Consider the following 56,481-nt stretch of genomic DNA (forward strand, 5'->3'; position numbering starts at 1 on the left):
CTTTTTTCGTCGCCTCGTCATTTTTTCGTAAACCCCGACCGGAGCGCGATCCGTAGAGTGGCGCATCGTTTCGTTGCGAGCGCAGGACCATGCGGAGCTTCCGTCTCCTCCACACCGCCGACTGGCATCTCGGCCAGACGCTGCACGGCATTCCCCGCGATGCCGAGCATGCCCGCTTCCTCGACTGGCTGATCGACCGCATCGGCGACCATCGGGTGGATGCGCTGGTGATCGCCGGCGATGTCTTCGACGGACAGAACCCGCCGATCCCGGCGCTCGCGCTCTTCTACCGGTTCGTCGCGCGGGCGAAGGCGCTGCATCCGCGGCTGGACATCGTGGTGGTCGCCGGCAATCACGACAGCGCCAGCCGGCTGGAGGCGCCATCGCCGCTGATGACGGAGATGGGCGTGCGGGTGATCGGCACCCTGCCCTCCTCGGCCGAAGGTCTGTTCGATCCGGCACCGCTGATCGTGCCACTGCGCGATGCCGATGGAACCGTCGCGGCGCGCTGCGTCGCCATGCCTTATCTGCGACCGTCCGACCTTCCTGCGATTGACGAGGCTGAAGAGGTCGATCCGCTGATCGAGGGCGTGCGCCGGATCTATACTCAAGCCTGGACGGGTGGGCAGGAGCGCTGCGGACGCGGAGAAGCGCTGATTCTCACCGGTCACTGCTATATGCGTGGCGGCGCCCTGTCGGAGCTGAGCGAGCGCAAGATCCTGGGTGGCAACCTGCATGCCCTTCCGGTCGACATCTTTCCCGAAGACGCGGCTTATGTCGCGCTCGGCCACCTGCACCGGGCGCAGGCGGTGGGCGGGCGCGAGGCTGTGCGCTACAGCGGCTCGCCGATTCCGCTGGCGCTGGACGAGGAGCCCTATCCCCATCAGGTGGTGCTGGCGGAGTTCGCGGGCGGCCGGATGGTAGGGCATGAGTCCCTGCGCGTACCACGCCATGTGCCGATCCACCGAATCAGCGAGGCCAGCCCGGACGCGGCGCTGGAGAGGCTGAAGCGGCTGGAACTGGATAATGCCCTGCCGCGCGATGCGTGGCCTTTCCTGGAGGTGACGGTCACCCTGCCGGAACCGCGCCCCGCCCTGCGCGACGAGGTGGAAGCGGTGCTGGCCGGCCGGCCGGTGCGTCTGCTGAAGCTGGGGGTGCGGCTGACCGGCAGCGGCCAGACGCTGGCCGACAGCGCGCCGCCGATCGATCTGGCCTCGCTGGAGCCGGAGGAGGTGTTCCGGCGCCTCTACCGCCGCAGCCACGAGGGCGACCCTGACCCCGATCTGATGGCGGCCTTCCATGAGTTGCTGACCGGCGTTCAGGAGACGATGTGATGCGGATTCTCGCGGTGCGCGGCGCCAACCTGACCAGCCTGGACGGCGCCTTCTCCATCGACTTCGACCGCGAACCGCTGCGGCGGGCCGGGCTGTTCGCCATCACCGGGCCGACCGGCGCCGGCAAGAGCACGATCCTCGACGCCCTGTGCCTTGCCCTGTTCGACCGCATGCCGAGGCTGCCGGAAGGGCGCGGCGAGATGCTGGGGCTGGAAGGCGATCCCAACAGCATCCGCACCACCGATGTGCGCACGATCCTGCGGCGCGGCGCCGGTTTCGGCTGGGCCGAGGTGGATTTCGTCGGGATCGACGGCGAGGCCTATCGCGCACGCTGGGAGGTGCGGCGGGCGCGGCAGAAGGCGCAAGGGGCCTTGCAGCAGCAAAGCATGTCGCTGAGCAGCCTGGATGGCGAGCGGCGGTTCGGCGACGGCAAGAAGAGCGTGCAGGAGGAGATCGAGCGGCGGCTCGGCCTGAGTTTCGAACAATTCCGCCGCGCGGTTCTGCTCGCCCAGGGCGATTTCGCCACCTTCCTGAAGGCACCGGCGCGTGACCGCTCCGAATTGCTGGAGCTGCTGACGGGGACGGAAATCTACTCCCGCCTGTCGACCCGGGCCTTTCAGCGCGGAAATGAGGAAAAGCAGGCGCTCGACCGGTTGCTTGCCCAGGCGGGCGGCATCGGCGTGCTGAGCGACGACGACCGCGCGGCCTTGCAGACCGAAGCCGAAGCGGCGACGGAGGCGGTGCGGAGCGGCGAGCAGGCACTGGCGCTCGCCCAGGCGGCATTGGCCTGGCATGAGCGCGACGGACAGCTCGCCGCGGCGGAGAGCAAGGCGGTCGAGGCGGCCGACGCGGCGGAGCGGGCCTGGATCGAGGCGGAGGGGCGGCGCGAGGCGGCAGCCCGGCTGCGCAGCCTGCAGCCGCTTCGACCGCTGTTGGCCGATGCCGACCGGGCGAACGGCGACGCGGCGGAAGCCGGAGCGGCGGTCGACCGGGCGGCGGCTGCCTGGGAAGTGGCCCGGCTTGCGGTGGGGGACGCCACCACCCGCCATGCCGAAGCCCGCCGACGGTTCGAGGACGCCCGCTCGGCCGAGATGAAGGCCGAGTCCGATCTTGAGCGCGCGGCCGATCTGGATGGACGAATCGCGCTGCTGGCCGGCGAGCAGGAGACTGCCGAGGCTGCCGCGAAAGCGGCGACGCAGCGCGTCGGGACCGCACGGAAGGCGATGCGGGACATCGAGGCCACGCTGTCGGCGGCGCGGAACGACATGGCGCGGCTGGAGGTCTGGCTGCGGGAGCAGGCCGGCCTCGCCACGGTGGCCGGGCAGTGGGAGCGGTGGGACCGGCTGCTGGCGCGGGCCATCGCCGACACGCGAACCGGCGAGGCGGCCGCGCAGGAGCGCGGGCGGCTGGAGCGGGCGCTTGCGGCGACCTCCGCCACCGCCGAAGCGGCAGACGCCCGGCTGGCGGAGGCGCGCGAGCGCTGCCAAGCGGCGGAGCGCGCGCTGGAAAGCCTTCAGGGCCAGTCGGTGCCGTCGCTGGAGGAGGCGCGGCAGGCGCGGGCTACGGCGGCGGCGCGGCGGGAGGGGTTGCTGGCTCTGCTCGCCACCGGCGAAGCACGGCAACGGCTGGCCGCCGAGCGCAAGGCGGCGGAGGACGAGCGGCTGCGGCTGCTGAGCGAAGCGGAGCGCGACGGGGCGGCGGCGCGGGAGCTTGCCGAGCTTCGCTCCGGACAACGGGCGGCGGTCGAGGAGGCCGAGCACACGCTGCAACGGCTGATGCTGGCCCAGCGTGAGGATGTGGCAAGCCTGCGCGGGCGGTTGGTGGAGGGCGAGCCCTGTCCGGTCTGCGGATCGGCCGAGCATCCCTGGGCCGAGGCCGGGGCCACGCCGCTCGGCCGGGTGACGCGGGATCAGGAAAAGCGCCTTGCCGAATTGCGTGAAGCGCTGGCCGCGACGGTCGCCCGCCATGCGGCGTTGGAGGCGGCGGAAGGGGCGGCGCGCAAGGGCGCCGAGGGACTGATGGCCCGTCTCGCCGCCATGGCGCGGGAAGCCGAGGGGCTGGAACTGCGCTGGACGGAACAGGCGGCGGCGGCTGGATGGCAGGCCGAGGACGGGACGCTGGCCGACATCCGCAAGGCGGTCGAGGAGCTGGACCGGCGGCTGGCGGCCATTGCGGCCGATGAGGAACGGGCACTCGACCACCGCCGGCGGGTGGATGCCGCTCAGCAGGACCATCGGCGGCTCGAGACCGCGGCGGCCGGGCTGGCGGCGGAGTGCGAGGCGAACCGGCAGCGGCTGGCCGACGGACGGCAGGCCTTGGCGCTGGCGGTGGCGGCCCTGGAGCGGGCGGAGGCCGATCGGGACGCCGCCCTAGCCGAATTGGATGAGGGACTGGCGGGAGAAGCCGACTGGCGGGCGCGGCTGGAACGGGAAACGGACGGGTATCGGACCGGGTTGGCGGCGCGGGTGGCCGAATACCGGGAGAAGAGCGACGCGCTGGCCCGTGCCGCACGCGAGGTGGAGCGGTCCAGCGGCGAACTCGCGGTGCAGACGGCAGATCTGGATGCCGTGCTGCGGGCCGAGGAGGAGGCGCGCAAGCGGGCCGACGATCTCGCCGGTCGGCTGGCGGAGGCGCGGACGGCGCGCGGCGATCTGCTGGGCGGGCGGCCGGTGGCGGTGGTGCGGAAGGCACTGGCAGGGGAACGGCACGAGGCCGAAGCCCTGGTGGAAAAGGCCACGTTCGCACGGCAGGACGCCGTCGCCCGGCTGTCGGCGGCGGAGCGCGAGCGCGAAACCCGCGGCGAGGCGGCCCGGCAGTGCGCCGAAAAGGCAAAGGCGGCCGGCCAACGGCTGGAGCATGCCGCGGCGGTGCGCGGCGCCCGGGTGGACGAGGTTCGCCTGTTGCTGGCGGCGTCCGAAAGCGCCCTGGAGGCGGAAGAGCTGGCCTTGGCGGTGCTGGAGCGTGCGCGCGGCGACGCGGCGCTGGTGGTGGCCGAGCGGCGGCGGCAGCGCGCCGATCACCATGGCTCGGGCGGGCCGGCGCTGAGCGCCGAGGAGGCCGGCACCGTTGCGGAGAGCACCCGCGCGGTGCTGGAACGGGACCGCGACCGGCTGGGCTCGGCGCGTGGACGGCTGGAAGCCGATGACGGCAATAAGCAGCGGCTGGCCGGACTCCGCGTGGCGATCGAGGCGCAGCAGGCGCGCTGTGCACTGTGGGGCAAGATGGCGCAGCTGATCGGCTCGGCAAACGGGCAGAAGATGCGCAACTTCGCCCAGAGCCTGAGCCTGGACCTGCTGCTGACCCATGCCAACCGGCATCTGGAGGACCTCGCCCGCCGCTATCGGCTGGAGCGGGTGGCGGGGGCCGATCTGGAAATCCAGGTGGTCGACCGCGAGATGGGCGACGAACGGCGCGGTGTGCATAGCCTGTCGGGCGGCGAGCTGTTCCTGGTGTCGCTGGCCCTGGCGCTCGGCCTGTCGGCAATGGCGGCGGGGACCTCCGGCGGGATCGGCACGCTGTTCATCGACGAGGGGTTCGGTACGCTCGACCCCGACAGCCTGGACGTGGCGCTGTCCTGCCTGGAGGCGCTGCAGGCCGGCGGGCGTCAGGTCGGCGTGATCAGCCACGTTCCGGCGATGGTCGAGCGGATCGGCACGCAGATCCGCGTGATGCCGCTCGGCGGCGGGCGCAGCCGGGTGACGGTGCAGACTGTGGCGGGGACGGCGCTGGGTGTGGCGATGGAGGAGATGGAGGGGGTTTGAGGGGGACGTGTCGCCCCCGATCACCGCCCCCGCTTTGCCAGAAACGCCAGCCGTTCCAGCGTGTGCACGTCCTGCTCGTTCTTCAGCAGCGCGCCGCACAGCGGCGGGATCAGCGTGCGGGCGTCCTTGGCGCGCAAAGTCTCGGGATCGACGTCCTCGACCATCAGCAGCTTGATCCAGTCCAGCAGTTCAGACGTGGACGGCTTCTTCTTCAGCCCCGGAACCTCGCGCAGGTCGTAGAACAGGTTCAGCGCCTCGCGCAGAAGCGCCGACTTCAGGCCGGGGTAATGGACCTCGACGATGCGTTCCATCGTCTCGCGGTCGGGGAAGCGGATGTAATGGAAGAAGCAGCGGCGCAGGAAGGCGTCCGGCAGCTCCTTCTCGTTGTTGGAGGTGATGATGACGATGGGGCGCTTGGCCGCCTTGATCGTCTGGCGGGTTTCGTAGACGTGGAACTCCATGCGGTCGAGTTCCAGCAGCAGGTCGTTGGGGAACTCGATGTCGGCCTTGTCGATCTCGTCGATCAGCAGGACCGGAGCCTCCGGCGCCTCGAAGGCTTCCCACAGCTTGCCGCGGACGATGTAGTTGGCGATGTCGTGGACCTTCGCCTCGCCCAGCTGGCTGTCGCGCAGGCGGCTGACCGCGTCGTATTCGTAAAGGCCCTGCTGTGCCTTGGTGGTGGACTTCACATGCCAGGACAGCAGCGGCTTGTTCAGCGCCCGGGCGATCTCCACCGCCAGCACGGTCTTGCCGGTGCCGGGTTCGCCCTTCACCAGCAGCGGCCGCTCCAGCGTGATGGCTGCGTTGACCGCCACCATCAGGTCGTCGGTGGCGACATAGCGGTCGGTTCCGGTGAAGCGCATGGGCCTGCTCCCTCAAACGGCGATGGTTCGGTCCACGATAAACAGGGCGGAAACGAGTTCGGCGAACAGAAAAACGGCCCCCGGACGGATCCGGAGGCCGGGTTTCGGTGCGATCAGGAGGCCTTCTTGGCCGCGATCGCCTTCTCGATGGCCTCGATGGCCGCCGGGGCCAGGGAGGCATCGGGGCCGCCGGCCTGGGCCATGTCCGGCCGGCCGCCACCACCCTTGCCGCCCAGCGCCTCGGCACCGACGCGGACCAGATCGACGGCGCTTAAAGACCCGGTCAGGTCGTCGGTCACGCCGATGACGATGGAGGCCTTGCCCTCGTTCGACGCGATCAGCACCACGACGCCGGAGCCGACCTGCTTCTTCAGTTCGTCGGCCATCGGCTTCAGGTCCTTGGCCGGCAGGCCTTCGACCACGCGGGCGGCGAACTTCACGCCGGCAACGTCCTTGGCCTCGTTGCCGCCGTCGGCCTTCGCACCGCCACCCATCGCCACCTGCCGGCGCAGCTCGGCCAATTCGCGTTCCATCTTGCGGCGTTCCTCGACCAGCACCGCCACACGGGACGGGACTTCGTCGGGCTTGACCTTCAGGACGCTCGCCGCCTCGGTCAGCAGGTGGTCGCGTTCGGACAGCCACGCCTTGGCGCCGGTGCCGGTCAGCGCCTCGATGCGGCGGACGCCGGCGGCGACGGCGCCTTCGGAGACGATCTTGAAGACGCCGATGTCGCCGGTGCGGCGGACATGGGTACCGCCGCACAGCTCGATCGAGTAGTCGCGGTCGATCTCGCCATGCGGGCCGCCCATGGAGACGACGCGGACCTCGTCGCCGTACTTCTCGCCGAACAGGGCCATGGCGCCCTGGGCACGGGCCTCGTCCGGGGACATCAGGCGGGTGATGACCTCGCTGTTGGCCAGGACGCGGCGGTTCACCTCGTCCTCGATGGCGGCGATGTCGGCGGCGGACAGGCCGGTCGGCTGGCTGATGTCGAAGCGCAGACGCTCCGGCGCCACCAGCGAGCCCTTCTGCGTGACATGGTCGCCCAGGCGATGGCGCAGCGCCTCGTGCAGCAGGTGGGTGGCGGAGTGGTTGGCGCGGATGGCGGCGCGGCGCTCGCTGTCCACCCGCAGCTCGACCACGTCGCCGACCTTGAGCGTGCCCTTGGTGACGGTGCCGACATGGGCCCACACCGCACCCAGCTTTTTCAGCGTGTCGGAAACCGCGACCTCGGCCCCGCCGGCGGAGAAGATCACGCCGGCGTCGCCGACCTGACCGCCCGATTCGCCATAGAAGGGCGTCTGGTTGACGACGACCATAACCTGATCGCCGATGGTGGCGGCCTCGACGCGGGCGTCGCCCTTGACGATGGCGGTCACTTTGCCTTCGGCCACCTCGGTGTCGTAGCCGAAGAACTCGGTGGCGCCCAGCTCGTCCTTGATCTCATACCACAGCTTCTCGGTGCCGACCTCGCCCGAGCCGGCCCAGGATTCGCGGGCCTTGCGGCGCTGCTCGTCCATCGCCGCCTTGAAGCCGGCCTCGTCCACCGCCCGGCCCTGGCCGCGCAGCACGTCCTGCGTCAGGTCGAGCGGGAAGCCGTAGGTGTCGTACAGCTTGAAGGCGACGTCGCCAGCCAGCGGCTGGCCTTCGCCCAGATGGCCGACCTCGTCCTCCAGCAGGCGCAGCCCGCGCTCCAGCGTCTGCTTGAAGCGGGTTTCCTCCAGCTTCAGCGTCTCGACGATCAGGGCGCGGGCGCGGTTCAGCTCCGGATAGGCGTCGCCCATCTGTTGGATCAGCGCCGGGACCAGACGGTGCATCAGCGGTTCGCGCGCGCCGATCATGTGGGCGTGGCGCATGGCGCGGCGCATGATGCGGCGCAGCACATAGCCGCGGCCCTCGTTCGACGGCAGCACGCCGTCGGCGATCAGGAAGGAGGTGGAGCGCAGATGGTCGGCGATGACGCGGTGCGACACGGCATGCGCGCCGTCCGGCGAGGTCTTGGTCGCCTCGGCCGACGCCATGATCAGCGCCCGCATCAGGTCGATGTCGTAATTGTCGTGCTTGCCCTGCAGGACGGCGGCCAGACGCTCCAGCCCCATGCCGGTGTCGATCGACGGCTTGGGCAGCGGCACCAGATTGTCCGGACCCAGCTGTTCATACTGCATGAACACAAGGTTCCAGATCTCGATGAAGCGGTCGCCATCCTCGTCCGGGCTGCCCGGCGGGCCGCCGGCAATGGACGGGCCGTGGTCGAAGAAGATCTCGGAGCAGGGACCGCAGGGGCCGGTGTCGCCCATGCGCCAGAAATTGTCGTCGGTCGGGATGCGGATGATGCGGTCGTCCGACAGGCCGGCGACCTTGCGCCAGATCGCCGCCGCATCCTCGTCGGAGGTATGGACCGTCACCAGCAGCTTGTCGGCCGGCAGCCCGTATTCCTTGGTGATCAGGTTCCAGGCGAACGCGATGGCGTCGTCCTTGAAATAATCGCCGAAGGAGAAATTCCCCAGCATCTCGAAGAAGGTGTGATGCCGCGCGGTGTAGCCGACATTGTCCAGGTCGTTGTGCTTGCCGCCGGCGCGCACGCATTTCTGCGAGGTGACGGCGCGCTTGTACGGCCGCGTCTCGGCACCGGTGAAGACGTTCTTGAACTGGACCATGCCGGCGTTGGTGAACATCAGCGTCGGGTCGTTGCGCGGCACGAGCGGCGACGAATCGACTTTCTGATGGCCCTGCTTGGCGAAGAAATCCAGGAACGTGCGACGGATGTCGTTGGCGGTCTGCATACGGTCAAGGCTCCGGGTGCGCGGCTGCGGCCTTCCATTGGCCGAACCGTGCTTTTAGCGCGAGAATGGCGGCATGTCCACGACGGACGGATTATTACCCTGCGTCACGGCAGACAAAAGGGGCGGACGAATGCCCGGCCGGCTATTGGGCTTCCGCCTCGGCCCGCGCCTTTTCGATCCGGCGGCCGATGATGATCGCGATTTCGTAGAGCGCGATCAGCGGCAGCGCCAGACTGACCTGGCTGATGACGTCGGGCGGGGTCAGCACCGCCGCGGCGACGAAGGCGCCGACGATGGCATAGCGCCGCTTCGACGCCAGGGCGTCGGTGCTGATGATGCCGACGCGGACCAGCAGGGTCAGCAGGACCGGCAGCTGGAAGGCGATGCCGAAGGCGAAGATCAGCGACATCACAAGGTGCAGATATTCGCCGACGCGCGCCTCGAACTCGATGGGCAGGGCATTGCCGTCGCCGCCGGGATGGAACTCGAATCCCAGGAAGAAGCGCCAGGCCATCGGGAAGATGAAGTAATAGACGATGCCGGCGCCGGTCAGGAACATCACCGGGGTCGCCACCAGGAAGGGCAGAAAGGCGCGGCGCTCGTGCTTGTAGAGCCCCGGCGCCACGAACATCCAGATCTGGCTGGCGATGACCGGGAAGGAGATGAAGCAGCCGGCCCAGAACGCGACCTTCACATAGGTGAAGAAGGCCTCGGTCAGGCCGGTGTAGATCATCCGCCGCCCCTGCCCCGCCAGCAGATCGGCCAGCGGCTGGACAAGGAAGTTGTAGATCTTGTCCGACACCGCATAGCACAGCAGGAAGGCGATCAGGATTGCACCGATCGACCACATCAGCCGGTTCCGCAACTCGATCAGGTGATCGATCAGCGGCATCTTGCTGTCTTCGAGTTCGTCCTGCTGCGTTTCGCCGGTCATGGCCCGTCTTTATCTTCAGGTCTGCTTGTCGGTCGGCTGGGCGGAGGCCACGGCATCCGGCCGCGGGGCCGGAGCGGGCTGCGGCGCAGGGGCCGGAACCGGTTGCGGCGGCTCGGTAGCAATAGGCGTGGTGGTGATCGGAGACGGGGCCGCCGACGGCGCCACGCTGTCGGTCACCGCCGGCGCTGCGGGCGGCGGCGCCTGGGGCAGGTCCGGCTCCGGCGTGCTGCCGTGATGGCCGTTCAGCCCGACATCGAAGCTCTTGGGATCGAACGCCTTGCCCACCTCCCCCTTCGGGTCGATGGTGTCTTCCATCATCTTCTTGATGTTCAGGTCACGGGTCTTCAGCGCTTCCTTGCGAAGCTCGTCCAACTCGGTTTCCCGCATCATGTCGTCGATGTGGGTCTGGAACTCGCGCGCGACGCCTCTGGCCTTACGCACCCATTTGCCGAGCGTGAAGATCGCCTTGGGCAAATCCTTGGGCCCGATGACCACAAGGGCGATGACGGCGATCACCATCAGTTCGGACCAAGCGATGTCGAACATGTTCTTCCGGCTTCACGAATGCGGTGGGCAGAGTCGGCGCGCGGCGTTCCGAAAGGGCGCCCGCGCGCCCGCCGGTCAGCTGCGGACCGCCTCGTCCTTCTTGGCCGCGGTTTCGGCCGTGTTGGCCGGCTGGTTCGGGATGGTCTTGGCGTTGGCGCCCGGGGCGTTCGATCCCGGAGTGGCATCGTCGCTGTCGTCCTGCAGTCCCGCTTTGAAGGACTTCACGCCCTTGGCGAGATCGCCCATCACCTTCGGCAACTTACCGGCGCCGAACAGCAGAAGAACGATCAGAAGAACGATGATCCAGTGCCAGATGCTGAAAGAACCCATGGCGCGCCTATCACGTTTGAACGGCCTTAGCGGCGGGGCGGCACTATGGCAGAAAGGCCGTGGAGCCGCAACGTTCGCCCCACCATCCTTAAACGGTTGTCATTGAGCTTTCACGGGAATTCGCGCAGCACCCCCCAAAAACCGGGTCTCACGGCTCGTCGTCGCTCCCCAGCGCGCTGTCGTCACCGGTGGTCCCCAGCCCCAGCAGCACCGGGCGGCTGTCCAGCAGGCCGGCGGCGCGCAGGTCGTCGACGCTCGGCAGGTCGCGCAGGCTCTCCAGCCCGAAATGATCGAGGAAATGGTCGGTGGTGATCCAGGTCAGCGGCCGGCCCGGCGTCTCCCGCCGCTTGCCCGGCCGGATCCAGCCATGTTCCATCAGCAGGTCCAGCGTGCCCTTGCTGGTCGCCACGCCGCGGATGGATTCGATCTCGGCCCTGGTCACCGGCTGGTGATAGGCGATGATCGCCAGCGTTTCGATGGCGGCGCGGGAGAGCTTGCGCGACACCTCCTCCTCCCGCCGCAACTCGGGCGCCAGATCGACCGCTGTGCGGAAGGCCCAGCCGCCGCCGGTGCGCACCAGATTGACGCCGCGCGGGGCGTAATGGGCGCGCAGTTCCTCCAGCAGCGGGCCGACCTCCTTCCCGATCCGTCCGGCCAGCGTCTCCTCGTCCAGCGGATCGGCCGAGGCGAACAGCAGCGCCTCCAGCAGGCGCAGCCTGCCGATGCGGGCCTCCGCCTCTTGGGCGTCGGTGACTTCCTTAATCATTGGACTGTGCTTCTTCCGAATTGTCGCCGCCCTGGGGATTGCCGGAGCGTCCGCGGACATAGAGCGGGGCGAATGCCCCCTCCTGCCGCAGTTCCACCCGGCCGGCCTTCGCCAGTTCCAGCGTCGCCGCGAAATGGGCGGCGAGCGCGGAGCGGGTCAGCAGCCCGCCGCCCTCCCCGCCCGGCAGGAAGCTCGCCAGCGTCGCCCAGTCCGGCATGCGGCCAAGCAGCGACGACAGGCGCTGCACCGCCTCCTCCATCGAATAGAGGCGCACCGGGGCGATGTGGAGGACGCCGGCGTCCTTGCGGGCGCGCTGCTGCCCATAGGCGCGCAGCAGGTCGAACAGCGTGACCTCGTAGACCGACTTGCGGCGCAGGTCCAGATCCTCCGGCGCGCCGCGCGGGTGGACATCGATGCCCAGGCGCGGGCGGGCGAACAGCTTCTCCGCCACGCCCTTCATCGCCTCCAGCCGCTGGAGCTGGAAGGCGAGCGCGGCGGCCATGTCCTCGCCGGACGGTTCCTCCCCCTCCGGTTCGGGCAGCAGCAGGCGCGACTTCAGGTAGGCCAGCCACGCCGCCATCACCAGATAGTCCGCCGCCAGCTCCAGCCGGACCTTCCGCGCCTCCGCCACGAAGGCGAGATATTGGTCGGCCAGTTCCAGGATGGAGATGCGCGTCAGGTCGACCTTCTGGTCGCGTCCCAACGCCAGCAGCATGTCGAGCGGCCCCTCGAACCCATCCAGCACCAGCAACAGCTGTTCGGACGGCGACGCCTCCGCGGCAGCGGGGGCTTCACCCGCATGCTCGGCCACCAGATCAGCCATATGATCGCCTTCAGTCGTTGCCGGTCAGGATGCGGATGAAGTCGATCACCGCATCCACGGGCGGGCCCAGCACCCAATGCATGACGCTGAGGTCCATGCCGATCTGCCGTCCCAACATCGGCAGCAGGAAGAAGGCCGCCATCAGGATCAGCAGCCCGACGCGCTCCAGCTTCGCCAGCGGCACCGCCAGCACATCCGGCAGGATGCCGACCGCAACCCGTCCGCCGTCCAGCGGCGGCAGCGGGATCAGGTTGAACACCATCAGGATGACGTTGACCAGCACCGACACCTCGGCGGCGGAGCGGATCCACAGTTCGATATAGCTGTTTTCCGGATTGACCAGCCGCCAGATCACCGCCGACGCCACCGCCAGCAGGAAGTTGGTCCCCGGACCGGCCAGCGCCACCCACACCATGTCGCGGCGCGGATGGTCCAGCCGGGCGAAATTGACCGGCACCGGCTTGGCCCAGCCGAAGACGAATCCGGTGGTGAAATACATCAGCGCCGGCAGCAGGATCGTCCCGAACGGGTCGATGTGGCGGATCGGGTTGAAGGTGACGCGCCCCAGCCGATAGGCGGTGTCGTCGCCCAGCCTCCAGGCGACGAAACCGTGCGCCGCTTCGTGAAAGGTGATGGCGAGGATGGCCGGCAGGGCCACGGCCGTCACCTGGAAGATCCATTCCTCCATCGTCCGCTCCCGTCCGTCAGGCCTGGGCCGTGCCGAGAAGCTCGGCCAGCCGGGTCGTCAATGCCGCGATGTCCGCCGGCTCCGGCGCGTGGCGCATCGCCTCCGCCCGCGCCCAACGCTCGGCCGCCGCGCCGCTCAGCACCGGCACGGCGTCGATCAGCGACCGCATCTCGGCCAGATCGCCGTTGCAGTGGAGCACGACATCCATGCCCGCCGCCAGCACCGCTTCCGCCCGCGACCTCGGGTCGCCCTGCAGCGCGTTCATCGACAGATCGTCGCTGAACAGCAGGCCGCCGAAACCGATGGACGGCCCCCGCACCACCTCGCGCACCACGATGGCGGAGGTGCTGGCCGGCGCGGTCGGGTCGATGGCCTTCAGCACCACATGGGCCACCATCGCCAGCGGCAGGTCGGCCAGCGCGCGGAAGGGGGCGAAGTCGGTCGCTTCCAGCGTCGCGCGGTCGGCCTCCACCACCGGCAGTTCGGCATGGCTGTCGGCGAAGGCGCGGCCGTGTCCGGGGATGTGCTTGACCACCGGCAGCACGCCGCCGGCCAGCAGCCCCTCGGCGGTGGCGCGGGCCAGCCTGATCACCAGGGCGGGGTCGCGCGAGAAGGCGCGGTCGCCGATGATGTCGTGCGCGCCCTCCACCGGAACGTCGCAGACCGGGGCGCAATCCACCGTGATGCCGACCTCCGTCAGCATATGGGCAAGCAGCCGGCCGTTGATCCAGGCAGCCTCTTGGGCGGCCTCGCGCCCGGCGGCGGCGTCGCGTTCGGCGAGCGCCCCAAATACGCCCATCGGCGGGTGGGCCGGCCAGTGCGGCGGACGCATGCGCGCGACCCGGCCGCCTTCCTGGTCGATCAGGACCGGGGCGTCCGGCCGGCCGACGCTGGCGCGCAGATCGTCCACCAGCCGGCGCATCTGGTCGCGGCTGTCGCAGTTGCGGCGGAACAGGATGAAGCCGAGCGGATCGGCATCGCGGAAGAAGGCGGCCTCGTCGGGCGTCACCTCCAGCCCGGCGCAGCCAAAGACGACCGCGCGCGGACGGGCAAGCGGGACGGCCGGGTCCACAGCCTCAGGACCCACAGACTCAGGGACGGACAACCACACACCCCACATTCTGTGCGCGCAGCTGGGCGCAGACCGACTTCGCCCGCGCCTCGTCGGCGCCGGCGCCCTGCACCCGGTAGAAGATGCCCTTCGGCCCCAGATCGACCTTCGCCACCTGCATCGACAGGCCACCAAGCGCCTCTGGATGACGGCCGGCGAGACGACGCCACTCGGCCGCGGCCTCGCCTTCGCTGCGCACGGAGGCCAGCTGGACACGCCAGCCACCGCTGCCGCCGACAACCGCAGGGGCGGCCTTCGCGGGCTGAGGCGCCGCCTTGGCTGGGGCGGCCGGCAGGGATGCGGCCTCCAGCTTGGCGATCAGCTGCCCCATCGACGGAGCGGCAGTCTGCTGGACCGGCGGCGGAGCCGGCGGCTTCGCCGTGGAGGCCTGCTGCTGGACCACCGGCTTGGACGGGGCGGCGGGGGGCTGCTGCGGTTTGGCGGCCACGCTGGGCGGAACCTGCGTGGCTTGCGCCTGAACCGGCGGCACGGCGGCCGGATCCGCGGCGGACAGGCCGGGCGCGGGCTCCGGCGCGGTCAGCGGGGCAGCAGCCGCGACGGCCGCGGCGACATTGTCGCGCGGCACGGTGGCGGTTGCGCCCGGCGGCAGCTGGGCCACCGACGGGACCGACGGCAGCGGCACCACGGCCGGCATCTGCGGCGTCACCACCGGGCGCGGCAGCGGCACCTCCGGCGGCGGCAGCAGCCGTTCCACCTGATTGCCACGCCCGCCGTCATGGTCGCGCAGCCGTTCATAGGCCAGGATGTCCTGGTGCGGCACCTCCATCCCGCCGGGCTGGTCGGGACGCGACTTGGCCGGGGTGGCATCGGCGGTCAGCAGCGGCGGGCCGTCGCCGGACAGCCGGTCATGCCCGCGCAGAGCCACCACCGCCGTACCGGCGAAGGCAACGACGCCGACCACGGCGAAGCCGAGCGCCAGCAGCCCGCGCTTGCTCGCGGCCTGTCGGGGCGGCATCCCATAGGGATTGGCCGCGTAGTTGACGTCGCCGTCGTACCTCATGAACGCAGTTCCTCCACCGGTTCGACACCCATCACCTTCAGACCCGAGGCGATCACCGTCGCCACCGCGGCGATCAGCGCCAGACGGGCCGTCGTCAGCTCCGCATCGCCCTCGATCAGGAAGCGCAGCGAGGCATCGTCGCGGCCCCGGTTCCACAGCGCGTGGAAGTCACTGGCCAGATCATAGAGGAAGAAGGCGATGCGGTGCGGTTCATGCGCCTCCGCCGCCGCCTCGACCACGCGCGGCCAGGTGGCCATGCGCTTGGCGAGCGCCATCTCCTCCTCGGCATCCAGCCGGGCGAGGTTCGCCGAGGCCGCCAGAGCCGCAGGCGTCTGATCCAGCTGCGGCAGCGCCGTCGCGGCATGGCGCAGGACCGAGCGGCAGCGGGCGTGTGCGTACTGCACGTAGAAGACCGGGTTGTCCTTCGACTGCTCCGTCACCTTGGCGAAGTCGAAGTCCAGCGTCTGGTCGTTGCGCCGGGTCAGCATGATGAAGCGGACCACGTCCTTGCCGACCTGATCGATGACGTCACGCAGCGTCACGAAGGTGCCGGCGCGCTTGGACATCTTCACCGGCTGGCCATCCTGCATCAGATGGACCAGCTGGCACAGCTTCACGTCCAGCTCGGCCTCGCCGCCGGAGATCGCCCGCGTCGCCGCCTGCATGCGCTTGACGTAGCCGCCATGGTCGGCGCCCAGAACGTCGATCAGCGACGCAGCACCGCGCCTGTACTTGTCATAGTGATAGGCGATGTCGTTGGCGAAATAGGTGAAGGAGCCATCGGACTTCTTCAGCGGCCGGTCGACGTCGTCGCCGAAGTCGCTGGACTTGAACAGGGTCTGCGGCCGCGGCTCCCAATCCTCGGGCTTCTTGCCCTTCGGCGGCTCCAGCACGCCGGTGTAGATCAGGCCGCGTTCTTCCAGCGCCGCCAGTGCCGTCTGGACCGCACCCGCCGTCACCAGCGCGCGTTCGCTGCTGTAGACGTCCATGGTGACGCCCAGAGCGCCCAGATCTTCGCGGATCCAGCCCATGATCATGGAGATCGCAAAGTCGCGGCAGGCCGGCAGCCATTCGGACTCGTCGGTGCCGACCCAGCGGTTGCCGTCGCGCTCGGCCAGGGCCTGACCGACCTCCTTCAGATATTCGCCGGGATAGAGGCCGGCCGGGATCTCGCCCACCTCCTCGCCCAGCGCCTCGCGGTAGCGGATGAAGGTGGACCGCCCCAGCACATCGACCTGGGCGCCGGCATCGTTGATGTAGTACTCGCGGGTGACGGCGTAGCCGGCCTTCTCCAGCAGCGAGGCCAGCGCGTCGCCGAACACGGCGCCGCGGCCATGGGCGGCATGCAGCGGGCCGGTCGGGTTGGCCGACACATACTCCACATTGACTGGTGTCCGGCCGCCCAACTCGCTGTCGCCATAGGCGGTGCCGGCAGTCAGCACGTCGCGGATGCGGTCGCGCCAGACGTCCGGCGTCAGGCGCAGGTTGACGAAGCCCGGACCGGCGATCTCGACCGACGCCACGTCGGCGCGGCCCTTCAGCTTGCCGACCAGCAGCTCCGCCAGCGCGCGCGGCGCCATCTTGGCCGGCTTCGCCAGGATCATGGCGGCGTTGGTGGACAGGTCGCCATGCGAGGCCTCGCGCGGCGGCTCGACCGTCAGACGGCTGCTGTCCAGCCCGGCGGGGATCGCACCCTCCGCGGCCAGCTCTTCCAGCAGCTTGCGAATATCGGTCTCGAAGGCCTTGAAAATATTCATCGTCTCAGGTCGTCTTTTCAGGAGGTCACAGGAGCCGTCCGGCTCAGGTCTTCACATGTCAGGTTTTTACATGCAGATCGAACAGCCGGTCATGTTCGGCCAACGCGTAGCGGTCGGTCATGCCGGCGATGTAGTCGGCCACATGGCGGGCGCGCACCGCAAGATCGGCGTCGCCGCCCGCCTTGGCGATGTCGCGCTGCCATTCGGTCGGCAAGGTGTTGGGCTCGCTCATGAACAGCTCGAACAGGGCGCGCACCACGCGCTTGCACTTGCTCATCTCGCGGTTCACGCGATAGTGCCGGTACATGCGCTGGCGCAGGAAGGCGCGCAAGGGCCGCTGCGCCTCCAGCATCCCATCGGAAAAGCTGACCATCGCCAGCGGCAGGGCGCGCAGCTCGGCCGCACTGCCCGGCTTGTGCTCCGCCAGCCGCCGCCGCGTCTCCGTCACCAGATCGACGACCATGGCGTTGATCATCCGCCGCACCGTCTCGTGGATCAGGCGCGAGCGCTCCAGCCCCGGATAGCGGTCGCACACCTCGCGGATGATCGGACCGACCAGCGGCAGCTCCGCCACCTCCTCGACCGTGAACAGGCCGGCGCGCAGGCCGTCGTCGATGTCGTGGTTGTTGTAGGCGATGTCGTCGGCCAGCGCCGCCACCTGCGCCTCGGCCCCCGGATTGGTGTGCAGCTCCAGATCCCACTCGCCCTGGAAGGCGGCAATCGTTGTCGGCAGGCGGTGTCCGGGCAGCAGCGGGCCGTTGTGCTTGACCACGCCTTCCACCGCTTCCCAGGTCAGGTTCAGCCCGTCGAACTCGGCATAGCGCCGTTCCAGCCGGGTCAGGATGCGCAGCGTCTGGTCGTTGTGGGCGAAGCCGCCGAACGGTTCCATGCAGGCGTTCAGCGCGTCCTCGCCGGCATGGCCGAAAGGGGTGTGACCGAGGTCGTGGGCCAGCGCCACCGCCTCCGCCAGATCCTCGTTCAGGCAGAGCGTGCGGCCGATGGAGCGCGCGATCTGCGCCACCTCCAGGCTGTGGGTCAGCCGGGTGCGGTAATAGTCGCCCTCGTGGTAGACGAAGACCTGCGTCTTGTGCTTCAGCCGGCGGAAGGCCCCGGAATGCACGATGCGGTCGCGGTCGCGCTGAAAGCACGAGCGCGTCGGGCTTTCAGGCTCCGCCGTCAGCCGCCCGCGCGTGTCCGCCGGGTTGCAGGCAAAGGGAGCCAGCCGATCGTGGGAACAGTCCGCCGTCATGGGGCGGACACTACCGGCGGGAAAACGCAGGCGCAACGGCGAAGGCGTGCTATGCCCCGCCCCCGGGGCCAGCCGGCGATTGAGCGTGCCAGAAGCGCAACGGTTTGGCGCAACCGTGCCCATACTTTGACGAAGCCCCCGATCCCCCTTACATTTGTGGCAACTCCCGCACCGCACCAGAGGGGCCACCCCATGCCCGATACCGCACTGCCCACCGAAACCCGCGTCCTCGGCGTCAGCGAAAGCGCCGCCAAGCGCGTCGCCTTCCTGATCGAGCAGGAGGGCAATCCCAACCTGATGCTGCGCCTGACCGTCTCCGGCGGCGGCTGCTCCGGCTTCCAGTACGGCTTCACCTTCGACGAGACCGCGACCGACGAGGACCATGTCTTCGAGAAGGACGGCACCAAGGTGGTTACCGACGACGCCTCGCTCGACCTGCTGGCCGGCGCGACGCTGGATTATGTCGAGGACCTGATGGGCGCCGCCTTCCAGATCAAGAACCCCAACGCCACAGCATCCTGCGGCTGCGGCAACTCCTTCGCGGTTTGAGGCCGCGGTCTGAAGCCGGATAACGAAAAGAAAAGGCAGGCCTGTTTCGTGAAGATCGCCACCTGGAACGTCAACTCGGCGAAGGCCCGCCTTCCGCTGATCACCGACTGGTTGCGCACGGCGTCCCCGGACGTCGTGCTCTTCCAGGAAATCAAATGCGAGACCGCCGCCTTCCCGCGCGCAGCGTTCGAGGAACTCGGCTATCACGTCAACGCCGTCGGGCAGAAAGCCTACAACGGTGTGGCAATGCTGTCGAAGGTCCCGGCGGAGGACGTGCTGACCCGCCTGCCGGGTGAGCCAGAGGACGAACAGGCCCGCTATGTCGAGGCCACCGTGTCCGGCGTGCGCATCGCCTCGCTCTACCTGCCCAACGGCAACCCGGTGCCGGGCGAGAAATTCGCCTACAAGCTGCGCTGGATGGATCGGCTGTACGACCATGCCCGCACCCTGCTGGCGCAGGAAATCCCGGTGGTGCTGGGCGGCGATTACAACATCATCCCCGAGGCACGCGACGTCTACTCCCCGCAGGCCTTCGCCGGCGACGCGCTGTTCCGCCCAGAATCGCGGGCCAAGTTCCGCGCCCTGCTGAATCTCGGCCTGACCGAGGCGTACCGCGCGCTGCATGACGACGACCGCGCCTATACCTTCTGGGATTATCAGGCCGGCAGCTGGCCGCGCGACAACGGCCTGCGCATCGACCATTTCCTGCTGTCGCCCCAGGCCGCCGACCGTCTGGCCGGCTGCGCCATCGACCGCGGCCCACGCGGCCTGGAAAAAGCGTCCGACCACACCCCCGTCATCCTGGACCTGCGCGACGCCTGACCGCGGCTGTGGATTCCGCGTGACAAAAAGCATTTTGTTAAAACTTTCGCTTCTAGGATGACTGCGCGCCCCGGACGACAACCGGGCGGGCGCGGTCATTGGGGGAGCGACGGGCGGGCATGGCGTGGGGGCGCGACAACGGCCGGGAACGGGTGAAGTCTCTGCTGGCGGCATTGGAACGTCAGGCGACCGAGGCCTCCCGGCTTGCCGAGCGCGCCCAGCGCGACATGGGCGACGACCGCTTCGCCTCCTTCCTCGACTTCCGCCGCAAGGTGGAGGAGATCCGCGCCCTCTTCGCCCTGACCGAGGAGCATCTGCAGGGCGTCGACGAGTCGCGCCTGTCCGACCTGCGCGCCGAGTTCGAGCGGATGGATCTGCTGCTGACCCGCATGCTGGTGCGGGCGATGCGCAATTACTTCTCCGGCATGCGCGAGGATCAGGTTCTGCCCATCGGCGCCCGCGAACTGTTCGAACCGGAACTGCGCAGCATCGACCAGACCCGCACCCGCCTGCTGAGCCCCCGCTATGCCGACCGCGTGGCGCAGGAAGTTCTGGAGGATCTGGACGCCACGGCGGAGTTGATCCGCAAGACGATAGCCCGCGCCCCCAGCCTGCCCGACTTCTCCGACAGCCCCAGCCCGCCCAAACCAACCCGCCGTCTGCGCACCCTGGGCCGCCCGATCAGGAATTGAGGGGCAAATCGCAGCGACCTTCGCGCGACACTTGACCCACCGCGACGCATTCGCTACTCCCGTGGGCCGAAGGAAGAGTGGCCGAGTGGTTTAAGGCAACGGTCTTGAAAACCGTCGTAGGTGTGAGCCTACCGTGGGTTCGAATCCCACCTCTTCCGCCATTCAACTTACGAAATCATCGATTGCCTGAAACGGACGAACCCGCCGCCTGGGCCGCGGGTTCATGTTCGCTGTGTGTAAACGACCGTCACGAAGTCGGCAAAGTCGCGATCTTCGGCTTGGTTCCGGATTGCACCAGGGCTTGGTGCAGATTCGTATCTTGAACGACAAGTTGAACGGCATCCCGCAACGCGGCCGTCAAGGCCGGTGCGGCCTGCTCCCCCATCATGAGCATGACGTCCTTGTTCACGCCGACCGACCGATAACTCCGGCTGTAGACCAGGGTGCCGTCCTGGCGTTTCGCTGTCAGATCAAACGCAACCTCTGCCACTGCTTCAGCGGTCCAGAAGCCGGGCTTGAAATCGTTGTAGAAATTAGTGGTCTGCACGGTAATGGCGATGCCGCCGGGACCAACGTTGAAGCCGAGGGATGCCAACTCCGTCTGTACGGCTTGGCTGACTTCGGCCACCACATCGTTGGAGGCGGTGATTTTCGCCATCTCCATTCCATAGCCGTTCTTCTTCGTGGACACACGGTCACGGTTCGATACCCGGCCGTCGGCCGCGGTAACGCTGACGGTCACATCCTTGGCTCCCGGCACTACCGAAATATTTGCCGGAGCCGAGTATTTGACCGGAATGGCGTCTTCAGTCAAAGCGCAACCGGAAACCAGCGCCGCAAGCAGAACGCACGCGATAAATCTAATCATTCTGTTTTCCTGAAGTATTTCAATCGACGACTTTGATGCCTTGCGGTCGCGCAATCTGGTTCGGCAGGTGATCGGCCGGCAAAACGCGCTGGTAAGTTCCATTGGCCTGTACCATCACGCGCTCGGATGGGCTGAACACGCGGTCATCCGCCGCCTGCTCCTGAACGATGGTCATGGTTTTCCCATTCGCGAGGGTGATGGTGTACTCGATCCCGACCCGGTCGCTGGCAGCCTGTTCCGCTATGGCACCGATTGCGGCACCCACAAGGACGCCACCCAGAATCGCAGCGACGTTCCCAGACCCCCGGCCGACGTTCGACATCGCCAGACCGCCTGCCGTCCCGCCGACGACCCCACCGACACCTGTGTTCTGCCCCCGGATGTCCACCTGACGCGATGCCACCACCGTGCCGAATTCGACCACTGTCGCCCGGCCGACATCTTGGAAGCTGTAACGGCTTTGCCCCTGCGTGGCACAACCAGTGAGACTGGCAGACAGGCAAATAGCTGCAACGACTGTAATCAAAAGCTTTCGCATTGCCAATCAGCGCCCCTGTGCTGAGATAACATTATCACTAGATCAACCAGAGAATGGCAGAGCCTCCTTTCCATGTCGATAGCGGCGATTCATCATCCCGCCCCTCGCCAAAAAATTCAGACACCCCGCATCGTCTTCGCTTGGCGCCGGACGATCCGCATACCTTCATATGACCCCCACCCTTTTGCGCCTCCCCGATTGCTCTGCTAGCGTCCAATCCGGGTTACGGAAGGGGCGCGGACCATGGGACTCATCAGCTTTCTGAAAAAGACCGCCGCCGGTCATACCGACCGGCAGAAACAGGCGCGTTACGACCGGGCGAACGCGCGGGCAAACGAGTACATGGAGGTGGCGCAGTGGTATGCCGAGGAAGGCGACGGCAACCCGCGCATCCTGCAGAATTATCAGGAACTTTCGGCGCTGCCCTTCCGCCAGGGCCATGCGGCGGTGCTGGTCGGCTACCGCAACGACATCACGCGCAAGCTGGGTCATGCCGCCCACATCGGCACCCGGCAGAACCCGTGGATCGCCGCCTTCCTGCGGCCGGACGACGGCACCGTCTATTGCGCCTATGTGCTGCTGCGCGACGACAACCAGCAGTTCGCGCTGATGAAGGCCTACTGGTTCCTGTCCGGCAACGAGACGGAGGCCGGATACAAGCGCCCCGTCTTCGGCGTCCTCTGATCCATCCAGCAGGAAAGTCGCGCACATGCCGAACATCGCCGATCTGGTCGCGAACCCGGAAAGCTTCCTCAAGAACAACCTGATCTGGATCCAGTATCAGGCCTACCAGCCGAACTACCGCGTCGGCGGCGTCAAGAGCTTCAGCCTCAGCGACGACGGCATGACCTGCACCCGCAAGGGCACCGGCATCGTCTCGCAATTCTCGACCAAGAACGTCGATGTCTGGTCGGTGCGCTACGACCAGGGCAACCGGCCGGGCAGTTGGAACGCATACTGGCTGCCCTACGATCAGGATTTTAAGCATCTCGTCGTGCTGGAGGACGAGGCCGACGTGATGTTCACGCCGACGATGGACGGCTGCTCCTTCGGCTTCAGCGACCATGGCGGCGGCACCTACTCCGCCTCCCACGGCAACCTGCAGACCTCCGAAGGCCGGATCGACGAGACAGGGCTGCGCCAGGGCATGCGCATGCACGCCACCACCCTGCACAAGTCGCAATACATGAACGTGCCGGGCACCGACGCGGTGAAGGTCACGCTGGTGGGCGTGCGCAACGGCAAGAAATGGCGCTTCTTCTATCAGCAATACATCGACCAGATGGGCGCCTTCACCCTGCTGAAGGTCGCGCAGGTCAAGAGATAGGACATTCCCGGGGGGCCTCCGCGCCCCTCCCCCATTCCCACTCAAGACAGCCCGGTCCCGCCTTGCTACAGTCCTTGTCCCTCGGACCTGTCCCGAACGGCTTGATCCGCAAGACAGACACAGACCAGAGACAAGGCACATGGACAAAGGCACGCCGAAGGCCATCCGGCTTCAGGACTATCGCCCGCCGGCGCATCTGATCGACACGGTCGACCTGTTCGTCGATTTGGGCGAGGATGTCACCACCGTCCGCACGGTGCTGGCGATCCGCCGCAACCCGGCCCGCCCCGATGCCGCGACGGAGCCGCTGTCGCTCGACGGGCAGAGGCTGGATCTGGTGTCGGTGGCACTGGACGGGCGGACGCTGGGACCGGACGACTATACCGTCACCCCCGATCACCTGATCGTGCTGGAGGTGCCGGACAGCTTCACCCTGGAAACCGTCGTCCGCATCAAGCCGCAGGAGAACACGGCGCTGGAAGGGCTCTACAAGTCCTTCGGCAATTTCTGCACGCAATGCGAGGCGGAAGGCTTCCGCAAGATCACCTACTTCATGGACCGGCCGGACGTGATGGCGCGCTACAGCACCACCATCACCGCCGACAAGGCGCGCTATCCGGTGCTGCTGTCCAACGGCAACCTCGCCGCGTCCGGCGATCTGGAGGGCGGGCGCCACTGGGCGCGCTGGGAAGACCCCTTCCCCAAACCCTGCTACCTGTTCGCGCTGGTCGCCGGCAGCCTCGTCCATGGCGAGGACCGGTTCCGCACCGCCTCCGGCCGCGACGTCACGCTCCGCATCTATGTCGAGCCGGGGAACGAGGACAAGATCGACCACGCCATGCGCTCGCTCATCAAGTCGATGCGTTGGGATGAGGAGGTCTATGGCCTGGAATACGACCTCGACATCTTCAACATCGTCGCGGTCGGCGATTTCAACATGGGGGCGATGGAAAACAAGTCGCTCAACGTCTTCAACACCAAATACATACTGGCCAAGCCGGAAACCGCGACCGACACCGATTTCCTCAATATCGAGGCGGTGGTCGCGCACGAGTATTTCCACAACTGGACCGGCAACCGCGTCACCTGCCGCGACTGGTTCCAGCTGTCGCTGAAGGAAGGGCTGACCGTCTTCCGCGACCAGGAATTCTCGTCCGACATGCATTCCCGCGCGGTGAAGCGCATCGCCGACGTCCAGGGGCTGCGCACCGTGCAGTTCCAGGAGGATGCCGGGGCCATGGCCCATCCGGTGCGCCCGGACAGCTATGTCGAGATCAACAACTTCTACACCCCCACCGTCTACAACAAGGGTGCGGAAGTCATCCGCATGATCCACACCCTGCTGGGGCCGGAAAAGTACCGCAAGGGCACCGACCTTTACTTCCAGCGCCATGATGGGCAGGCGGTGACCTGCGACGATTTCGTCGCCGCCATGGCCGATGCCAGCGGCGTCGACCTGACCCAGTTCCAGCTGTGGTACCGCCAGTCCGGCACGCCGGAGCTGGACATCGCCGGCAGCTACGATTCGGCGTCCAAGACCTACACCCTGACGGTGAAGCAGACGGTGCCGCCGACGCCTGGCCAGCCGGTCAAGCAGCCGATGCACATCCCGCTGGTGGTCGGCCTGCTCGGCCCCGACGGGCAGGACCTGCCGCTGCGCCTGGACGGTGAGGACAAGGGCGAAGTGACGGGCGCCGGCACCAGCCGCATCCTGCATGTGACGGCGGAAAACCAGAGCTTCACCTTCCACGACATCCCGGCCCGGCCGGTGCCGTCGCTGCTGCGCGGCTTCTCGGCCCCGGTCAAGCTGAAGACCGACCTGACCGACACCGACCTCACCTTCCTGATGGCGCATGACAGCGATGCCTTCAACCGGTGGGAGGCCGGGCAGATTCTCGGCACCCGAATCCTGCTGAACCTCGTCGCCGACCGGCAGGCCGGACGCGATCTGGTGCTGCCGGAGGGCTATGCCGACGCCTTCGCCAAGATCCTGGACGATGCGCAGCGTGACCCCGCCTTCGCCGCCCAGGCGCTGGTGCTGCCGACCGAGGCCTATCTCGGCACCCAGATGCCGGTGGTCGATCCCGACGCCATCCATGCGGTGCGGGAGTTCGCGCGCAAGACGCTGGCCGGGCGGCTGCGCGCCAAGTTCCTCGACCTCTATCGCCGCAACAGCAGCCAGGAGCCCTTCTCCGTCGATGCCGAGGCCATCGGCAAGCGGGCGCTGAAGAACCTGTGCCTTGCTTACCTGATGGCGCTGGAGGACGCGGAGGCGCTGGAGCTGTGCCTGACGCAGTACCGCAGCGCCCAGGGCATGACCGACGAGATCGCGGCGCTGCAGTTCCTGTCCAACGCCGCCTCGCCGGAAGGGGAGAAGGCACTGGCCGACTTCTATGAGCGCTGGAAGGGCGAGGCGCTGGTGGTCGACAAGTGGTTCAGCGTGCAGGCGATGTCGCACCGCGCCGACACGCTGGCCCGCGTCACCGCCCTGCTCGGCCATCCGGCCTTCGAGATCCGGAACCCGAACAAGGTCTATGCGCTGATCGGCGGCTTCGCCAACGGCAACCCGGTCCGCTTCCATGACGCCAGCGGCGCCGGCTATCGCTTCCTGGCCGATCAGGTCCTGCGCCTGGATCCGATGAACCCGCAGGTTGCAGCCCGTCTGATGGGTCCCTTCTCCCGCCTGCGGCGCTATGACGCGGCCCGTCAGGGGCTGATGAAGGCAGAGTTGCAGCGGATCGTCGCGACGCCGGGCCTGTCTCCGGACGTCTACGAGGTCGCGAGCAAGAGCCTGGAGGCCGCCGGCTGAGACTCGGGGGAGTCTAAGGACCGGGCACATAAGCAAAGGGCCGGTGGCGTCACCACCGGCCCTTATGCCGTCCGCGATTCTCCGGCCGCCGGACCGGAGGATGCGGTCTTACTTCTGCTCAGCCAGGAAGGCGATCAGGTCGGCGCGCTTTGCGTCGTCCTTCAGGCCGGCGAAGGCCATGGTGCCGCCCGGGACGATTTCCTTCGGCGCCTTGATGTAGGCGTCCAGGTTCTCCGGGGTCCAGACCAGGCCGCCGGCGGCCTTCTCCTTCATCGGGGCGGAATACTTGAAGCCCTCGACCGACGCGGCCGGACGGCCGACGACGCCGAACAGCGACGGACCGACCTTGTTCTTGCCCTGCTCGGCGGTGTGGCAGGCCATGCAGACCTTGAAGACATCCTTGCCGGCCGCGGCATCGGCCGCCTGGGCGGCACCGGCACCCATCACGACCGCGGCGATGGCGGCAACGCCCATCAACAGCTTCTTCATTCTTCGGCTTCCCTTCCGATGGATCCACCGGCCGACGGCGCCGGCCGGAATCGCGCGGCAGCATACACATTCCGCAAGGGGCTCGAACCCCCTTTGATGCCGCCGTACGACCAATGAACAATTTGCCGCGCTAATTCATCCAGGCAAGCGCCGCGAACAGAACCACAACCACAAGGATTGCAGCCCACGGCACATAGAAATTGCCGGTTCCGCCCCCCTTGCCGCGGCCGACCGGCAGCGGCAGCGGGATCTCCGGCGGCGGCTCCGCCATGCGGGTGGCAGGCTTCGTAGCGGGTGCGGCGGCCGGCGCGGGGTCGGAGTAGACGGCGGGCCGGGCCGCGGGCTGGGGAGCCGCCTCGGTCGCCGCCGGGGCCGCCACCGGTTCAGCCACAGACACCGTGTCAGCGGGCGCCGTTTCAGCGGGCGCCGGGCCGACGATCTGGGTGAAGCGGGCGAAGAACTCCTCCGCCATCTTGCGGGCGGTGGCGTCGACCAGCCGGGAGCCGATCTGCGCCAGCTTGCCGCCGACCTGGGCCTTGGCGGTGTAGCTCAGCAGCGTGGCGCCGCCATCGTCGGCCAGCGTCACGGTGGCGCCGCCCTTGCCGAAGCCGGCCGCCCCGCCCGACCCTTCGCCGGTGATGGTGTAGCCGTTGGGCGGGTCCAGGTCGGACAGGGTGACCTTGCCGGCGAACTTGGCGCTGACCGGACCGACCTTGGCGACGACCTTCGCCGTCATCTCGGTGTCGGACTGCCGGACCACCTCCTCGCAGCCGGGGATGCACTGGCGCAGGATCTCCGGATCGTTCAGCGCCGCCCACACCGCGTCGCGGCTGGCCTCGATCCGGTGGCTTCCGCTCATATCCATGGTTCGTGGTTCCTCCAACCCTGATGGCAACCCTGATGCGGCCCTTCGCGGGCGTCTCCCGCCCCGGCTGCGGCCGGGGTTACGGTCGAGAATATGGTATTACCGGGCGCTGCGACAGCCCCGGCGTCCTCATCTCAAAGTCTTAAAGGCGGCGCCGGCTCCCTCACCCGCGCGGCGCCATGCAGTTGCTGACGATCGGCGTGCAGGCCGACAATGTGGCGCCGGCCGGGTAGCTGACCTGCTCCACCGTGCCGCGCGTGCCGATCACCACCGTCGCCTCGCAGCCGGTCGAGGTGTTGCCGCCGACCGGCACCCCGAAGCCGAGGCCGAGCCCCACCCCGCCGCTGCCGCCGAAGCTGCCGGCACCGATGCCGATGCTGCTGCCGGGGCTGTAGGCCACCGCCGGACGGGCGACATAGGTGTAGTATTCGCGGCCCGCCGCCGTCGCCTGACGGTCCGGCACGCCGGCGCAGGCCAGCAGGTCGGCCTTGGGCATGCCGACCATGGCGGTCTGGGCGCGGCGCGCGATCTCCGGATCGGGACCGGTGGCGCAGCCGGCAAGGATGGCGGCCGCGCCGCCGAGAAGGATCATCGCAGCGCCCACGCTCCTCGCCTTACCCGTCCCTTGGCCCATGTCTCGTCCTCCACCAGAATATCGTGTCATCGCCGGGTTCTTCTCAACCGGTTGATACAGTCCTGAAACCCCGCCGCCGCCCGTCCGTTCCCCGAAGGAGCAATGCGGCCCGGAAGTGACGGACAGGCGCGGATTTGCTAGGAGTTCCGTCCACAGTCCATACCAGCATATCGGAACCGCCGACGCCATGGCCGAGCTTACGCCTCCCCCTTCTCCCGCCGCCTCCGCCGTGACGGTGTATCTCGCACTCGGCGGCAACATGGGCGACCGCGCCGCCAACCTCGCCGAGGCGATCCGGCGGCTGGGCGCGGCGGTGGAGATCGACGCGCAGTCCGCCCTGTACGAGACGGCTCCGATGTATGTGACCGACCAGCCGGCCTTCCTGAACATGGCGGTGCGCGGCACCACCCGCCTCGGCCCCTTGGAACTGCTGCGCTTCCTGAAGGAGATCGAGGCGACGCTGGGCCGCGATCTCGGCGGCCTGCGCTTCGGCCCGCGCCCCATCGACGTCGACATCCTGCTCTACGCCGACCGCGTGGTGACGGAGCATGATCTGGAAATCCCCCACCCCCGCATGGCGGAGCGTGCCTTCGTCCTCTGCCCGCTGGCCGACATCGCCGCCGACATCGTCCACCCGGTGCTGAACCGGCGGATCGACGCCCTGCGCGACGAGGTTCCCGGCCGCGAGACCGTCGTCCGCATCGCCGAGACGCTGTGACGAACGCCTCCCTGAGTGCGGTGGCCAATGCACTCTCCGAGTGCGGTGGCATGCGGCCGCCGCACCGCTTATAGTGCCGGCCTGAACGCAACGCCGGCGCCCGTCCGCCGGCCGGGAGAGTGTGTTGTCGGACGATAGCGTGAAACGGACCATGCTGGTCCAGCCGGGCGGCGCGCCGCTCACCTACACCATCCTGGTGCGCGGCTTTTCCGCCACCGTGGATCTTGCCGGTCGCACCGACCGGCCGGACGTCCGCTTCGACCTGACGCTGACCGTCACCCATCCCGGCCCCGGCTTTCCCGACGACATCGCCGCGGTGATGTCTTACGAGGACATCGTCGAAGACTTGCGTCGTCTTTGTGCCGAATCCAACGTATCCGGCGCCGAATACTTGGCCGACCGCGCCGCGAACCTCTGCCTGTCCCATGCAAAAGTGCGCCTGGTCCAGGTGGACGTCACCATTCCCGCGGCCGACTCGGGCGGTTCGGCGGCCGGCGCCAGCCTGACGCGCGGCCGGCCGGGACTGGCCTGACCGCGCCCTTCGCCGCCACGCCGCTGCTCATTACTGCATAACACAAAGATATAGCGCCTGTTGACAAAAGGACGGGTGACAATATCACCCGGCCTGAGTTATGGTCGCCATATTGTATTTTAGACCCACAATCCGGGCCGGACGGGGTATATCCCCGGCGGCGATCCGGATACCGAAAGCCGAGACGAGCGCGCAGCAGGGATTAGGCCAATCGCCATTGCCGGCTTCGACCGTCCGCCGATCCCCCTTCCGGGACGGCAACGGCCCCCGGAAGCCGGACTCTAAGGGAGGGACGCATGGACCGCAGCACGACGCCGACCCTTTCCGAACTGCTCGAAGATCCGATCGTGATCGCCGTGATGGCGCGCGATGGGATCAGCCCCGACAGCGTCCAGCAGCTTTTCGAACGCCTTCGCCGGAGCCGCCGAGTACAGGAAGAACGGCTCGCCGCCTGACCTGCGGCCACACTGACCCAAGCGCTGGATAAAGCCCGGTCAGAAACCTTCGGCTGAACCCCTTTCTGTGAGGCGCCGCTTTCCCCGGAGAGCGGCGCTTCGCTATTCGGGGACGACGCTTCACCCCTCCAGAACCTCGCGCACGACCTCCATCACCTCGGCTGGGGTGAAGGGCTTGCGCAGGGTGCGGTGCGCGCCCAGCGCCTCCGCCACCGGCAGCACGTCCAGCGAGGCGCGGGCGCCGCCGCCGGAAATCGCGATGATCTTCAGCGACGGCGCGCCGCGCCGCAGCGCCATGATCGTCGCCAGCCCCTCCTGGTTCGGCATGAAGATGTCGGTGATGACCAGATCGACGGGATGGCCGGCCGGCCGGTCGCGGAACCGCGACATCCCCTCCAGCCCGTCGCGGGCGCCGACCGCCTCGTGACCGGCCATCGTCAGCGTGCGCAGAAGCACCGCGCGGGCCACGTCGTCGTCGTCGATGATCAGCACGCTGGCCATGGCGCCGCTCTCCCCCTCACTCCGCCGGATGGGGCACGCCGTGGGCCGAGCCCCCATCCGCACCCTGCTCCGCAGCCTCATCCCGCATCGGCTTCTTGCGGGCGAGATAGCTGTAGACCGTCGGCACGACGAACAGCGTCAGCAGCGTGCCCAGCGTCATGCCGCCGACGATGACGGCGCCGATGGCCTGCCGGCTTTCCGCACCCGCTCCCTTGGCGTAGGCCAGCGGCACGGCACCCAGCACCATGGCGCCGGTGGTCATCAGGATCGGGCGCAGGCGCAGCACGGCGGCCTCCTCCACCGCCTTGCGGATGTCGGTCCCAGCGCGCTGGAGTTGGTTGGCGAACTCCACGATCAGGATGCCGTGCTTGGTGATGAGGCCGACCAGGGTGACGAGGCCGATCTGGCTGTAGACGTTCATCGTCCCGCCGCTCATCTGCAGGGCGGCCAGCGCGCCGGTCATCGACAGCGGCACCGTCAGCATGATGACGAAGGGATCGATGAAGCTCTCGAACTGAGCCGCCAGCACCAGATAGATGAAAGCCAGCGCCAGCACGAAGACGAAATAGAGCCCGGTCGCCGATTCGCGGAATTCGCGGCTCTGGCCGGCATAGTCGGTCTGGGCGGTGGCCGGCAGCACCTTGTTCGCCGCCGCCTGCATCACCGCCAGCGCCTCGCCCAGCGAGGTCCCCGGCGCCAGCGTCGCGGTGATGGTGGCGGAGCGCAGCTTGTTGAAGTGGTTCAGCTCCTTCGGCGCCACCCGCTCCTCAACCTTCACCAGATTGGCGAGCGAGATCATCTGCCCCGCACCGCCCGTCGCGCTGGTGCCGCCGCGGACATAGATGCCGGCGATGTCGTCCGGGTTGCGGCGGTCGACATTGGCGACCTGGACGATCACGTCATACTGCTTGCCGTCCTTCTTGAAGCGCGTCACCTGCCGGCCGCCCAGCAGGGTTTCCAGCGTGCGGCCGACGGTGTCGACATCCACCCCCAGATCGGCCGCCTTGTCGCGGTCGAGCGAGACCCGCAGTTCCGGCTTGTTCAGCTTCAGGTCGGTGTCGAGGTTGGTCAGGCCGGGGAAGTTGCGCGCCTCCGCCATCATGGCGTTGACCATCGTCTGCAGCTCCTCGAACGGCAGCGAGGTCTGGATGACGAAGTTGACCGGCTTGTCGATCGGGCTCTGCCCCAGCGAGGGCGGGTTGGTGACGAAGCCCAGGATGCCGGGGATGCCGAACATCTTGGGGAACAGCTGGGCGGTGATGGTCTGCTGCTTCACGTCGCGCTCGTCCCAGTCGATCAGGCGGACGAAGGCGATGCCCTGGTTCACCACCGGAAAGCCGACGACGACGAAGAACTTCTCCAGCACCGGGATCTGGCGGAACAGCGCCTCCATCCGCTGGGCGTAGCCCATGGTGTAGTCGAGCGTCGAGCCTTCCGGCGCGATGGCGATGCCGACGATGGTGCCGCGGTCCTCGACCGGCGCCAGTTCCGACTTCAACCCGGTGAACAGCACGTAACTCGCCGCCGCGACGCCCAGCCCGATCAGCAGCACCAGAGGCCGCGCCCGCAACGACAGGCGCAGCAGGCGGCGATAGCCGTTGGTCATCCCCTCCAGGAACCGCTCGATGGCCCGATAAATCAGGCCATGCTTCGTCTCATGCTTCAGCAGCTTGGAGCACATCATCGGCGACAGCGTCAGCGCGACGAAGCCCGACACGATGACCGCTCCGGCCAGCGTCAGCGCGAATTCGGTGAACAGCCGCCCGGTGCGGCCGGTCATGAAACCGATGGGCGCGTACACCGCCGCCAGCGTGATGGTCATGGCGATGACGGCGAAGCCGATCTCGCGCGATCCCTTCAGCGCCGCCTGGAACGGGTTCATCCCCTCTTCCACATAGCGGAAGATGTTCTCCAGCATGACGATGGCGTCGTCGACGACGAGACCGATGGCCAGCACCATCGACAGCAGGGTCAGCGTGTTGATGGAGAAGCCGAAGGCGTACATCAGGGCGAAGCCGCCGATCAGCGACACCGGGATGGTCACCAGCGGCACCAGCGTCGCCCGCAGCGAGCGCAGGAAGAAGAAGATGACCAGCACGACCAGGATGATCGCTTCGAAGATGGTGTGGAACACCGCGTCGATCGACTTGGCGATGAAGACCGAGCTGTCGTACCCGACATCCACCCCCATGCCCTCGGGCAGGGCGGCGCGGATCTTCGGCAGCGCCTCGTTGACCGCCTTCGACACGTCCAGCGGGTTGGCGGTGGATTGCTTCACCACGCCGATGGCGACGGCGCCGCGGCCGTTGAAGCGGGCGCTGACCCGCTCGTCGAGCGCCCCCAGCTCCGCCCGGCCGATGTCGCGCAGCCGGACCAGATAGCCCGAATCGTCGCGCAGGATGATGTTCTCGAACTCCGCCGGGCTGCGCAGGTCGGTTTCCGACACCACGGTAAACTCGCGCGCCACGCTCTCGACGCGGCCGGCCGGAATCTCGACGTTCTGCTTGCGCAGCGCATTCTCGACATCCTGCGGCGTCACCCGGTAGGCGGCCATCCGCTGCGGGTCGAGCCACAGCCGCATGGCGAAGCGGCGCTCGCCGAAGATGCGGACCTGCGCCACGCCGGGCAGGTTCTGCAGCCGGTCCTTGACGTAGCGGTCGGCGAAATCCGTCACTTCCAGCGGCGAATGCCGGTCGGAGGAGAAGGCGAGATAGATGATCGGCTGGGCGTCGGCCTCCACCTTGGCGATGACCGGTTCGTCGATTTCCGACGGCAGGGCGGCGCGGACGCGGCCCACCCGGTCGCGCACGTCGCTGGCGGCGACATCGACGTTGCGGTCCAGCCGGAAACGCAGGGTGATCTGCGACTTCTCCGCCCGGCTGATCGAGGACATGACGTCGATGCCCTCGATGCCGGCGAGGCTGTCCTCCAGCGTCTGGGTCACCTGGCTTTCGATGATCTGGGCCGAGGCGCCCTTGTAGGTCGTCTCCACCGTGACGACCGGCTCGTCGATCTTGGGATATTCGCGCACCGACAGGCGCTGGTACGACACGATGCCGATCAGCATCAGGGCGAGGCTCATCACCGTCGCCAGGACGGGACGGCGGATGGAGATCTCGGACAGGACCATGGATTTAGCTCCCGGCCGGCTTGTTCGGAACCACCGCCACCGGCGCGCCGTCGCGGATTTTCAGCTGGCCGGCGGTGACCACCATGTCGCCGGGGGCGAGGCCCTTGGAAATCTCCACCTCCGCATTGCGGCGTTCGCCCAGCGTCACGCGGGTCTGCGCCACCTTGCCGTCGACCACCTTGAAGACATACTGGTCCTTGCCGAAGGCGACGATGGCCTGTTCCGGCACCAGCACCGCGTCGGGCACCGTGGTCAGCGTCAGCGACACCCGCGCGAACAGGCCGGGGCGCAGCGAACCGTCCGGGTTGGGCACGCGGGCGCGGATCGCCAGCGCACGGCCGTTCACGTCCACCAGCGGGTCGATGGCATAGACGGTGCCGTCGAAGCTGCGCCCGCCGAAGGCATCCACCGCCACCTTCACCGTCTGCCCGACTTTCACCGCCGGCAGGAACATCTCCGGCACGCGGAAGTCCAGCTTCAGCGTGTCGATGTCCTCCAGGTTCACGATGTCCTTGCCGGCCTGGACGAAATCGCCGACCGACACCTTGCGCAGCCCCAGCACACCGTCGAAAGGCGCGGTGATGACCTGCTTGTCGAGCTGCGCCCTGGCCAGCTGCACCGCCGCCTCGTCGGCCAGCAGCTTGGCGGAGGCCTGTTCGCGGCTGCGCAGCGGGCCGGTGTTCTGGCGCACCAGCTGGTCGGCGCGCGACAGCTCGGCACGGGAGAAGGCGATGCTCGCCTGCGCCTGGGCCAGCGTGGCGCGGGCGATGGCGTCGTCCAGCCGGACCAGCACGGTGCCCTTGGTCACGCGCTGCCCCTCCTTGAAGGCGATCTCGCTGATGCGGCCGGCGATCTCCGGCCGGATCACCACCGATTCGTTGGACAGCAGCGACCCGACGGCGGTCACCGTCCGCTCCACCATGCCGATGCGGACCGGAACGGCCTCCACCGGCATCGGCGGCGCACCGCCCGGCGGCTTTCCGCCACCTGAGGCACCCCCGGTTGCAGGCGCACCGCCGGACACGGCACCACTCACCATCGCCGTCAGCCCGGCGACTGTCCCGCCCTGCTTCACGAAATACCAGTAGGCCCCGCCGGCGAGTGCCGCCAGGACGAGGAGAGCAGCGATGCGAAGCGTGTGGCGCATGGGACCGGGATCCGGACGGGTTTCACCTTGCCGCAGCGCAACCGAAGAGGGCGCTGGGCAAACTGAACTATATCGTTCAGTTCACATCCGGAGTCGAGAAGGTTCAGCGATCAGAACCGTCCGCCGGTCCGTTTGTCGCGGCCCCGACCTGAGGCACTCCACTCTCCAGCAGTCCGCCCCGCATCGGCACCGTCCGGCCGCCGCACAGCGTCACCCACAGGTCGGCGGGATCGCCGGCCGTCACGGGACCGTCGCCGTCCATCCGCCGGACCTCCCCGCCCTCCAGATCGAGTCCCGGCGCGCAGCAGGGCGACTCGCCGGCCGCCACCAGGGCGCGGACCCGGCCGTCTTCGATCCGGATGTCACATAATCCGTCATGGACCCGCGCGTTCTTCAGCCAGAATTTCCCATTGGCGGGGATGCGGGCGAGGCAGCAGGTCGGGGCGTTGGTCGGGACGTTCATGGAGTTTACCCGTGTCCGGTCCGGCTATGTGCGACGCAGCAAGGCTGACACAAAATGGTAAAGCAAAGCCAGCGGGAGCTTGGGCTTTCCGGGTTTACCCGTTCCCCAGCGCCAGGAACTCCTGGAAATTGGCGCAGCGGCCGGCCTTGAAGGCGGCCTCATAGGCGGCGTTGCGGGCGCGCTTGCCGGCGATGGCCTGCGCGAACCGATGGCGAAGCCCGTCGTCGCGGATGCCCAGTCCGTCGCCGGCCAGCCGCTCCAGCACATGGCGGTAACAGCGCTCCGCCCGTTCTCCGCTGTCGGCGGAAAAGGTGATGGAACCGGCGCGCTGGCGATACTCGTAGAAGGGCGTCGCCACCAGCGGCACCGGACCGGTCGCGTCGAGCACCCGGACGTTGAAGACCACGTCGTCGCAGAAATTCACGTCCTCGTCCCAGCCCGGCACCAGTTCGCGCCGCACCACCGGAAACATCGGCACGGAGGTCGCCACGAACCCCTCGCCGTCCAGCAGGGCCGGGGCCTGCCCTTCCTCGAACAGGCGCAGCAGCGGCGAATCGTCCTCGTCGCGCACCACCGCGACATTGTCGAAGGCCGCACCCCGCGCCAGCGCCAGCGGAATCAGCGCCGACAGCCGGCCGGGGCGGAAGCGGTCGTCGGCGTCCAGCGGCGCCACCAGCGCCAGTCGTGCAGCATCCAGCCCGGCATTGCGCGCGGCGGGCGCCCCGGCACCGATCCGGCCGGTGCTTGCAAAGACCAGCCGCGGGTCGTCGATTCCGGCGGCCTGCAGAGTCGGGCGGTAATCGGTGCCGTCGTCACTGACGATCACCGCCTCCCACGCCGTCCAATCCTGGTCCAGCAGGCTTTGCACCGCCCGGACGATGGTGCCGTGGGCGCGGTGGGCCGCAATGATGACCGATACGCCCGCTCCGTTCCCGCGCATTCCAACGCTCCCCCTCCACACCGACGGCGGAGTTTGGCCGTGGGCGGCGAATGGCGTCAATGCTGCGCGACCATGCCGCTCCCCGCTCCTACCCGGTTTTGGAACCGCCCCTTACCCGCCGAGGTGTCGCGTGGTAGGAAGAGACATCGTGCCGCGCCGACTGGAAGGACACCCGCGTGTTCGGTGAATGGAACAGTGGAACATCCCCGGAAAACTGTTGCACGCTGTTCCAAACGTTCCATCAGGCCCCACCCCCGCCCGTGGCCCCACCAGTGGCCCCACCCATGGCCCAACCCATCGATTTTGACCCGGCGGACGTTGAACATGAAGGCCGGACGGGCTATGTGGTGAAGCAGGCAAGGCGCATGCGGCAGCGGGACAGCGGCCGGGGTTCTCCTCCGGCGGCGCATCCCGGTCCCGATACCCCGCTTCCGATACCAGGGAGAAGAACATCAATGGCGCAGGTCGGATACACCCGGTTCGACGACGAACCTGAAAAGGAACCGGACGAGAAGTCGAAGGAAAGCGCCCAGCCGCAGTTCGCCGCCGTGCAGCAGAGCCTGTTCAAGGCGCGCACGGTCCTGATCTTCGGTCAGATCGACATGAAGCTGGCGCAGGTCGTCTCGGCCCAACTGCTGGCGCTCGCGCATGAGAGCGACGACGACATCACCGTCGTGGTCAACTCGCCGGGCGGCCATGTCGAGGCGGGCGACACCATCCACGACATGATCCGCTTCATCAAGCCGCGGGTGAAGATGCTGGGCACGGGCTGGGTCGCCAGCGCCGGCTGCCACATCTATCTGGCGGCGAAGAAGGAGGACCGTTTCTGCCTGCCCAACACCCGCTTCCTGATCCACCAGCCGCTGGGCGGAACGGGCGGCCGGGCGACGGACATCGCCATCGAGGCGAAGGAAATCATCCGCATGCGCGAGCGTCTGAACAAGATCATCGCGCGTGAGACCGGGCAGCCGTATGAAAAGGTCGCCAAGGACACCGACCGCAATTACTGGATGTTCGCCGAAGAGGCGAAGGACTACGGCATCGTCAGCCAAGTCATCAACACGATGGACGAGCTGAAGTAACGGTCGGGTCTATCCAACAGAAAAGGGCACTTTCTCCTTCGCGGGAAAGTGCCCTTTTTCATTTCCGATAACAGCCTCGAAGCCGAAACGATGACGGCAACGCGCTCCCTCAGACCGATACGTCCAGCAGCGATCCGCGCTGGCGATAGCCCTGGGCATTCACCCTGGCGGCAAGCGCGCCGGCATTGGTGTCGACGGCCTGACTGCCCTCGGTGCCGCTGCGGGTATCGCGGGACTGGTCGGTCTTCCCGATGGCCGGGGGGGCGGCCACCGTCTGGGTCCGCACCGGCGGCGTCACCTGCTGCGCGGCCTGGACCGCCGGGGACATGGCGATTTGTGCCGCGGGCGTCAGCTGCGGCATTGGCTTCAGCGTCTGGTAGGACGGTATGGCCGGATTGAATTGCATTCCTAAAATATGCGCCTACCCGGCGCAGGTTTCAAGAAGCTCGGCCCTGGCTTGCCGTCCCCTCACGGTGTCTCCGGCACGGCCGCCTGCGGCACCGCGGACTTGGCCGGCTGCCGGCGGGTCCGCCGCCGCTCCAGCACGGTCGCCATCGCCAGCAGCACGGCGATCCCCGCCAGATTGACCGCCAGCACCGTCAGCGAGTTCCGTTCGGCCAGCAGCACGGCCGTGCCGGCGATCGACAGGACGATGCCGACGCAGAAGACCGGCAGCGAATGCCGCCCGCAGGCGATCAGCAGCCGGGCGGGGACGGAGCGCAGCCAACCCGCCTCACGCGGCACCAGCAGCGCCGCCGCACAGGCCAGCGCCAGGAAATGCAGAAGCCGCATCGGCCCTAGCGTGTCCTTGTCGGCCCAGGGGATGGTTTGCTCAGGCAGCCAGCCTTGCAGTGGCGCCGGCGTCAGCGCATGACCGATGTCGGAGGCCGCGAACTTCCACAGCGCCATGCCGGCCAGCAGAGCCAGCGACCCGGTCAGCAGCCAGCGGGACCGCGGCAGCCGGACCCGGCCGCTGCGCACCACCAGCGCCAGGCTGGTGCCGAGAAAGAACACGCATTGCCAAGCCAGCGGGCTGAAGTTCCAGTCCTCCTCCCACAGATTTGGCGGGACCAGTCCGGGCGCCGCCTGGGCGACCAGATAGAGGACGAACGACAATGCCACCGCCGTGTAGCCGAAGCGGGCATAGGTCCACAGGAACAGCGGCGCCACCGCCACCAGCAGGATGTAGAGCGCCAGGATGTCGAAGGCGAAAGGCAGATACATCAGCACCAGATGCCATGCCATCGCGGTCACCGGGGTTTCGAAAAGCGGCTCGAAGCTCTCCAGCCGGTTCGACGCCTCCATCGGCAGATCGCCGACATGGACGGCGAGCGCGACGACCAGTGCGCTGACCAGCATGGTCATGATGTTGGCTGTCCACAGCTGTCGGCAGCGGCCGAGCGCCTTGCGCTGGCAGGCGGCGAACCCGCGCTCCGCCAGCACCGGACCATAGGCCAGCGCGATGGCATAGCCGGAGATGAAGACGAAGATCTCGGCCGAATCGGACGGGCCGAAGCGGGCGGGCATCAGCTTTGCCAGCGGGTTTCCGCCGACATGGTTGATGAAGATGATCAGAAGGGCCACGCCCTTGAAAAGATCGAGACGTGCGTCGCGTGCCTGACGTTGCTGCATGCAGCCGTGCCTCTCCTGCTGTGGCGGGTTCCCCGGCGGGGCGGATGCCGCCCTGAGGGGGGTCAGCAGACGAATCGCGGTGGCGCCGGACCACCGTAGGTTCGGCACCGCCACGGCGGATGTAGCCCACCATGGACATTTTCGCCGGCCGGGTGTCCAACGCGATGGGGGAACCCTTCCAACGCGGCTCCGGAGGGGAAAAGCATTAAACCCTTCTCATAGGGGCTGCGAAAACCAATCCGTAATCGGCGGACCGCAAGTGGGGGAACCGGAGCCGGAAAGGCCTGTTGGGGGCTTCAGGCTTACCTTGAGCCCTGTTGGAGAACTGCCCGATGTCCGCCGCCGATCCGCTGCCGCGCCCGCTTCCGATGTCGGACATCCCGCAGGGGCCGGGCCGGACCCTGCTGATGGCGGCGTTCTGCCTGGGCTTTGCGCTGAGCGGCTTCTTCGACGGAATCCTGCTGCACCAGATCCTGCAATGGCATCACCTGCTGTCCGGCCTTGCCAGCCCGGCCTTCGCGGACATCCGGGTGCAGATCCTGGCTGACGGGCTTTTCCATGTCCTGATGTACGTGATCGCCGCCCTTGGGCTATGGCTGCTGTGGCGCGGGCGCACCGGGCTGGCTTTCGTCGGCGGGCGCCGGCTGATGGGATGGGCGCTGGTGGGATTCGGCGTCTGGCACATCCTGGACGGGCTGCTGTCCCATTGGCTGCTCGGCATTCACCGAATCCGCATGGATGTCGAGAACAAGCTGTTCTGGGATCTGCTGTGGTTCTTCGTCTTCGGCGTCGCCGTGCTGGCCGCCGGAATGTTGCTGACGCGCGGCGACCATGGCCCTGCGGGCGGCGGAGGCATGCGCCGGACGGCGACGGCGCCGCTGCTGCTGGCCCTTGCCGTCGGGATCGCCGGAACGGTCGCCACCCTGCCGCCGCCGGGGGTCACCACCAGCATGGTGCTGTTCCGTCCGGGCACCGGCCCGGCCGAGGCGCTGGCCGCCCTGGCGTCAATCGACAGCCGTCCGGTGTGGAGCGACCCCAGCGGCCAGCTCTGGGCCATCGACCTGCCCGCCGGCAGCAGCACCCTCGGCCTTTACCGCCGGGGTGCGATTTTGGTCAGCAACGGCGTGGTCCCGACCGGCTGCCTGGACTGGTTCAGGCTCTCCCCCGGACAGGCCGCGGCGACCGGGTCGCGGTCGGCCGCGCTTTAGGCGGCTTGCGGACCGCCTGGGCGGCACGCCCGGCCAGAACCGCCTTGCGGACGGTCTGCATCGCCGCCGCCTCGATCTGGCCGATGCGCTGGCGCGACAGATTGAAGCGCCGGCTCAGCTCGTCGGCAGGCACCGGTTCGTCAAGCAGACGGCGCGCGATCAGAATCTGGCGGTCGCGCTCGGTCAGCTTCTCCAGCCCCAGCGCGATCAGGCGCTTGTGCTGGATGCGCTCCTCGGTCTCCGCCAGCGCGGTTTCCTGGTCGGCACGGTCGTCGGCCAGCAGGTCCTGCCACTCCATCTCGCCCTCCTCCCCCACCGTGGCGTTCAGCGAGCGGTCGGCGGCAAGGCGGCGGTTCATCTCCACCACCTCGCGTTCCGGCATGTCGAGTTCGCCGGCAATGGCGGTCGCCGCCTCCGGCGACAGGTCCCCGCTGTCCAGTTCCTTCAGCTTGGCCTTCAGATGGCGCAGGGCGAAGAACAGGGTGCGGTGGGCGCTGGTCGAGCCGATCTTCACCAGCGACCAGTTCTGCAGAACATGGTCCTGGATCGCCGCACGGATCCACCAGTGGGCGTAGGTCGAGAAGCGGAACCCCTTGTCGGGATCGAACTTCCGCGCGGCGCGCATCAGCCCGATGTTGCCCTCCGCCACCAGATCGGCCAGCGGCAGGCCATAGCGCTGGAACCGCTTGGCGACGCCGACCACCAGACGCAGGTGCCCGCCGATCAGCCGGTCGAGCGCCTCGGCATCGTCATGGTCGCGCCAGCGGCGGGCAAGCTCCCGCTCCTCCTCCGCGGTGAGGAGGTCGTAGCGGCGCATGTCCTTCAGGAACAGGGTCAGCGGCTCGGCCGACACGGTTTCAGCGATCGGTTGGTTCTTGTTCGGCATGGAAGACTCCCTGCCCCGACCGCCCATCGCTCCGCAAGGCCGCCGCCCTCCCTCCCGGTCAGCCGCAGACCGGGCAGGATAAGGAATCGGTCGGCGTCTGGCCCGGAGCCGGCCGCCATCGCGCCAATGCGCGGGGAGCGTCGCACGAAGGACGCCAAATTCAAGGTTGTCGGGGACCACGCTGATGTGGGATCTAATGCAGACGAATCAAGGCCTGCGCAGGCTATTCGGCCGGCTGGACGCGCGCGACGGGGCGCCCGCGCAGCCGTTCCGTCAGGCGCTGGAAGGCGACGAACAGCACCGGGACGAAGACGATGCCGATCACCGTCGCCCCCACCATGCCGCTGAACACGGTGGTGCCGATCGACCGCCGGCTGGCAGCCCCGGCGCCGGTGGCGATCAGCAGCGGCACCGTGCCCAGGATGAAGGCCAGCGCGGTCATCAGCACGGCGCGGAAGCGCTGGCGGGCGCCGGCCACCGCGGCATCGACGATCGACCGGCCGTCGGCCCGCTGCTCCCGCGCGAACTCGACGATCAGGATGGCGTTCTTCGCCGCCAGACCGACCAGCAGCACCAGCCCGATCTGCGCATAGATGTCATTAGGAATGCCGGCAACCCACAGCCCGACGCCGGCCCCCAGCACGGCGACGGCCACCGACAGCAGCACCGCCAGCGGCACCAGCCAGTCCTCATACTGCGCCACCAGGAACAAATAGCCGAACAGCAGGGCGAGGCCGAACACCACCAGCCCCTGATTGCCGACCTGGCTTTCCTGATAGGACAGGCCGGTCCATTCGGTGGAGTAGCCCTGCGGCAGGGTGTTCCGCGCCACGTCCTGCATGGCGGTCAGCGCCTGTCCGGAACTGACGCCCGCCGCCGCCTGCCCGTTGACCGAGGCCGACATGAACTGGTTGTAGCGGGTGATGCTGTCGGGAGCGAGCGTGGTGCGTACCGACACGAGGCTGCGCAGCGGCACCATGTCGCCCGACTGGCTGCGGACATAGAGCTGGTCGATCTCCTTCACCTGATCGCGGAAGCGGGCAGCGTCCTGCACCTTCACCTGGAAGACGCGGCCATACAGGTTGAAATCATTGACGTAGCTGGCGCCCAGATGCGCCTGCAGCGTGGTGAAGATGTCGGCCGGCGACACCCCCAGCAGGGAGGCGCGGGTGCGGTCGACGTCCAGATACAGGTGCGGCACGTCGGCGCTGTAGGTGCTGAACACCGCCTGCAGGTCCGAATCCTGGTTGGCGGCGACCAGCAGGCCGCGCAGGACCGATCCCAACTCCTGCGGGCTCTGCCCGCCGGTGGCGAGCACCCGCAGGTCGAAACCGCCGGTGGCGCCCAGGCCGGGGATGGAGGGCGGGTTGAAGGCGGTGACCGTCGCCTGCGGCATCGCGCCGAAGCGCGGGCGCAGGCTGCCCAGGATGGCGTCCACCGTCTGGTCGCTCCCCCGCTCCGACCAGGGTTTCAGCGCGACGATGACGAGACCGACGTTGGAGCCCTGGCCGCTCAGGATGCTGAAGCCGGAAATGGCGATGACGTCGGCGACGCCCGGCTCCTCCTTGATGGTTTCGCTGACCCGGTCCATCACCGACTGGGTGCGGGTGACCGACGCGGCGCTGGGAAGCTGGACGTTGACGAAGAAATAGCCCTGGTCCTCCGCCGGCAGGAAGGCGGTCGGAAGACTGCGCAACAGGGCGAAGGCGCCGGCGGTGATCGCCAGGAACAGCACCAGCCCGACGATCAGCCGCCGCCCCAGCCCATGCACCAGCCGTCCGTAACCGTCGCGCACCCGGTCGAGCCCACGATTGAAGGCCGCCAGCGGGCGCCACGGCTCCACCGGTTTGCGCAGCAGCAGGCCGCACAGCGCCGGGCTGAGCGTCAGCGAATTGATGCCGGAAATGATGAAGGACGCGGCGATGGTGACGGCGAACTGGCGGTAGAGCTGTCCGGTGATGCCCGGCAGGAAGGCCACCGGCACGAACACCGCCGCCAGCACCAGGGTGGAGGCGACGATGGCGCCGCTGACCTGCCCCATCGCCCTGCCCGCCGCCTCGGTCGAAGACAGGTCGGGATGCTCCTCCATCACGCGCCGGACATTCTCCACCACGACGATGGCGTCATCGACGACGAGGCCGATGGCGAGGATCAATGCGAACAGCGTGATGGTGTTGGCACTGTATCCCAGCACCAACAGCACGGCGAAGACGCCGATGATCGACACCGGGATCGCCAGCGTCGGGATCAGCGTCGCCCGCCAGTCCTGCAGGAACAGATAGATGACCGCCACCACCAGCAGGAAGGTGATGCCCAGCGTCAGCACGATCTCTTCGATGGTGGCGGTGACGAAGTTGGTGGTGTTGAAGACGACCGCGTATTTCAGCCCTTCGGGGAAGCGCTGCGACAGGCGTTCCAGCTCCGCCCGCACCGACTTGGCGACGTCCAGCGCGTTGGCGCCCGGCGATTGGTAGACGACCAGCGTCGCCGCCGGCGCGCCGTTCAGCTTGGAGGAGGAGGTGTAGGATTGCGCCCCCAGCTCCACCCGCGCCACGTCGCCGAGGCGGACGATGCCGCCATTCTCGTTGCTGCGGATGATGATGTTGGCGAAGTCCTGTGGATCGTTCAGCCGGCCGCGGGCGATGATGGTCAGCTGCTGCTGCTGATCGCCGCCGATGGGCGGGGCGCCGATCTGGCCGGCGGGGGCCTGGACATTCTGCTTCTGGATCGCGCCGATCACATCCGAAGCGGTGATGCCCAGCGCCGTCATGCGGTCGGGGTTCATCCAGATGCGCATGCTGTAGTCGAGCGCGCCCAGCACCTGCGCATCGCCGACGCCGGGCACGCGGGCGATGGAATCGCGCAGGTTCAGGCTTGCGTAGTTGGAGATGAAGATCGGGTCGAACTTGCCCTCGGGGGCATAGACGTTGACCGCCATCAGCATGTTGGACGACTGCCGGCGCACCGTGACGCCCTGGCGCGTCACCTCCGACGGCAGGCTGGCGCTGGCCAGCGACATGCGATTCTGCACATTGACCGCGGCGATGTCGGGATCGGTGCCGGGCGCGAAGGTGATGGTCAGGGAATAGCTGCCGGTGTCGGTGCTGGTGGACGACATGTAGAGCATGCCCTCCACGCCGTTCACCTGGGCTTCGATCGGGGCGGCGACGCTGTCGGCCACCACCTGGGCGTTGGCGCCGGGATAGGTTGCCGACACCTGGACGGTCGGCGGGGTGATCGACGGATACTGCGCCACCGGGATGGCGTTCAGCGCCAGAAAGCCGGCGATCAGCGTGACGACGGCGATGACGATCGCCAGATTCGGCCGGCGGATGAAGAGTGCCGAGAACATCGCCTCACTCCTTCGCCGTACCGGAGGTGGCACCGGCAGCGCCGCCGGAGGAGCCGGCGCCGCCACCCGTCAGGTTTCCCTCGGCCAACTGGTCCGCCGGGGTGGGCTGCACGACCATGCCCGGCCGCACCTTCTGCACGCCGCCGACCACGACCGTCTCACCGGCGGTCAGACCCTTCTCGACCACCAGCGACTGGTCGACCTGCGCGCCGGTCTCCACCGGACGGCGCTGCACCCGGTTCTGGTCGTCCAGCACAAGCACGTAACGCCCCTGCTGGTCCTGCTGGACAGAGGCGACCGGCACCACCGGGCGCTGTTCGGGCTGGTCGCGCCGGACCCGGACGGTCACATACTGGCCGGGAAGCAGCAGGCGCTGCGGGTTGGCGAAGGTGGCGCGGATGCTGACGGTGCCGGTCTGCGGATCGACGCGGTTGTTGGCGAACTCGATCTGGCCGTCCTCGCCATAGTCGCTGCCGTCGGGCAGGACCAGGGTCGGCACGAACTTCTCCGCCGCCTGCGACGGCTGGCGGACGTCGAACTTGCGCTGGAACGCCAGCATGTCGCGGTCGGCGACCGAAAAGACGACGCGGATGGGGTCGAGTTGGACCACCGTCGCCAGCACGCCGGTGGACGGGTTGACGAGGTTGCCCTGCGTCACCGCCGTGGCGCCGATGCGGCCGTCGATCGGGCTGGTGATGCGGGTGTAGCCAAGATTGATCTCCGCCGTGCGAACCTGGGCTTGGTTCATCATCACCCCCGCCTGGGCGGCGTCGCGGTCGGCCAGCGCCTGATCCAGCTGCGCCTGCGAGACGTTGCCGCGCTGGCGCAGTTCCTCGGCCCGGTTGTAGGCGCGTTCCGCCTCGCGCAGCTTCGCCTCGGCACTGGCGAGCTGGGCCTTGGCGCTGTCGAGCGCAGCCTGATAGGGCGCCGGCTCGATCACATAGAGCAGGTCGCCTTCATGGACGTCCTGCCCCTCCTGGAAGCCGACCTGCTCGACGGTGCCTTCGATCCGGGGACGCGCGTCGAAGGAGCGGATGGCCTCGATCCGGCCGATGAACTCCGATGCGGGGGCGATGTCGCGGCTCTGCACCGGCGCGGTGGTCACCGCCGGAGGAGGCGCCTTCTGGCCGCCGCCGGGCTGTCCCTGCGCCCATGCCGGCCCGGCGGCGAACAGCCCCGACAGCACGGCCGCGCAGACGGCGGAAAGGGCGCGGGTGCGGCGGGACGAGGCGGCGGGCATGGCGGTCTCCGGCGGCGTTTCCGATTGGCCTTCGCGGTTCAACACCCCGGCGGCCGATCTGCTCCCAATTCATCGGGTCACTCACCGCCGGAAACGTCGCCTTTTCCGGGAACATCCCGCCATGCCGGTTATTGGACAGCATGCAGAGTCCCCACCGGAACCCGCGAGGCCAAGCCATGGCAACAGACAGCCTTCCCTTCATTCCCTATTGCGGTGTCCCGCCGGTGCCGGACGAGCTGTCGACCGCCTGGAACGGCGATCCGGCGCTGCTGGCCGCCTTTGCCCTGGCCGCGATCGGGTTGACGGTGGTGGCGCGCCGCCCGGCCGGCTACGCCGGCCAAGCCCGTCATCGGTCCTTGTGTCTGGCCGCCGGCTGGCTGGTGCTGGGCGTCGCCTTCGTCTCCCCGCTGTGCAGCCTGACCTCCGCCCTGTTCTCCGCCCGCGTGGCCCAGCATCTGCTGACCATCCAGGTCGCGGCGCCGCTGTTCGTGCTCGGCTGGCCGGGCGGAGCCGTCCGCTGGCCGACCCTGCTGCGAACGGCGGCGAGACCGCTGGCCAAGCCCGAACTGGCCTGGGGACTGTTCGGCATCACGCTGTGGGTCTGGCATCTGCCGGGCCCCTACATGGCGGCGCTGGCCAACGACGCCGTGCTGTGGCTGATGCACGGTACGCTGTTCGCCGGGGCGGTGGCGGCATGGCGGACAATCCTGGCCCCAACCGACGCCGCCATGCGCCTGCGCGGCCTTCTGGCGGCCTTCGGCACCTCCGTCCATCTGGCGATGCTGGCGGCGCTGCTGATCTTCGCCGGATCGCCGCTGTTCAGCTACCACCTGACCACCACCGCGCCTTGGGGCCTGTCGCCGCTGGCCGACCAGCAGCTGGGCGGCTTGATCATGGGGGTCGTCGGCGCGCTGGCCTATGTCGCGCTGGTGCTGGCCGGCGCGGCCCGCTGGCTGCGCCCTGGGAACGATGGCCAGGGAGAAGACGGGCAACTCTCCAGCGGAAAGGTCGGTTGAGCGCATGTGGCGGACCCTGAAGACACTCGCCATCGCCGGCGTGGCCGCCGGGATCGGCGGACTCCTGTTCGCGTGGTCGGGCCTCTACAGCGTGGCGGCGAGCAAGGCGCACTGGACGCCGGTCGAAATGTTCTTTGAAATGGCGATGCGAAGTTCGGTGGAGACGCATGCGGCGTCCGTCGGCGAGCCGCCGGACCTGGACGACCCGGCCCTGGTCCGCCGCGGCGCCGGTCATTACGAGGACGGCTGCGCTCCCTGCCACGGCGCCCCCGACACGCCGCGCAACCCGATCTCCCGCCACATGATGCCGGAGCCGCCCTACCTGCCCGACAAGGTGGCGGAGTGGGAGCCGCGGGAGCTGTATTGGATCACGCTGCACGGCATCAAATATGCCGGCATGCCGGCTTGGCCGGCGCAGCAGCGCAAGGACGAACCCTGGGCGGTTACCGCCTTTCTCCTGCGGCTCAAAGGGATGAGCGCGGAAGAATACCACAGCCTCGCTTTCGGTCGGGCTCAGGCCGACGACCATGCCCGGGTGACCGAACTGACCGGCCCGACCAGTGGTCCGATGAGCAGAGGTTTGGGAGAGACCCTGCAGGACTGCGCCCGCTGCCATGGCTATGACGGCAACGGCGACGGGAACGACGCCTTCCCGCGGATCGCCGGACAGTCGCCGGATTACCTGCGCGAGACGCTGCAGGCCTATGCCGACGGCAACCGCTTCAGCGGCATCATGCAGCCCGTGGCGGCCGGGTTGGACGATGACGCGATCCGCACATTGGCCGAGCATTACGCGGCGCAAAAGCCTGCAACGCCAACGGTTGAGACCGCCGATCCCGAGCCGGAGCTGCTGGAGTTGGGTCGGCGGATAGCGGCGTCCGGTGCCCCTGACGATGGCGTCGCCGCCTGTTCCGGCTGCCATGGGGGAACAGCAGACGACAGCCGGTATGCCCGCGATCCGCGATACCCGTCGCTCGACGGGCAGCATGCGTCCTACATCGCCGCCCAGTTGCGGCTGTGGCGCGACGGGGCGCACGGCAACACGGCGCTGTCCCGCATCATGGAGGCCGCCGTCCGCCGCATGACCGACGAACAGATCGATGCAGTGGCGGAGTATTACTCCCGCCGCGCCCCCGAACGCGCCATGGTGAAGGGTGAAGACGGAAAATCCTGACGGGACGTCATGGAACAAGAAGGCCCGCTATTGATTGTTCATCGCATGACCCAGCTGTCGCTTGCCGTGCGGCAGGACAGTACAGGCCGCACCGGGCGGCGGGTCGCCAACATCGAATCGTAATCGAGAAGGATGGCAACCATGCGTGGGATTTCGAAGATCGTCATGACCGCCACCGCGGCCGGCGCCCTGTTCGCCCTCAGCGCCTGCGGCAGCACCGACACCTCGCGGACGGCGACGGGCGCCGGCACCGGTGCCGTGGCCGGCGCCGTCGTCGGCGGCCCGGTCGGCGCGGTGGTGGGCGGCGTCGGCGGCGCGGTGGCCGGCAACAGCATGGACGAAAGCCTGAGCAAGAAGACCGACCGCGTGACCGACCGCGCCACCAACGAGGTCCGCGAGGAGGTGTCGGACGATTCGTCCTCCAACCGCTCCTCCTCGCGCAACCGCATGTCCTCGGGCATGAGCCACGAGCAGGTGCGTGAACTCCAGCAGGCGCTGAATGACCGCAACGACGGCCGCGACATCACCGTCGACGGCATCTGGGGCGCCAACACCCGCAGCGCCCTGATGAAGTTCCAGCGCGACAACGGTCTGCGCGCCACCGGCCGCGCCGACCAGCAGACCATGGCCGCGCTGAACCTGAACGACAACGGCATGGGCACGTCGGGCAGCACCGGCGCGGGCAGCACCGGCAGCACCCGCAACAACACCGGCAACAGCAGCTCGATGGGCAACACCGGCAACTCGCAGGGCAACGCGATGCCCAGCGACACCCCGCAGAACCAGACCACCCCGCAGGGCTCGATGGGCCAGAACGGCACCAAGTAACAACCCTGGCTTTACAGCGAACCGAGCGCCGGTCCTCTCCGCCGGTTCCGGGGCAACGCGACGGCACATCAAGCCGTCGCGGCGTCCGGGAACCGGCGAAGTTCTTTTGGGGCGGCCGCTCAGCCGCAGGCGGGGACCATCAGGGCGGGCATGCCGACCCACAGGATCGCGACGAGCGCCGCACCTGATCCGGCGATGGCGAACCAGCGGGCGAAGCGGCGCGGGTCGGCGGCGCCGACATGCTTCCCCGGCCCGGCACCGCGCCACGCCTTCACCATCAGGACGGCGACCCAGCCCAGGGCGAGCAGCGTCGCGATGCCGACCAGCGCCACGGACATCGGAAAGCCGAACAGCCGCGCATCCTCGACCCTGCGCGCGCAGACCATCCCGTTGATGCCGTAGACCACGCCGAAATGCGCCGCCCAGATCAGGAAGGGCGCCAGCATCCCGATGAAGATGCCCGGAAAGCTGCGGCTCGCCATCGCGCTCCTCCCTCAGATCGCCAGACGGGGGAACAGGTGCAGAAGCAGCAGGGCGGTTCCACCCTGCGCCGCGCTGTACCAGCCCATCAGCATGGTGTTGTCGAAGGTCACCCGCCGCTCCGAATGCAGCAGCCCGGCGGCGGAACGCGCCAGCGTGTAGCCCAGCATCAGCGTCATCACCGCGACGTGGAAGCCCTGCCACGCCACCAGCATGTAGGCGATGGCGCCATAGGCGCTGGCCGCGCCGACGAGGCCGGTCTGCATCTGCGCAGTGGCGTCCAGCAGGATGCCGCCGACCATCGCCGCCCAGGCCAGGATCAGCGCGAGACGGACCCGGCCATGCCGGTTGCGGTCCACGGCGGAGCGCGCCCAGCCGATGGCCAGCGCCGCCAGCGCCCACAGCGCCAGCCCGCCGGCCAGCCAGGAAAGGCCGGGCAATCCGTCTCCATCCGTCGGCCATACATCCGGGCTGACCGTCCACAGGAACAGATAGGTGAAGATCAGACAGGCGAAGGCGGTGCCGTCCACCAGCAGAAGCACCACCGTGCCCCACCAGCTATGATTCTTCGGCCCCTGCACATAGACCGGCACGCGCCAGCCGCCGCCGACATCCTGCGGCGGATGGTCCGCCCCCTTGTCGAGGCCCCACAGCCACCAGATCACCAGCCCGATCGCCAGCACCGCGGGAACCAGGGAGAAATAATAGAGCTTCAGCGTCAGGGAGATGAAATGGGTGGCGGTGAACAGTCCGGCCAGGAATGGCGCCCAATGCGGCCCCGGCAGCGGCATCAGATATTGCGGTTTCGCCTCGATCGGGCTGGTGACGATGGTCTCCCGCCGGGCGGTGGGCGCGCCGGGCAGGAAATGGGCGCCCTCGCGCACCTCGCGCGGCAGGTCGGGATTGTCCCACAGGGGGTAAAGGCCGGTGACGTGTGGGATGCTGCGGACGGCGTACAGCTCGTTCGGCAGCCATTCCAGCGTCCCGGCATTCCACGGGTTGTCGGGCGATTTCTCCCCGCCGCCCAGGGCGCTGCGCGCCATGTCGACCAGAACCAGCAGCACGCCCAACGCCAGCACGAAGGCGCCCACCGTCGACACCATGTTCAGCAGGTTCCAGCCGAGGTCGCCGGGATAGGTGTAGACCCGCCGCGGCATGCCCAGCAGGCCGCTGATGTGCATGGGGAAGAAGGCGGTGTTGAAGCCGATGAACATCAGCCAGAAGGCCCAGTTTCCCAACCGCTCCGACAGCATCCGGCCGTTCAGCGTCGGCCACCAGTGGTAAAGCCCGGCGAAGACCGGGAACACCATGCCGCCGATCAGCACGTAATGCAGGTGCGCAACGATGAAGTAGCTGTCATGGGCCTGCCAGTCGAACGGCACCACCGCCACCATCACGCCGGTCAGCCCGCCCAGCACGAAGATGAACAGAAAGCCGAACAGAAACCGCGTCGCCACCGTCCATTGCACCCGCCCGGCCCCCAGCGTGGCGATCCAGGCGAAGACCTGGATGCCGCTCGGCACCGCCACCGCCATGCTGGCGGCGGAGAAGAAGCTGAGCGACAGCGACGGGATGCCGGTGGCGAACATGTGGTGGACCCACAGCCCGAAGCTGAAGAATCCCGTGCCGACCAGCGCCAGCACGACGAAGTCGTGGCCGATCAGCGGACGGCGGGCCAGGGTCGGCACCATCATCGACACCAGCCCGGCGGCGGGCAGGAAGATGATGTAGACCTCCGGATGGCCGAAGAACCAGAACAGGTGCTGCCACAGCAGCGGGTCGCCGCCCTTCTCCGCGATGAAGAAGGGCCAGTGGAAGGCGCGTTCGATCTCCAGCAACGCGGTGGCGACGATCACGGCGGGAAAGGCGAAGATGATCATCCCCGCCATCACCAGCATCGACCATGCATAGATCGGCAGCTTGTCCAGCGTCATGCCGGGCGGCCGGGTGCGCAGGATGCCGACCACGATCTCGATGGCGCCGGCGATGGCAGAGATCTCGATGAATCCGATTCCGAGCAGCCAGAAATCGGCGTTGATGCCCGGCGAATGCTCGTAGCTGGTCAGCGGCGGATACATGAACCAGCCGCCGTCGGGCGCCGCCCCAAAGATCAGCGAGCAGAAGAAGGCGATGCCGCCGAAGAAATAAGCCCAGAAGGCGAAGGCCGACAGCCGGGGAAAGGGCAGGTCGCGCGCCGCCAGGAAGGACGGCAGCAGATAGACGCCGATGGCCTCCACGATCGGCACGGCGAACAGGAACATCATCCCGGTGCCGTGCACGGTGAAGAACTGGTTGTAGGTGTTGTGATCGAGCAGGTCGTTGTCCGGCACCGCCAGCTGCAGCCGCATCACCAGCGCCAGCACCCCGGCGATCAGGAAGAACAGCAGCGCCGTAGCGATGTACCAGACTCCGACGCGGGAGTTGTTCACCGCCGTCAGCTGCGCGATCCCCGGCGGCAGCCGCCAAACGCGACGCAGCGTCTCCTCCTCCCCCTCCGGCCGGGGCGTGGGGCTGGGAAAGCGGCCGGAGAACTCGTCGCGGGGTCCGTCGGTGCGCAGCGTCATTTCAGGCTCTCCAGCCAGGCGGCCATGGCGTCCAGGGTCTCGCCGTCCATCACGTCGAAGGACGGCATGCGGTTCTCGGGCTTGATGTGCTGGGCGCCCTGGATCCAGGCGGCGATCGTCTCCACCCGTGTCGGCAGCGTCCCGGCGGCGAGCGAGGGGCGGGCGCCGACGCGGCTCAGGTCGGGGCCGACCAACCCTTCCGCCTCCGTCCCGCGCACGGCGTGGCAGGACTGGCAGCCGAAGGAGAAGAAGGCGTCGCGGCCGCGCGAGAGCTGCGGCGTCGCCGGCTCCGGCGGCGGGCGCCGCTGCGCCGCCATCCAGGCGTCGAACTCGTCCGCCGGCAGGACCCGGATGTCGAAGGCCATCAGGGCATGCTGCGCCCCGCAATATTCGGCGCATTGGCCGCGATAGAGCCCCGGCCGCTGCGCCACGATCGGCAGCCGGTTCACGTGGCCGGGGATCATGTCGATCTTGCCGGCGAGGCTCGGCGCCCAAAAGCTGTGGATGACGTCGGCGCTGGCGACCCGCAGCTCCACCTGCCGTCCGGCCGGCAGCACGAGTTCGTTGGCGCCGCGCAACGGTTCCTGCCCCTCCACCTGATAGCGGACGTCCCACCACCACATGTAGCCGGTGACCTCCACCACCAGTTCCGGGTTCGGCGTCAGGGTCGCCAGCCGGCGGGCCAGGGCGAATTCATGGAGCTGCAGCGCCGTCAGCGTGACGAGCGGGAACAGGATGCCGCCACCGATCACCCAGGCACGGCGGCCGGGAAACCGCTCCGGCCGGACCAGCGCGGCATAGAGCGCCAGCCCCATCACCACCAGGAAGATCACGGCGGCGCCGATGAATAGGATCCAGCTGGTGACCAGGATCTCCTGCGCGCTGACGCCCGCGGCATCCAGCGCCGACTGCCGCCCCTCACATCCCGCCAGTGAAAATCCGGCAATGGCGAGCGGCGCAATGGACAAGCCGCGTCGCAGAGAGAGTCGCGCAGGTCGCCGGCTCGCCCAGGTCATGTCCATCGCCTCCCCTTCACCGGGCCACGCCCATTTTCCCCCTCGGGGTCAACACAGCCGAGGCTCGACGGTTTCGTGGGCAATCCGAAGTTCCCATGTGAAATCGCGAAACCAGTGCGTGGCCGTAAGCGTTGAAGGTGGAAATACGGCCCCGGCAATCGCGGCGGGGTTGGGAAAGGCGCTTGAGGAGACGATGAATGACCGCCGACACGGGCCGGACGGGGGCGGCGTTACCGGAGAAGCCAGCCTACGAGGACAACCGCTCCTTCCTCGTCGGACTGGCGCGGGCCTTTGCCGGCGCGCTGATCTTCTCGCTGCCGATGCTGATGACGATGGAGATGTGGTGGATCGGCTTCACCATGGAGTCCTGGCGGCTGGTCCTGCTGCTGGTGCTGCTGATCCCGCTGCTGGTCGGGCTGTCGGTGGTCAGCGGCTTCAAATCCACCGCCAGCCTGCGCGACGACATCGCCGACGCCTTCGTCGCCGTAGCCGTGGCGGTGGTGATGTCGGTCGTCATCCTCGGCATCTTCAAGGTGCTGTCCGTCGACATGCCGGCGCGCGAGATCATCGGCAAGATCGCGCTGCAGAGCTTCCCCGCCGCCATCGGCGCCATGCTGGCCCGCGACCAGCTGGGCGAGAAGAGCAGCGAAAGCATGCAGCGCCGGACCGCGATGACCTATCCGCAGGAGCTGTTCCTGATGGGGGTGGGGGCGCTGTTCCTCGGCCTCAACGTCGCCCCGACGGACGAGATGGTGCTGCTGTCCTACATGATGGACCCATGGCGGGAGATCGCGTTGCTGCTGCTCTCGCTGGTGCTGATGCACGCCTTCGTCTATGCGGTGGAGTTCCCCGGCGGGTCGAAACCGCCGGGCGGCGTCGGGTTCTGGAGCCTGTTCCTGCGCTTCACCGTCGTCGGCTACGTCATCGTGCTGGCGATCTGCCTTTACCTGCTGTGGACCTTCGGCCGGACCGACGGCACCGGCTTGGCCGAGATCATCAGCGCCACCGTGGTCCTGGGTTTCCCCTGCGCCATCGGCGCGGCGGCGGCCCGCCTGATCCTGTGACCCTGGTCCTGTGAAGGGGGAGAGTGGCCGATGGCGACGACCGGCGACGAATCACAAGTGAACGAGGATTCCCGGGGGAATGACGGAGCGGAGCATGCACCGCCGACCTCACCGCTGGAATGGGTGGTGGCGGGGCTCGGCGCGCTGCTGATCGCCGCGATGATCGTCTACATGGTGCAATACGCCCTCAAGGAGCACAGTTCGGTCCCCGGCGAAATGGACGTGACCGTGATGGAAACGCGGACCGGCGGCTCTGGCCACACCGTCCGTTTCCAGATCCGCAACCGGACGGCCGCGACCGCCGCAACGCTGATCGTGCGTGGAGAGCTGCGGTCCGGCGATCGCGTGGTGGAGACGGCGGAAGCGCAATTCGACTATCTGCCGCCCTATTCCGAACGCTTCGGCGCCCTGATCTTCCAGCACGACCCGGCCCGCTACGAATTGCGCATCGTCCCCACCGGCTACAGCGAGCCTTGAGCAACCGTCAGTCCCGCCCCCAAAGCCCCCGTTCACCCAAATCCTCACCGCGCTGCCGCTCCAACGCCTGGGAATAGCGGCGGAGCGCGAAGGACTCCGTCACATAGCCGATGATCCGCCGGTCGGTGGGGGAGGACAGCACCGGCAGTGCCTCCACCTCCTCGCTGCCGAAACGGTTCAGCACCGTGCGGGCGTCGTCGCCCGGCATCAGGACCGCGTCGGCCTTGCAGGCCAGCGATCCGACCCGCGTCTCCGTCGCCTCCGCGTCCTGGTCGGGGTCGTGGATGATCGACATGTCGACCATGCCGGCATACCGTCCCGTCTCGTCCACCGCGAAAACGGCCTTGGTCGACCCCAGCGGATAGAGGCGGCGCAGCGCCTCCACCGTCAGGGTGGCGGGCACCGTCTTGGCATCGCGGCGCATCAGCCGGAAGGCGGTCAGTTCCGACAGCCAGCCGATGTCGTAGGCGCCGCGGATCGGCACGCCGCGCAGGTGGAAGCGCCAAGTGGCGAAGGAGTAGCCGAAGGCCTGACGCACCACGGTCGTCGACAGCACCACCCCGATCAGCACGCCCGACGCCGCCCACAGATCCTGCGTCGTCTCCAGCACCAGCAGCACCATGGTGACCGGGGCGCCGACGATGCCGGCGGCGACAGACCCCATGCCGACCAGCAGCAACAGACCGCCGTCGATCCCCAGCCCCGGCAGAAATGCGGAGGTCGTCTGTCCCAGCAGGCCGCCGAACAGCCCACCGATGAACAGCGAGGCGCTGAACAGGCCGCCGCGGAATCCCGACCCCAGCGACAGGGCCGATGCCAGGATCTTCGCCACCAGCGTCAAGGCCAGCGCCAGCGCACCGCCCGCCAGCTCCGGCGGGACGGCGCCCGGCCCGCTGCCCATCACCGCCGGCACCGCCAGCGCAAGCGCGCCCACCATCACCCCGCCGATGGCCGGCTTCATCCAACGCGGGCCCGGCAGCCGGTTGAATCCACGCTCCGCCACCGTCACCGTCTGCATGGCGAGGATGCTGAGCCAACCGGCCAGGAAGCCGACGACGCCGCAGGCGGCATAATCCCAGCTGGCGATCACCACCGGGCGGCCGAGCGCCAGCGGCACCTCGCCGCCGGTCAGCAGGGCCGACGCCGCCACGCCCAGCACCGCTGCCGCCCCGACCGGGGCCAGCACCGCCAGCGTGTAACCGCCGAGCACCAGTTCGAAGGCGTAGAAGGCGCCGGCCAACGGCGCGTGGTAGGCCGCGGCGATGGCCGCCGCCGCCCCGCAGCCGACCATGGTGCGCAGATCGGCCCGGCGCAGCCGCAGCCGCTGGCCCAACGAAGACGCCAGTCCGGCGCCGGCCTGGGTGTAGGCGGCCTCCATGCCGACCGATGCGCCGGAAATGTTAGACAGGGCGGTCGTCACCGTCAGCCGCAGGCTGTCGATCAGCGACATCTTGCCGCCATAGAGCGCGTTCGCCTCCACCGCGTCGACGATGGCGTTGGGGCGCCAGCGCCGCACCAGCATCGACAGGATGCCCAGCAGCAGCCCGCCGACGGCCGGTACGCCCAGCGTCCGCAGCAGGTCGGGCACGCCCTGCCCCAGCCGCTCGCCCTCCGGCAGGTCGAAGGCCAGCGCCTGCATCAGCAGCACCGCTTCGTGGAGAAGCCCGACCGCCAGCCCGACCACCCCGCCGACCAGCGCGGCGAGGACCACCACCGCCAGCACGCTGTTGCGGACGCTCCAGCGGTCGGACACGGTTGTGGCTGCGGACGCATCGAGCGCCGCATAGGGGTCGTTGCCGGCGCGGGCGTTGTCGCCCACGCCGTCGAGGGAGGCCGAGTTGTCAGGCATGATCACGCTGATTGGTAGCCCTTCCGTAAGGGGACAATGGGCCGGAAGGGCGTGAGTTCCGTCAGGGCTTGGCTTGCTGCGGTTTTGTCTGCGGCTTCACCGTCGCCGGCGCGGGCGCCGACGGAGCGGATGGGGCCGCAGTAGGCGCCGGTACTGGGGCTGGTGCGGAGGATGCTGCCGGGGTCTGCGTCGCAGGTGCCGGTTGAACGGGCGTAGGCTGAACCGGGGCCGCGTCCGTGGTGACCGGCGGGGGCGCGGTTCCGGCGCGGCGCAGCACCTGGGCGAGGTTGTCGCGCACCTTGTCGGCCAGCGCGACGTCGGGTTCGCCGGCCTCGTGGAAGATCACGGTGAACAGCCGGCGCTGCGACAGCAGGAAGTTCAACGTGACGTGCAGCTTGCCCTGCGGCATCGCGCAATCGACCGATCCCGTGCGCAGCCAGACCGCACCGGCCTGTTCGGACGGGTTCAGGCTGACCGTCGGCGCGCCTTCGCAGCGCTGCTTCATGGCGTCGGCGAAACTGTCGGACAGCTCGTCGATCTTGGCACCCTCGCCCACCGCGCGCTCGCGGATGCCGCCGACGATGGGGCCGAAACGCCAAGCGACGTCGGCCGGGCGGCGCTCCTGCGGGACCTTGTCCATCGGCACCAGTTCGGCGTCATGCACCCCGGCCGCCGTCAGCAGGCTGTCCAGCCCTTCCGGCAGGCGGTTCTTCTTTTCCGCCGGGCGGCCGGCGGCGACCTTGATCGGCGGGACGTTGCCGCCCTTGTCGACGCAGGTCTTCAGATCGCCCAGAACCTTCTTGGTGCCGTCCAGCTTGAAGGCGATGCGATCCGATGCCGACGACACCACCAGTTCGTTGCCGCCCATCAGGGCGTTGACCAGTTCCTCGTCCTTGCCGTTGGAGACCACCAGCATGTCCGGCTGCGAGGCGATGGCAACCCGCTCCCGCTTCAGCTTCTTGTCGACCTCGATGGTCACCGGCCATTCGCCGCCCTTCGGCAGGTCGGCGCCGGGAATGCCGATGCCGATGTTGGTCTCCCCCTTCGGGCTGCGGGCGAACATCAGCACATGGCCGGAGGTGAATTCCCCCTCCGCCACGCAATAGGCGAAGCTGCCGTCCTTCTTCTTGGCGGCGCCGCCGTCCCAGCTCTCGATCAGTTCGCCCGG

At 68.3% G+C, this 56,481-nt stretch carries 50 protein-coding genes and 1 tRNA gene (1 of these 51 cut by a window edge); 19 read left to right on the plus strand and 32 right to left on the minus strand.

The window, feature by feature from the left end:
• Nucleotides 1-89 precede the first annotated feature (89 nt).
• Together B9N97_RS04365 and B9N97_RS04370 are read left to right on the plus strand one after the other, a co-directional pair.
• Nucleotides 90-1,334, plus strand: coding sequence for an exonuclease SbcCD subunit D C-terminal domain-containing protein (locus B9N97_RS04365; protein WP_085083741.1), 1,245 nt, complete (start codon nt 90-92; stop codon nt 1,332-1,334).
• On the plus strand, nt 1,334-5,095 hold the full coding sequence (locus tag B9N97_RS04370; protein ID WP_085083743.1) for an AAA family ATPase: 3,762 nt from the start codon (nt 1,334-1,336) through the stop codon (nt 5,093-5,095). The genes B9N97_RS04365 and B9N97_RS04370 overlap by 1 nt, the downstream gene beginning before the upstream one ends.
• A 20-nt stretch (nt 5,096-5,115) precedes the next feature.
• Here B9N97_RS04370 and B9N97_RS04375 read toward each other — a convergent pair whose 3' ends face one another.
• The 12 genes from B9N97_RS04375 to B9N97_RS04430 form a co-directional block, all read right to left on the minus strand.
• Nucleotides 5,116-5,958: an AAA family ATPase gene (locus B9N97_RS04375; RefSeq protein WP_085083745.1), complete on the minus strand. Its 843-nt coding sequence runs from the start codon at nt 5,956-5,958 to the stop codon at nt 5,116-5,118.
• 113 nt (nt 5,959-6,071) lie between these two features.
• Entirely contained in the window at nt 6,072-8,741 is a 2,670-nt protein-coding gene (gene alaS / locus B9N97_RS04380) for an alanine--tRNA ligase (protein WP_085083747.1), read from the minus strand.
• A gap of 142 nt (nt 8,742-8,883) precedes the next feature.
• Nucleotides 8,884-9,675 carry a twin-arginine translocase subunit TatC gene (tatC, locus tag B9N97_RS04385; RefSeq protein WP_085083749.1) on the minus strand — a complete coding sequence of 264 codons (792 nt, stop codon included), beginning with the start codon at nt 9,673-9,675 and terminating at the stop codon, nt 8,884-8,886.
• Nucleotides 9,676-9,690: 15 nt separating this feature from the next.
• Nucleotides 9,691-10,221 carry a Sec-independent protein translocase protein TatB gene (tatB, locus tag B9N97_RS04390; RefSeq protein WP_085083751.1) on the minus strand — a complete coding sequence of 177 codons (531 nt, stop codon included), beginning with the start codon at nt 10,219-10,221 and terminating at the stop codon, nt 9,691-9,693.
• Between the two features lie 75 nt (nt 10,222-10,296).
• Complete coding sequence (locus tag B9N97_RS04395; RefSeq protein WP_085083753.1) at nt 10,297-10,551, minus strand: twin-arginine translocase TatA/TatE family subunit; 255 nt, start codon at nt 10,549-10,551, stop codon at nt 10,297-10,299.
• A 148-nt stretch (nt 10,552-10,699) separates the two neighbouring features.
• A complete protein-coding gene (gene scpB / locus B9N97_RS04400) occupies nt 10,700-11,317 on the minus strand; it encodes an SMC-Scp complex subunit ScpB (protein WP_085083755.1) in 618 nt (205 codons plus the stop codon).
• Nucleotides 11,310-12,140: a segregation and condensation protein A gene (locus B9N97_RS04405; RefSeq protein ID WP_085083757.1), complete on the minus strand. Its 831-nt coding sequence runs from the start codon at nt 12,138-12,140 to the stop codon at nt 11,310-11,312. The genes scpB and B9N97_RS04405 overlap by 8 nt, the downstream gene beginning before the upstream one ends.
• 10 nt (nt 12,141-12,150) lie before the next feature.
• The gene (locus tag B9N97_RS04410) at nt 12,151-12,828 is read right to left on the minus strand and encodes a site-2 protease family protein (RefSeq protein ID WP_085083759.1); all 678 of its coding nucleotides are present in this window, start codon (nt 12,826-12,828) and stop codon (nt 12,151-12,153) included.
• A gap of 16 nt (nt 12,829-12,844) precedes the next feature.
• The gene (nagZ, locus tag B9N97_RS04415; protein WP_085083761.1) at nt 12,845-13,948 is read right to left on the minus strand and encodes a beta-N-acetylhexosaminidase; all 1,104 of its coding nucleotides are present in this window, start codon (nt 13,946-13,948) and stop codon (nt 12,845-12,847) included.
• A complete protein-coding gene (locus tag B9N97_RS04420) occupies nt 13,920-14,960 on the minus strand; it encodes an SPOR domain-containing protein (RefSeq protein ID WP_085083763.1) in 1,041 nt (346 codons plus the stop codon). The genes nagZ and B9N97_RS04420 overlap by 29 nt, the downstream gene beginning before the upstream one ends.
• Nucleotides 14,957-16,717 carry an arginine--tRNA ligase gene (argS, locus tag B9N97_RS04425; protein WP_085083765.1) on the minus strand — a complete coding sequence of 587 codons (1,761 nt, stop codon included), beginning with the start codon at nt 16,715-16,717 and terminating at the stop codon, nt 14,957-14,959. Before argS ends, B9N97_RS04420 begins: the two co-directional genes overlap by 4 nt.
• A 58-nt stretch (nt 16,718-16,775) precedes the next feature.
• Nucleotides 16,776-17,966: a deoxyguanosinetriphosphate triphosphohydrolase gene (locus B9N97_RS04430; RefSeq protein ID WP_085083767.1), complete on the minus strand. Its 1,191-nt coding sequence runs from the start codon at nt 17,964-17,966 to the stop codon at nt 16,776-16,778.
• 192 nt (nt 17,967-18,158) lie between these two features.
• Between B9N97_RS04430 and erpA the strand changes: the two genes are divergently transcribed.
• The 4 genes from erpA (at nt 18,159) to B9N97_RS04450 (ending at nt 20,190) form a co-directional block, all read left to right on the plus strand.
• A complete protein-coding gene (erpA, locus tag B9N97_RS04435) occupies nt 18,159-18,515 on the plus strand; it encodes an iron-sulfur cluster insertion protein ErpA (RefSeq protein ID WP_085083769.1) in 357 nt (118 codons plus the stop codon).
• A gap of 48 nt (nt 18,516-18,563) precedes the next feature.
• Nucleotides 18,564-19,337, plus strand: coding sequence for an exodeoxyribonuclease III (gene xth / locus B9N97_RS04440; protein ID WP_085083771.1), 774 nt, complete (start codon nt 18,564-18,566; stop codon nt 19,335-19,337).
• Between the two features lie 119 nt (nt 19,338-19,456).
• Nucleotides 19,457-20,029: a hypothetical protein gene (locus tag B9N97_RS04445; protein ID WP_085083773.1), complete on the plus strand. Its 573-nt coding sequence runs from the start codon at nt 19,457-19,459 to the stop codon at nt 20,027-20,029.
• Nucleotides 20,030-20,100: 71 nt separating this feature from the next.
• Nucleotides 20,101-20,190: transfer RNA gene (locus B9N97_RS04450), tRNA-Ser, on the plus strand.
• An 86-nt stretch (nt 20,191-20,276) separates the two neighbouring features.
• Here the strand turns inward: B9N97_RS04450 and B9N97_RS04455 are convergent.
• Both B9N97_RS04455 and B9N97_RS04460 read right to left on the minus strand, forming a co-directional pair.
• Nucleotides 20,277-20,951, minus strand: coding sequence for a YajG family lipoprotein (locus B9N97_RS04455; RefSeq protein ID WP_244560552.1), 675 nt, complete (start codon nt 20,949-20,951; stop codon nt 20,277-20,279).
• Nucleotides 20,917-21,435 (minus strand): outer membrane lipoprotein, encoded by a 519-nt coding sequence (locus B9N97_RS04460; protein ID WP_244560553.1) that lies wholly within the window; start codon nt 21,433-21,435, stop codon nt 20,917-20,919. The genes B9N97_RS04455 and B9N97_RS04460 overlap by 35 nt, the downstream gene beginning before the upstream one ends.
• 243 nt (nt 21,436-21,678) lie before the next feature.
• Here B9N97_RS04460 and B9N97_RS04465 point away from each other — a divergent pair, with 243 nt between their 5' ends.
• The 3 genes from B9N97_RS04465 to pepN all read left to right on the plus strand — a co-directional run bounded on the left by B9N97_RS04465 (nt 21,679) and on the right by pepN (nt 25,571).
• Entirely contained in the window at nt 21,679-22,119 is a 441-nt protein-coding gene (locus tag B9N97_RS04465) for a hypothetical protein (protein ID WP_085083775.1), read from the plus strand.
• Nucleotides 22,120-22,144: 25 nt separating this feature from the next.
• Complete coding sequence (locus tag B9N97_RS04470) at nt 22,145-22,762, plus strand: hypothetical protein (RefSeq protein ID WP_085083777.1); 618 nt, start codon at nt 22,145-22,147, stop codon at nt 22,760-22,762.
• A gap of 139 nt (nt 22,763-22,901) precedes the next feature.
• Nucleotides 22,902-25,571, plus strand: a complete 2,670-nt coding sequence (gene pepN, locus B9N97_RS04475) for an aminopeptidase N (protein WP_085083779.1) — start codon at nt 22,902-22,904, stop codon at nt 25,569-25,571.
• Nucleotides 25,572-25,679: 108 nt separating this feature from the next.
• Here pepN and B9N97_RS04480 read toward each other — a convergent pair whose 3' ends face one another.
• The 3 genes from B9N97_RS04480 to B9N97_RS04490 form a co-directional block, all read right to left on the minus strand.
• On the minus strand, nt 25,680-26,060 hold the full coding sequence (locus tag B9N97_RS04480) for a c-type cytochrome (RefSeq protein ID WP_085083781.1): 381 nt from the start codon (nt 26,058-26,060) through the stop codon (nt 25,680-25,682).
• A gap of 130 nt (nt 26,061-26,190) precedes the next feature.
• Nucleotides 26,191-26,925: an SRPBCC family protein gene (locus B9N97_RS04485; protein ID WP_085083783.1), complete on the minus strand. Its 735-nt coding sequence runs from the start codon at nt 26,923-26,925 to the stop codon at nt 26,191-26,193.
• Between the two features lie 163 nt (nt 26,926-27,088).
• The gene (locus B9N97_RS04490) at nt 27,089-27,517 is read right to left on the minus strand and encodes a hypothetical protein (protein WP_244560554.1); all 429 of its coding nucleotides are present in this window, start codon (nt 27,515-27,517) and stop codon (nt 27,089-27,091) included.
• Nucleotides 27,518-27,746: 229 nt separating this feature from the next.
• Between B9N97_RS04490 and folK the strand changes: the two genes are divergently transcribed.
• The 3 genes from folK (at nt 27,747) to B9N97_RS35490 (ending at nt 29,264) form a co-directional block, all read left to right on the plus strand.
• Nucleotides 27,747-28,277, plus strand: a complete 531-nt coding sequence (gene folK, locus B9N97_RS04495; RefSeq protein WP_085083787.1) for a 2-amino-4-hydroxy-6-hydroxymethyldihydropteridine diphosphokinase — start codon at nt 27,747-27,749, stop codon at nt 28,275-28,277.
• 124 nt (nt 28,278-28,401) lie between these two features.
• On the plus strand, nt 28,402-28,809 hold the full coding sequence (locus tag B9N97_RS04500; RefSeq protein WP_244560555.1) for a dihydroneopterin aldolase: 408 nt from the start codon (nt 28,402-28,404) through the stop codon (nt 28,807-28,809).
• A 296-nt stretch (nt 28,810-29,105) separates the two neighbouring features.
• Entirely contained in the window at nt 29,106-29,264 is a 159-nt protein-coding gene (locus B9N97_RS35490) for a hypothetical protein (RefSeq protein ID WP_167393189.1), read from the plus strand.
• 120 nt (nt 29,265-29,384) lie between these two features.
• Here B9N97_RS35490 and B9N97_RS04505 read toward each other — a convergent pair whose 3' ends face one another.
• The 5 genes from B9N97_RS04505 to B9N97_RS04525 form a co-directional block, all read right to left on the minus strand.
• Nucleotides 29,385-29,765 carry a response regulator gene (locus B9N97_RS04505; RefSeq protein WP_085083791.1) on the minus strand — a complete coding sequence of 127 codons (381 nt, stop codon included), beginning with the start codon at nt 29,763-29,765 and terminating at the stop codon, nt 29,385-29,387.
• A 16-nt stretch (nt 29,766-29,781) separates the two neighbouring features.
• Nucleotides 29,782-32,895 (minus strand): efflux RND transporter permease subunit, encoded by a 3,114-nt coding sequence (locus B9N97_RS04510; protein ID WP_085083793.1) that lies wholly within the window; start codon nt 32,893-32,895, stop codon nt 29,782-29,784.
• 4 nt (nt 32,896-32,899) lie between these two features.
• Nucleotides 32,900-34,042, minus strand: coding sequence for an efflux RND transporter periplasmic adaptor subunit (locus tag B9N97_RS04515; protein ID WP_085083795.1), 1,143 nt, complete (start codon nt 34,040-34,042; stop codon nt 32,900-32,902).
• 103 nt (nt 34,043-34,145) lie between these two features.
• Nucleotides 34,146-34,505 (minus strand): hypothetical protein, encoded by a 360-nt coding sequence (locus tag B9N97_RS04520; protein WP_085083797.1) that lies wholly within the window; start codon nt 34,503-34,505, stop codon nt 34,146-34,148.
• Between the two features lie 94 nt (nt 34,506-34,599).
• Complete coding sequence (locus B9N97_RS04525) at nt 34,600-35,445, minus strand: glycosyltransferase family 2 protein (RefSeq protein ID WP_085083799.1); 846 nt, start codon at nt 35,443-35,445, stop codon at nt 34,600-34,602.
• A gap of 455 nt (nt 35,446-35,900) precedes the next feature.
• On the opposite strand from B9N97_RS04525, the gene B9N97_RS04530 reads away from it, so the two are divergent.
• On the plus strand, nt 35,901-36,527 hold the full coding sequence (locus B9N97_RS04530; protein ID WP_085083801.1) for an ATP-dependent Clp protease proteolytic subunit: 627 nt from the start codon (nt 35,901-35,903) through the stop codon (nt 36,525-36,527).
• Between the two features lie 109 nt (nt 36,528-36,636).
• Here the strand turns inward: B9N97_RS04530 and B9N97_RS04535 are convergent, their stop codons facing one another.
• Together B9N97_RS04535 and B9N97_RS04540 are read right to left on the minus strand one after the other, a co-directional pair.
• A complete protein-coding gene (locus B9N97_RS04535; protein WP_085083803.1) occupies nt 36,637-36,933 on the minus strand; it encodes a hypothetical protein in 297 nt (98 codons plus the stop codon).
• A 62-nt stretch (nt 36,934-36,995) separates the two neighbouring features.
• Nucleotides 36,996-38,159, minus strand: coding sequence for an OpgC family protein (locus B9N97_RS04540; protein WP_085083805.1), 1,164 nt, complete (start codon nt 38,157-38,159; stop codon nt 36,996-36,998).
• 332 nt (nt 38,160-38,491) lie between these two features.
• Here B9N97_RS04540 and B9N97_RS04545 point away from each other — a divergent pair, with 332 nt between their 5' ends.
• Nucleotides 38,492-39,367: a DUF2243 domain-containing protein gene (locus tag B9N97_RS04545; RefSeq protein WP_208621143.1), complete on the plus strand. Its 876-nt coding sequence runs from the start codon at nt 38,492-38,494 to the stop codon at nt 39,365-39,367.
• On the opposite strand, the gene B9N97_RS04550 is transcribed toward B9N97_RS04545, so the two are convergent.
• The 3 genes from B9N97_RS04550 to B9N97_RS04560 all read right to left on the minus strand — a co-directional run bounded on the left by B9N97_RS04550 (nt 39,312) and on the right by B9N97_RS04560 (nt 44,845).
• Complete coding sequence (locus B9N97_RS04550) at nt 39,312-40,253, minus strand: RNA polymerase factor sigma-32 (protein WP_085083807.1); 942 nt, start codon at nt 40,251-40,253, stop codon at nt 39,312-39,314. The two genes, B9N97_RS04545 and B9N97_RS04550, sit on opposite strands and share 56 nt — an antisense overlap.
• 223 nt (nt 40,254-40,476) lie before the next feature.
• A complete protein-coding gene (locus B9N97_RS04555) occupies nt 40,477-43,605 on the minus strand; it encodes an efflux RND transporter permease subunit (RefSeq protein ID WP_085083809.1) in 3,129 nt (1,042 codons plus the stop codon).
• Between the two features lie 4 nt (nt 43,606-43,609).
• Nucleotides 43,610-44,845, minus strand: a complete 1,236-nt coding sequence (locus B9N97_RS04560; protein ID WP_085084668.1) for an efflux RND transporter periplasmic adaptor subunit — start codon at nt 44,843-44,845, stop codon at nt 43,610-43,612.
• A 176-nt stretch (nt 44,846-45,021) separates the two neighbouring features.
• On the opposite strand from B9N97_RS04560, the gene B9N97_RS04565 reads away from it, so the two are divergent.
• The 3 genes from B9N97_RS04565 to B9N97_RS04575 all read left to right on the plus strand — a co-directional run bounded on the left by B9N97_RS04565 (nt 45,022) and on the right by B9N97_RS04575 (nt 47,863).
• Nucleotides 45,022-45,861 carry a cytochrome c oxidase assembly protein gene (locus tag B9N97_RS04565; protein ID WP_085083811.1) on the plus strand — a complete coding sequence of 280 codons (840 nt, stop codon included), beginning with the start codon at nt 45,022-45,024 and terminating at the stop codon, nt 45,859-45,861.
• A gap of 4 nt (nt 45,862-45,865) precedes the next feature.
• Nucleotides 45,866-47,035 carry a c-type cytochrome gene (locus tag B9N97_RS04570; RefSeq protein ID WP_085083813.1) on the plus strand — a complete coding sequence of 390 codons (1,170 nt, stop codon included), beginning with the start codon at nt 45,866-45,868 and terminating at the stop codon, nt 47,033-47,035.
• A 141-nt stretch (nt 47,036-47,176) separates the two neighbouring features.
• Nucleotides 47,177-47,863: a peptidoglycan-binding domain-containing protein gene (locus B9N97_RS04575; protein ID WP_085083815.1), complete on the plus strand. Its 687-nt coding sequence runs from the start codon at nt 47,177-47,179 to the stop codon at nt 47,861-47,863.
• Nucleotides 47,864-47,982: 119 nt separating this feature from the next.
• Here the strand turns inward: B9N97_RS04575 and B9N97_RS04580 are convergent, their stop codons facing one another.
• From B9N97_RS04580 to coxB, 3 genes are read right to left on the minus strand one after another with little or no spacing between them, the layout of a single operon-like run.
• Nucleotides 47,983-48,345, minus strand: a complete 363-nt coding sequence (locus B9N97_RS04580) for a hypothetical protein (RefSeq protein WP_085083817.1) — start codon at nt 48,343-48,345, stop codon at nt 47,983-47,985.
• A 12-nt stretch (nt 48,346-48,357) separates the two neighbouring features.
• Nucleotides 48,358-50,907: a cytochrome c oxidase subunit I gene (gene ctaD, locus B9N97_RS04585; RefSeq protein ID WP_085083818.1), complete on the minus strand. Its 2,550-nt coding sequence runs from the start codon at nt 50,905-50,907 to the stop codon at nt 48,358-48,360.
• Complete coding sequence (gene coxB / locus B9N97_RS04590; RefSeq protein ID WP_085084670.1) at nt 50,904-51,923, minus strand: cytochrome c oxidase subunit II; 1,020 nt, start codon at nt 51,921-51,923, stop codon at nt 50,904-50,906. Before coxB ends, ctaD begins: the two co-directional genes overlap by 4 nt.
• A 197-nt stretch (nt 51,924-52,120) precedes the next feature.
• Here coxB and B9N97_RS04595 point away from each other — a divergent pair, with 197 nt between their 5' ends.
• Both B9N97_RS04595 and B9N97_RS04600 read left to right on the plus strand, forming a co-directional pair.
• Nucleotides 52,121-52,987: a TIGR02587 family membrane protein gene (locus B9N97_RS04595; RefSeq protein WP_143266352.1), complete on the plus strand. Its 867-nt coding sequence runs from the start codon at nt 52,121-52,123 to the stop codon at nt 52,985-52,987.
• A gap of 30 nt (nt 52,988-53,017) precedes the next feature.
• The gene (locus B9N97_RS04600; protein ID WP_085083820.1) at nt 53,018-53,464 is read left to right on the plus strand and encodes a TIGR02588 family protein; all 447 of its coding nucleotides are present in this window, start codon (nt 53,018-53,020) and stop codon (nt 53,462-53,464) included.
• A gap of 7 nt (nt 53,465-53,471) precedes the next feature.
• Here B9N97_RS04600 and B9N97_RS04605 read toward each other — a convergent pair whose 3' ends face one another.
• Both B9N97_RS04605 and B9N97_RS04610 read right to left on the minus strand, forming a co-directional pair.
• Complete coding sequence (locus B9N97_RS04605) at nt 53,472-55,313, minus strand: chloride channel protein (protein ID WP_085084672.1); 1,842 nt, start codon at nt 55,311-55,313, stop codon at nt 53,472-53,474.
• Between the two features lie 61 nt (nt 55,314-55,374).
• Nucleotides 55,375-56,481: the 3' portion of a hypothetical protein gene (locus tag B9N97_RS04610; protein ID WP_085084674.1), read on the minus strand. Its footprint extends 246 nt past the window's final position; 1,107 of the gene's 1,353 nt are visible here — the last part of the coding sequence; its start codon lies beyond the right edge, outside the window — the gene reads right to left on this strand; it ends in the stop codon at nt 55,375-55,377.

The organism is Azospirillum oryzae (genome assembly GCF_900177515.1).
Lineage (GTDB): Bacteria > Pseudomonadota > Alphaproteobacteria > Azospirillales > Azospirillaceae > Azospirillum > Azospirillum oryzae_A.

Bases quoted from the DNA above. Each gene is read 5' to 3' on its own strand.
- B9N97_RS04405 (WP_085083757.1), bottom strand. From the start codon at position 12,140: ATGGCTGATCTGGTGGCCGAGCATGCGGGTGAAGCCCCCGCTGCCGCG.
- folK (WP_085083787.1), top strand. From the start codon at position 27,747: ATGGCCGAGCTTACGCCTCCCCCTTCTCCCGCCGCCTCCGCCGTGACG.
- B9N97_RS04560 (WP_085084668.1), bottom strand. From the start codon at position 44,845: ATGCCCGCCGCCTCGTCCCGCCGCACCCGCGCCCTTTCCGCCGTCTGC.
- B9N97_RS04395 (WP_085083753.1), bottom strand. From the start codon at position 10,551: ATGGGTTCTTTCAGCATCTGGCACTGGATCATCGTTCTTCTGATCGTT.
- B9N97_RS04490 (WP_244560554.1), bottom strand. From the start codon at position 27,517: ATGATCCTTCTCGGCGGCGCGGCCGCCATCCTTGCCGGCTGCGCCACC.
- B9N97_RS04420 (WP_085083763.1), bottom strand. From the start codon at position 14,960: ATGAGGTACGACGGCGACGTCAACTACGCGGCCAATCCCTATGGGATG.
- B9N97_RS04465 (WP_085083775.1), top strand. From the start codon at position 21,679: ATGGGACTCATCAGCTTTCTGAAAAAGACCGCCGCCGGTCATACCGAC.
- B9N97_RS04535 (WP_085083803.1), bottom strand. From the start codon at position 36,933: ATGCAATTCAATCCGGCCATACCGTCCTACCAGACGCTGAAGCCAATG.
- argS (WP_085083765.1), bottom strand. From the start codon at position 16,717: ATGAATATTTTCAAGGCCTTCGAGACCGATATTCGCAAGCTGCTGGAA.
- B9N97_RS04565 (WP_085083811.1), top strand. From the start codon at position 45,022: ATGGCAACAGACAGCCTTCCCTTCATTCCCTATTGCGGTGTCCCGCCG.
- B9N97_RS04555 (WP_085083809.1), bottom strand. From the start codon at position 43,605: ATGTTCTCGGCACTCTTCATCCGCCGGCCGAATCTGGCGATCGTCATC.
- B9N97_RS04580 (WP_085083817.1), bottom strand. From the start codon at position 48,345: ATGGCGAGCCGCAGCTTTCCGGGCATCTTCATCGGGATGCTGGCGCCC.
- B9N97_RS04600 (WP_085083820.1), top strand. From the start codon at position 53,018: ATGGCGACGACCGGCGACGAATCACAAGTGAACGAGGATTCCCGGGGG.
- B9N97_RS04410 (WP_085083759.1), bottom strand. From the start codon at position 12,828: ATGGAGGAATGGATCTTCCAGGTGACGGCCGTGGCCCTGCCGGCCATC.
- B9N97_RS04485 (WP_085083783.1), bottom strand. From the start codon at position 26,925: ATGGATATGAGCGGAAGCCACCGGATCGAGGCCAGCCGCGACGCGGTG.
- B9N97_RS04570 (WP_085083813.1), top strand. From the start codon at position 45,866: ATGTGGCGGACCCTGAAGACACTCGCCATCGCCGGCGTGGCCGCCGGG.
- B9N97_RS04595 (WP_143266352.1), top strand. From the start codon at position 52,121: ATGACCGCCGACACGGGCCGGACGGGGGCGGCGTTACCGGAGAAGCCA.
- tatB (WP_085083751.1), bottom strand. From the start codon at position 10,221: ATGTTCGACATCGCTTGGTCCGAACTGATGGTGATCGCCGTCATCGCC.
- ctaD (WP_085083818.1), bottom strand. From the start codon at position 50,907: ATGACGCTGCGCACCGACGGACCCCGCGACGAGTTCTCCGGCCGCTTT.
- B9N97_RS04480 (WP_085083781.1), bottom strand. From the start codon at position 26,060: ATGAAGAAGCTGTTGATGGGCGTTGCCGCCATCGCCGCGGTCGTGATG.
- B9N97_RS04530 (WP_085083801.1), top strand. From the start codon at position 35,901: ATGGCGCAGGTCGGATACACCCGGTTCGACGACGAACCTGAAAAGGAA.
- B9N97_RS04575 (WP_085083815.1), top strand. From the start codon at position 47,177: ATGCGTGGGATTTCGAAGATCGTCATGACCGCCACCGCGGCCGGCGCC.
- B9N97_RS04460 (WP_244560553.1), bottom strand. From the start codon at position 21,435: ATGCGAAAGCTTTTGATTACAGTCGTTGCAGCTATTTGCCTGTCTGCC.
- B9N97_RS04370 (WP_085083743.1), top strand. From the start codon at position 1,334: ATGCGGATTCTCGCGGTGCGCGGCGCCAACCTGACCAGCCTGGACGGC.
- B9N97_RS04470 (WP_085083777.1), top strand. From the start codon at position 22,145: ATGCCGAACATCGCCGATCTGGTCGCGAACCCGGAAAGCTTCCTCAAG.
- pepN (WP_085083779.1), top strand. From the start codon at position 22,902: ATGGACAAAGGCACGCCGAAGGCCATCCGGCTTCAGGACTATCGCCCG.
- B9N97_RS04510 (WP_085083793.1), bottom strand. From the start codon at position 32,895: ATGGTCCTGTCCGAGATCTCCATCCGCCGTCCCGTCCTGGCGACGGTG.
- B9N97_RS04605 (WP_085084672.1), bottom strand. From the start codon at position 55,313: ATGCCTGACAACTCGGCCTCCCTCGACGGCGTGGGCGACAACGCCCGC.
- B9N97_RS04445 (WP_085083773.1), top strand. From the start codon at position 19,457: ATGGCGTGGGGGCGCGACAACGGCCGGGAACGGGTGAAGTCTCTGCTG.
- B9N97_RS04505 (WP_085083791.1), bottom strand. From the start codon at position 29,765: ATGGCCAGCGTGCTGATCATCGACGACGACGACGTGGCCCGCGCGGTG.
- B9N97_RS04525 (WP_085083799.1), bottom strand. From the start codon at position 35,445: ATGCGCGGGAACGGAGCGGGCGTATCGGTCATCATTGCGGCCCACCGC.
- erpA (WP_085083769.1), top strand. From the start codon at position 18,159: ATGCCCGATACCGCACTGCCCACCGAAACCCGCGTCCTCGGCGTCAGC.
- alaS (WP_085083747.1), bottom strand. From the start codon at position 8,741: ATGCAGACCGCCAACGACATCCGTCGCACGTTCCTGGATTTCTTCGCC.
- coxB (WP_085084670.1), bottom strand. From the start codon at position 51,923: ATGACCTGGGCGAGCCGGCGACCTGCGCGACTCTCTCTGCGACGCGGC.
- tatC (WP_085083749.1), bottom strand. From the start codon at position 9,675: ATGACCGGCGAAACGCAGCAGGACGAACTCGAAGACAGCAAGATGCCG.
- B9N97_RS35490 (WP_167393189.1), top strand. From the start codon at position 29,106: ATGGACCGCAGCACGACGCCGACCCTTTCCGAACTGCTCGAAGATCCG.
- B9N97_RS04545 (WP_208621143.1), top strand. From the start codon at position 38,492: ATGTCCGCCGCCGATCCGCTGCCGCGCCCGCTTCCGATGTCGGACATC.
- scpB (WP_085083755.1), bottom strand. From the start codon at position 11,317: ATGATTAAGGAAGTCACCGACGCCCAAGAGGCGGAGGCCCGCATCGGC.
- B9N97_RS04430 (WP_085083767.1), bottom strand. From the start codon at position 17,966: ATGACGGCGGACTGTTCCCACGATCGGCTGGCTCCCTTTGCCTGCAAC.
- B9N97_RS04520 (WP_085083797.1), bottom strand. From the start codon at position 34,505: ATGAACGTCCCGACCAACGCCCCGACCTGCTGCCTCGCCCGCATCCCC.
- B9N97_RS04375 (WP_085083745.1), bottom strand. From the start codon at position 5,958: ATGCGCTTCACCGGAACCGACCGCTATGTCGCCACCGACGACCTGATG.
- nagZ (WP_085083761.1), bottom strand. From the start codon at position 13,948: ATGTGGGGTGTGTGGTTGTCCGTCCCTGAGTCTGTGGGTCCTGAGGCT.
- B9N97_RS04365 (WP_085083741.1), top strand. From the start codon at position 90: ATGCGGAGCTTCCGTCTCCTCCACACCGCCGACTGGCATCTCGGCCAG.
- B9N97_RS04550 (WP_085083807.1), bottom strand. From the start codon at position 40,253: ATGCCGAACAAGAACCAACCGATCGCTGAAACCGTGTCGGCCGAGCCG.
- B9N97_RS04540 (WP_085083805.1), bottom strand. From the start codon at position 38,159: ATGCAGCAACGTCAGGCACGCGACGCACGTCTCGATCTTTTCAAGGGC.
- B9N97_RS04515 (WP_085083795.1), bottom strand. From the start codon at position 34,042: ATGCGCCACACGCTTCGCATCGCTGCTCTCCTCGTCCTGGCGGCACTC.